At 28.7% G+C, this 57,671-nt stretch carries 30 protein-coding genes and 2 riboswitches (1 of these 32 running past the window's edge); of the genes, 1 reads left to right on the plus strand and 29 read right to left on the minus strand.

Annotated features, from left to right (window positions below):
- Positions 1 to 444: 444 nt before the first annotated feature.
- From kamE to KQI36_RS15635, 29 genes are all read right to left on the minus strand, one after another.
- Entirely contained in the window at positions 445 to 1,233 is a 789-nt protein-coding gene (gene kamE / locus KQI36_RS15495; protein WP_010293635.1) for a lysine 5,6-aminomutase subunit beta, read from the minus strand.
- Positions 1,233 to 2,789, minus strand: a complete 1,557-nt coding sequence (gene kamD / locus KQI36_RS15500) for a lysine 5,6-aminomutase subunit alpha (protein WP_010293636.1) — start codon at positions 2,787 to 2,789, stop codon at positions 1,233 to 1,235. Before kamD ends, kamE begins: the two co-directional genes overlap by 1 nt.
- A gap of 122 nt (positions 2,790 to 2,911) precedes the next feature.
- A complete protein-coding gene (gene kamC, locus KQI36_RS15505; protein WP_216451687.1) occupies positions 2,912 to 4,384 on the minus strand; it encodes a lysine 5,6-aminomutase reactivase ATPase KamC in 1,473 nt (490 codons plus the stop codon).
- Positions 4,385 to 4,386: 2 nt separating this feature from the next.
- A complete protein-coding gene (gene kamB / locus KQI36_RS15510; protein ID WP_216451688.1) occupies positions 4,387 to 5,409 on the minus strand; it encodes a lysine 5,6-aminomutase reactivase subunit KamB in 1,023 nt (340 codons plus the stop codon).
- Positions 5,410 to 5,482: 73 nt separating this feature from the next.
- The gene (kamA, locus tag KQI36_RS15515) at positions 5,483 to 6,772 is read right to left on the minus strand and encodes a lysine 2,3-aminomutase (protein ID WP_216451689.1); all 1,290 of its coding nucleotides are present in this window, start codon (positions 6,770 to 6,772) and stop codon (positions 5,483 to 5,485) included.
- 146 nt (positions 6,773 to 6,918) lie between these two features.
- Positions 6,919 to 7,962: an L-erythro-3,5-diaminohexanoate dehydrogenase gene (kdd, locus tag KQI36_RS15520; protein WP_216451690.1), complete on the minus strand. Its 1,044-nt coding sequence runs from the start codon at positions 7,960 to 7,962 to the stop codon at positions 6,919 to 6,921.
- A gap of 123 nt (positions 7,963 to 8,085) precedes the next feature.
- Complete coding sequence (gene kce, locus KQI36_RS15525; RefSeq protein ID WP_010293643.1) at positions 8,086 to 8,913, minus strand: 3-keto-5-aminohexanoate cleavage enzyme; 828 nt, start codon at positions 8,911 to 8,913, stop codon at positions 8,086 to 8,088.
- A 294-nt stretch (positions 8,914 to 9,207) separates the two neighbouring features.
- Positions 9,208 to 9,588, minus strand: coding sequence for a 3-aminobutyryl-CoA ammonia lyase (gene kal / locus KQI36_RS15530; protein WP_010293644.1), 381 nt, complete (start codon positions 9,586 to 9,588; stop codon positions 9,208 to 9,210).
- 175 nt (positions 9,589 to 9,763) lie between these two features.
- A riboswitch (Lysine riboswitch) is annotated at positions 9,764 to 9,941 on the minus strand.
- Positions 9,942 to 10,399: 458 nt separating this feature from the next.
- Positions 10,400 to 11,887 carry a cell wall-binding repeat-containing protein gene (locus KQI36_RS15535; RefSeq protein ID WP_216451691.1) on the minus strand — a complete coding sequence of 496 codons (1,488 nt, stop codon included), beginning with the start codon at positions 11,885 to 11,887 and terminating at the stop codon, positions 10,400 to 10,402.
- 472 nt (positions 11,888 to 12,359) lie between these two features.
- Positions 12,360 to 12,542 (minus strand): hypothetical protein, encoded by a 183-nt coding sequence (locus KQI36_RS15540; RefSeq protein ID WP_216451692.1) that lies wholly within the window; start codon positions 12,540 to 12,542, stop codon positions 12,360 to 12,362.
- Positions 12,543 to 12,950: 408 nt separating this feature from the next.
- Positions 12,951 to 14,315 (minus strand): collagen-like protein, encoded by a 1,365-nt coding sequence (locus tag KQI36_RS17875; RefSeq protein WP_216451693.1) that lies wholly within the window; start codon positions 14,313 to 14,315, stop codon positions 12,951 to 12,953.
- Between the two features lie 425 nt (positions 14,316 to 14,740).
- Positions 14,741 to 17,692: a cell wall-binding repeat-containing protein gene (locus KQI36_RS15550; protein ID WP_216451694.1), complete on the minus strand. Its 2,952-nt coding sequence runs from the start codon at positions 17,690 to 17,692 to the stop codon at positions 14,741 to 14,743.
- 117 nt (positions 17,693 to 17,809) lie between these two features.
- The gene (locus KQI36_RS15555) at positions 17,810 to 18,022 is read right to left on the minus strand and encodes a hypothetical protein (RefSeq protein ID WP_216451695.1); all 213 of its coding nucleotides are present in this window, start codon (positions 18,020 to 18,022) and stop codon (positions 17,810 to 17,812) included.
- An 896-nt stretch (positions 18,023 to 18,918) separates the two neighbouring features.
- Entirely contained in the window at positions 18,919 to 21,189 is a 2,271-nt protein-coding gene (locus tag KQI36_RS15560) for a cell wall-binding repeat-containing protein (RefSeq protein WP_216451696.1), read from the minus strand.
- 938 nt (positions 21,190 to 22,127) lie between these two features.
- Positions 22,128 to 26,288, minus strand: coding sequence for a cell wall-binding repeat-containing protein (locus tag KQI36_RS15565; protein ID WP_216451697.1), 4,161 nt, complete (start codon positions 26,286 to 26,288; stop codon positions 22,128 to 22,130).
- A 1,381-nt stretch (positions 26,289 to 27,669) separates the two neighbouring features.
- Positions 27,670 to 28,986: an Ig-like domain-containing domain gene (locus KQI36_RS15570; protein ID WP_216451698.1), complete on the minus strand. Its 1,317-nt coding sequence runs from the start codon at positions 28,984 to 28,986 to the stop codon at positions 27,670 to 27,672.
- A gap of 332 nt (positions 28,987 to 29,318) precedes the next feature.
- Positions 29,319 to 30,404, minus strand: coding sequence for a hypothetical protein (locus tag KQI36_RS15575; RefSeq protein ID WP_216451699.1), 1,086 nt, complete (start codon positions 30,402 to 30,404; stop codon positions 29,319 to 29,321).
- A 599-nt stretch (positions 30,405 to 31,003) separates the two neighbouring features.
- The gene (locus tag KQI36_RS15580) at positions 31,004 to 32,365 is read right to left on the minus strand and encodes a TIGR00366 family protein (protein ID WP_216451700.1); all 1,362 of its coding nucleotides are present in this window, start codon (positions 32,363 to 32,365) and stop codon (positions 31,004 to 31,006) included.
- A 1,787-nt stretch (positions 32,366 to 34,152) separates the two neighbouring features.
- Complete coding sequence (locus tag KQI36_RS15585; protein ID WP_216451701.1) at positions 34,153 to 36,480, minus strand: cell wall-binding repeat-containing protein; 2,328 nt, start codon at positions 36,478 to 36,480, stop codon at positions 34,153 to 34,155.
- A 252-nt stretch (positions 36,481 to 36,732) separates the two neighbouring features.
- Positions 36,733 to 37,425: a hypothetical protein gene (locus KQI36_RS15590; RefSeq protein ID WP_216451702.1), complete on the minus strand. Its 693-nt coding sequence runs from the start codon at positions 37,423 to 37,425 to the stop codon at positions 36,733 to 36,735.
- A 183-nt stretch (positions 37,426 to 37,608) separates the two neighbouring features.
- A complete protein-coding gene (locus tag KQI36_RS15595; RefSeq protein WP_216451703.1) occupies positions 37,609 to 38,223 on the minus strand; it encodes a hypothetical protein in 615 nt (204 codons plus the stop codon).
- A 2,911-nt stretch (positions 38,224 to 41,134) separates the two neighbouring features.
- Complete coding sequence (locus tag KQI36_RS15600; protein ID WP_216451704.1) at positions 41,135 to 41,968, minus strand: leucine-rich repeat domain-containing protein; 834 nt, start codon at positions 41,966 to 41,968, stop codon at positions 41,135 to 41,137.
- 219 nt (positions 41,969 to 42,187) lie between these two features.
- Positions 42,188 to 42,271, minus strand: a riboswitch (cyclic di-GMP riboswitch).
- A gap of 165 nt (positions 42,272 to 42,436) precedes the next feature.
- Complete coding sequence (locus KQI36_RS15605) at positions 42,437 to 43,246, minus strand: SLAP domain-containing protein (protein WP_216451705.1); 810 nt, start codon at positions 43,244 to 43,246, stop codon at positions 42,437 to 42,439.
- 203 nt (positions 43,247 to 43,449) lie between these two features.
- Positions 43,450 to 44,931, minus strand: coding sequence for a cell wall-binding repeat-containing protein (locus KQI36_RS15610; RefSeq protein WP_216451706.1), 1,482 nt, complete (start codon positions 44,929 to 44,931; stop codon positions 43,450 to 43,452).
- Positions 44,932 to 45,112: 181 nt separating this feature from the next.
- Positions 45,113 to 46,870, minus strand: a complete 1,758-nt coding sequence (locus KQI36_RS15615; RefSeq protein ID WP_216451707.1) for a cell wall-binding repeat-containing protein — start codon at positions 46,868 to 46,870, stop codon at positions 45,113 to 45,115.
- Between the two features lie 1,420 nt (positions 46,871 to 48,290).
- Positions 48,291 to 50,450 carry a YhgE/Pip domain-containing protein gene (locus tag KQI36_RS15620; RefSeq protein ID WP_216451708.1) on the minus strand — a complete coding sequence of 720 codons (2,160 nt, stop codon included), beginning with the start codon at positions 50,448 to 50,450 and terminating at the stop codon, positions 48,291 to 48,293.
- Between the two features lie 27 nt (positions 50,451 to 50,477).
- Positions 50,478 to 52,628, minus strand: a complete 2,151-nt coding sequence (locus tag KQI36_RS15625) for a YhgE/Pip domain-containing protein (protein ID WP_216451709.1) — start codon at positions 52,626 to 52,628, stop codon at positions 50,478 to 50,480.
- Positions 52,629 to 52,710: 82 nt separating this feature from the next.
- The gene (locus KQI36_RS15630) at positions 52,711 to 53,328 is read right to left on the minus strand and encodes a TetR/AcrR family transcriptional regulator (RefSeq protein WP_010293667.1); all 618 of its coding nucleotides are present in this window, start codon (positions 53,326 to 53,328) and stop codon (positions 52,711 to 52,713) included.
- A 1,667-nt stretch (positions 53,329 to 54,995) separates the two neighbouring features.
- The gene (locus tag KQI36_RS15635) at positions 54,996 to 56,369 is read right to left on the minus strand and encodes a cell wall-binding repeat-containing protein (protein ID WP_216451710.1); all 1,374 of its coding nucleotides are present in this window, start codon (positions 56,367 to 56,369) and stop codon (positions 54,996 to 54,998) included.
- A gap of 1,090 nt (positions 56,370 to 57,459) precedes the next feature.
- Between KQI36_RS15635 and KQI36_RS15640 the strand changes: the two genes are divergently transcribed.
- Positions 57,460 to 57,671, plus strand: the beginning of a protein-coding gene (locus KQI36_RS15640; RefSeq protein ID WP_216451711.1) for a transposase. 337 nt of this gene lie beyond the right edge of the window; the window shows 212 of its 549 coding nt (coding positions 1-212); its start codon is at positions 57,460 to 57,462; the stop codon falls past the right edge of the window.

The following is a 57,671-nucleotide window of genomic DNA, read 5'->3' on the forward strand; positions in this document are numbered from 1 at the left end:
TTCTTCTGAAAACTTTCTTTTAAAAACAACTTTTGACATATTGTAGCCCTCCTAATTTCATTAATATAATTGTAAATATCTAAATTAACTTTGTCCAATCCAATTAGGGGGGCTATAGGTCCTCAACTCTTAACTATTAATTCTTAACTATTAACTATCTTAAGGACCGGCTTTGATTGCTTTAGGTTTTATTAATAACATTATGATTTTACTGTGCAAATAACTTATGGAAAATACATTTTGGTACGCCTGTCCTTCTTGTTACGGCTGTAAACTTTGAATATAACTTTAGTTAGATTCATCTCTCAACCTTAAATTTTAATCCCTCTAATTCAAAGAAACTGGCAGTCCAGTTTCATCCTGAACTTTTAACTATTAACTAGTTAAACTCTTGCTTTCCAATTAAAAAAAGAGCTATCCTAAAGATAACTCTTTTCATATATTTTATTGTAAGCCTCTTGCCACTATTTCTGTAACAGCAAATGATGCAACATCATCAGCATATTTTCCTGGTCCAAATCCAGCATCATAACCAAGTTCTTTAGCTAACTCGTGAGTTATTCTTGGTCCACCACAAATTAATATAACTTTATCTCTTATTCCTTCAGCTTCTAAAAGCTCTACAAGATTTGTTAAGTTTTGTATGTGAACATCTTTTTGAGTTACTGTTTGAGAAACTAATAGAACGTCAGCTTTAAGTTCTATAGCTTTTTTAATAAATTCTTCGTTTTCAACTTGGCTTCCTAAGTTGTAAGCATCTATCATGTCATATCTTTCAAGACCATAGTGTCCTGCAAAACCTTTCATGTTCATGATAGCATCTATACCAACAGTATGAGCATCTGTTCCTGTACTTGCACCTATAATTACAACTTCTCTTTTTATGTGTTCTTTTATATACTCGCCAACTTCTTTCATATCCATTGTATCAACTTCTACAGTTTGTACATGAATTTCTTCATAGTTTACAGTATGAATTAATGATCCATAAACAACATAAAAAGTAAATTCTTTATCTAATGCTTCATGATGAGCTACGTTAGGATCTTTAAGTCCCATAGCTTTAGCTAATTGTATTGCAGCTTCAACACCTTTTTCATTATCCTCAACTGGAAGGGTAAAACTTGTTTGTACTTTTCCGTCATTCATTGTATCGCCATAAGGTTTAAGTTTAGTCAAATCAAGAGTTTTATCAAAATCTTTATTTTCTGTTGAATATAATCCACCACTCATTATTTGTCCCCTCCTAACATTAATTCTATAAATGGGTTGAAGTAACCTTCTTCTCTTTCTACAACACCTTGAAGTCCTTTTCCACCATTGAATGGTCTTCTGATTCCTGCAAATTTACCTTGTTCTATAGTAGTAAATAGACCTTCTTTTTCTATTTCACTTAATAAATCAGCAGCTTTTCCTAGAACTTCTTCTACTCTTCTGTCCATTATTCCATCTTTTTTAAATGTAACTTCGCTTCCTAAATCTTTCATTGTATTAAAGATATATTTAGCATTTTCTATTGAAATAGCTCTATCACTCATAAATGGAGTGTGTATAGCTTCTGTTAACATTCCAAGAAGATGTAATTTTTGTCCTGTCATTATTGTAACCATGTTAAATAATGCATCTTGAACTTGTCCTTTAAATATATCTCCAGTCATAAACTTAGTTGGAGGCATATATTTTAATGGAGCTTTTGGGAATATTTCTCTTGCCATTTGAGCTTGTGCTAGCTCATATAAGAATCCATTTTCAACGCATGGATTAATTTCAAAAGCATGTCCAAGTCCCATTTGTTCTTCTGGTAATCCTGCGAATAAAGCAAATTGTTCATTTATAAATTGAGAAGCTAAAACAGTATGTGCTTCTTCTACTGCATCTGCTGTTGTTAAGTAGTTATCTTCTCCAGTATTTATTATAACTCCCGCATAACCATTTATTATTCTTGAGAAATATTGATCTACTAGAGTTCTTTGCATGTTTATATCTCTAAATAGTATTCCATAAAGCGCATCATTAAGCATTACATCTAGTCTTTCTAATGCTCCCATAGCTGCGATTTCTGGCATACAAAGTCCTGAGCAGTAGTTACAAACTCTTATGTATCTGCCTAATTCTTCTCCAACTTCATCTAAAGCTTCTCTCATAAGTCTAAAGTTTTCTTGAGTAGCAAAAGTACCACCGAAACCTTCAGTTGTTACTCCATATGGTACATAGTCTAAAAGACTTTGACCTGTAGTTCTTATAACAGCTATTATGTCTGCACCTTGTTTTGCAGCCGCTTTAGCTTGTATTATGTCTTCATATATGTTTCCTGTTGCAACTATAACATATAAATATGGACCTGTTTTATCACCAAATTCTTTTAAATAATCTTCTCTTTTTCCTCTGTTAGCTTTTATTTTAGTTACTGTTTCTTTAGCAATTTTAGATATAGCCATCTTTATTTCAAAATCATCATGCATAGGTAATTTTGTTAAATCCAATTCACCTTTTGAAACTTTTTCTGCTATTTCTTGTGGAGAAAGTCCAGTCTCTACCATAGCATTACCAATAAATTTAGATGCTCCAACACCTAAACCATTTCCATTTTTTATATTCTCTACAACTATATTTGGTAGTGGAACACCAAATTCGTCTACATTATCAATTCCAAGTAATCTACAAATTGTTCTTTCAACTGCAACAGTTGTATGTCTATCTATAAACTCTTGAGTATCTTTAGCAATATTTTTTGCTGATTCTCTAGCTTTGTTTACAAGTTCCCAATTTAAATTTAATTTGCTTTCCATTGCCATACCCCCTATAAAAATAATAATAATTAAAATTAAGAATTAAGAATTGAGAATCTTATTAGACAAGAGACAAATGAAACAAAATGAAATTTCATTCCCAATTCTTAATTATTTCTAGCTTATGCCTTTTGTTCTTCATAAAATTCTTTTGCTATATCAACAATCTCATTATCAAGACCTAATAACATAGCTATGTTTAAAGCATCTTTAGGAACTTTATCTTCCTTTGATACCTTTTCTAATCTATATTCCATATGCTGTTGTATAGTCTCTACTGATTTTGTCTTATTTAAATCTATCTTATATTTTAGACTTTCAAAATCCATATTTTTAAGTCCTATAACTTGGTAATGTTCCATGTTTTCTTCAACAATTCCATCATAATGAGTGGATATTAAACTAATAGTTGAAAAGTTATTTAAATATAAAGCTAATGATTTTACAAGATAAAAACCTTCTTTTGGATTTGTTCCTCTAGCAAATTCATCTAATGCTACAAATCCATCTCCTCTTTTTACACATTCAACAACTTCTTTTAACTTTATAATCTCTGCTCCAAAAGTGCTAAGACCTTTGGATATAGATTGCATATCATCAGATATGAAATGTATAAAGTCTAAAATTGGGAAGGTGGCCTCTTTTGCAAATACGAAGAATCCCATTTGTCCTAAAAACAAGTTTAGAACTATAGTTTTTAAAGTTACACTTTTTCCTCCCATATTTGCCCCAGTTATTACTGTTGTGCCGCTTTTTATAGTAATTGTTTGATTGGTAAATTTCTTTCCTTTTTTATTTAAAACACTTTTTACTTCTGGATTAAAAGCCTCTACAAGTTCAATATTCATATGGTCTATAATATTAGGCCTTATAGCATTATAATCAATTGCCATTTTAGCTTTTGCTATTTTAAAATCAAGGATTCCTATACATTTTATGTTATATAATATGTTCTCTCCAAACTCTTTCAAGGATTTTGTAAGAGCTTGTCTTATTCTTAGTTCCTCATTTTCCTCTTCAATTACAAGTTTTAGTCTCTCTTCTTTTAAAGTACATATTGTATCTTCATCATCTGTTGAAAATATCTTCTTTTCTATATTTGATTTTTTTCTTCTAACTTCTTTTAAATCATTGGAATAATCGTCATATATATAAAAAGTAGGTATATTCTTATCTTCTGGGTCTAAAATCTTTATAACTTCTTTAAGAGAAATAAAGTTTATGGATTCAATTTGTAAGTTTAAGTCTTCTATAATTATTTTTAGTTCTTCTATAATCATGGAAAAATATTTTATTTCGTATAATTCTACTTCATCTAAAGTTTCTTCCTTTAGCATTCTTTTTATGGAATTCTTTATATCTTTTACTTTTCTTAAAAGTCTTTGTACTTCACTAAATTTATCTTTATTGTTATTTATAGCCTTTATAAGCTTATCTAAATCATCAAGTTCAACAATTAAATTAGCTCTTTCATCTTTTTTATACGGTTTTAACTTCTTTTTTTCTTCTAAACCATAAAATGTTATAGTTTGTAATTGTTCCATAAGAAAATCAAAACCAATTTGTTTTTTCTGTTCATTATCTAAAAACTTCATTACTATACTCCTCCAATTACATCAAAAACAGGTATATCAAGTTCTTCTTTTAAAGCATCAACAAATTTCTGCTTATCAAACTCATATCCATATGGAGATTTTGGATTTGTTGTAACACACAAAACCTTTATAGGACTTAAAACCTTTATAACTCCTCCTTGTTTTGTAAATTTGTATAAATTATCTTTTGATAAAAATAATTTAGTTCCATCTTCACAAAGGAAAGTTATGTTTTTATAAAAATTAGTAGATTTCATAATTCCTTCTATAACGCTATCTGTTAAAACACCTCTTATAAGGACATATGCTACGTTCTCATCTAAAAGTGATGATACTTCTTTTGCTGCTTCTAAAGAAGTTTTTATATTTAGAGATTTAAAAGTTAAATCTTTAAATATAATTCCAACCCTTTTATCTTCAAACTCTTCATTGCATATCTTTAATATATCTTCATTTGTTTCATGGGGTAAACTTAGAAGATTTACAGTATGCGAAGTTTCCTCAACAACTTTTCTCATGCTTCTTGAAAGTGCTGCTCCGGTGGATAAAATAGTAGCTTTTGTTATCGTGGGAGATGCAAAAGTCTTTCTACTTAAAGCACCATCAACAATCACTAAGTCGCATCCAAAGTTTAAAAGTTCATTTTTTATATCTGCCATATAAGAGTTTACAGAAGGACCTCCTAAATCAACATATCCATCACTTAAGGCCCTACATATAACAATCTCACCCATTGGAGTGTGTATATTAGTAGTTTTTAATATTTCTCTAGTTATATCGCTATTGAATAAACATTCTTTAGCTGTAGCTATAATCGTATCCTTTTCAACATAAATTCTTGGTTTTTCAGTTGCTGTAACTCTATCTAGTTCTTCTCCATCACGGCCAATTGAAGTTAATCCAAGAGTATACTTACCTCTTGTATCTTCTAAAATTTTATTTAATGTAGTGGTTTTTCCTACATTTTTGTTCATGCCAATGATAGATAAACTTTCATAGTCCTTTATTAAATCTAAAATATTCACTAAACTCTCTAATTAAGTTAAATTTTAGAGAAAAGAGAGAATACTCTCTTTTCCCTTTTAATTAACTTTAATATTAGTTTGTTTTACATGAAGCAACTTCACCACAGCTACATTCGCTTCCAGCATGTCTTTTATTTCTTTCAAGACCTACTGGTTCCATAGCCATTGCTTCTCCATTTAATAATCCAGCAACTCCAACCTTATGAGTTTCTTTGTCGCCTCTGCAAGCTTCGCAGTGACAGTCAGATGTATAATCTGAAGGTTGAGTATAAGTAGTTATAACACCTTCAAAGTTTCTTAATATAACTTTTTCTGGACTTTGAGAAATAACGTAGTTTGGCATAACTGGTGTTTTTCCACCACCACCTGGAGCGTCAACAACAAATGTTGGAACACAGTATCCAGAAGTATGTCCTCTTAAAGCTTCCATTATTTCTATTCCTTTAGAAACTGGTGTTCTAAAGTGTTCTAATCCCATTGATAAGTCACATTGATAAATGTAGTATGGTCTAACTCTTATTTTTACTAACTCATTAACTAATTTCTTCATAACATGAGCACAGTCATTAACACCTCTTAGTAAAACACTTTGGTTTCCTAGTGGTACTCCTGCATCTGCAAGCATAGCACAAGCTCTTGCTGAATCCTCAGTTATTTCGTTTGGATGGTTAAAGTGTGTATTTAACCATACTGGATGATATTTTTTAAGCATAGAAACAAGCTCTGGAGTAATTCTTTGTGGAAGAACTACAGGTGTTCTTGAGCCTAATCTTACTATTTCTACGTGTGGAATTTCTCTTAATTTACTTATGATATACTCTAAAGTTTTATCATCAACTAATAAACAGTCTCCACCAGATAATAATACGTCTCTAACTTGAGGTGTATTTCTGATATATTCTATTGCTTTATCAATTCTTGCCATTGGCATAGCATCATCACTTTGTCCAGCAAATCTTCTTCTTGTACAGTGTCTGCAATACATTGAGCACATATCAGTTATTAATAATAAAACTCTGTCTGGATATCTATGAGTAAGTCCAGGAACTGGTGAGTCTGTATCTTCATGTAATGGATCTTCAAGATCTGCACAAGATTTATTAAGTTCTAAAGCTGTTGGTATAGCTTGTTTTCTTATTGGATCATGTGGATCGTTAGGATCTATTAATGATAGATAGTAAGGAGTTATAGCCATTCTTAAAGTTTTTAAACATTGTCTAGCTCCTTCTTCTTCTTCTGCAGTTAAAGGTATGTATTTTTTTAATTCTTCAACTGTTTCTATTCTGTTTTTAACTTGCCATCTCCAGTCATTCCATTGCTCGTCAGTAACATCTTTAAATAATTCATATCTTCTATTTACCATGATTATTTTCCCCCATTTTTAAAATATTCTTTCTATGCTTTTAAAAAATATTATTTTGACAACCCTGTTTTTACAATGTTTTTATTATTTTATAATTGAAACGAAAAATTCCCCTATATTATAAAAATAAATCTTCAATTATTTAATTAAGCGTATAATTCTGTGAACATTTTTCTTAAGTTCTCATTTTCTCTTATTTCTTGAAGAGTTATTTCTGCATGTCCTATAGTATAGCCATTACCAACCATCATAGTTACGTCTTTACCTACACCTTCAGCTCCTAAAGCTGCTTTTGCAAATCCTGTTGCCATTGAGAAGAAGTAAACTGTTCCTCCATCTCTAACAGGTAATATTGTTGACATTTCTGTATTTTGTACATTTACACAGTTAAATGAAACATCAACTTCTTTTCCATTGTTATGAGCTAAAGCTTTTTCCATAACTTCAACTGGTTTAGTTGCGTCTCCTATAACTATTTCTAATGTTGGTCCAAAGTCTAATTTTTTAAGTCTTGCAGCTTCATTTTCATCTCTAACTAATGCAATAACTTTTCCTGTTGGTCCAACTCTTTTAACTGCTTCATAACAGCAAAGCATTCCTGATTTACCAGCTCCACCTAGTATTACTACTGATTCACATGGTTTAACAAGTTTTGCAACTTGTGCTGGTGCTCCAGCTACATCTAGTGCAGCTAATGCTAATGTTTCTTCCATATCTTCTGGAAGTTTTGCATATATTCCACTTTCAAATAATATAGCTTTTCCTTTTATTTGAACTCTGTCTATTTCTGGTTTAATGTCTATTATTTCTTCTATTTTTAATGGAGTTAATGATAAAGATACTAATGTTGCTATCTTATCTCCAACTTTTAAATCTATTTTTCCATCTAATTCTTTTCCTATTTTTTCTATAGTTCCTATTAACATTCCGCCTGATCCAGTTACTGGATTTTGCATTTTTCCTCTTTCAGCAACTATTTCTAATATTTTAGCTTTTATTTTTTCAATATCGTGTCCTGCTTCTTCTTCTATTTGTGTAAAACTAGCAGAATCAATATTTAAAGCTTGTACATCTATTAATATCTCGTTATCATAGATGTTCATATCATTGCTTATTTTTAATGCTGGTTGTGGTAATACACCTTTTGGTTCTATAACTCTATGTGTTCCGTATTTGCAACCTTTATTCATAATTATCCCCTTTCAAAATCACGTTTTTCAACACGTTTTTTCTATCCGTTTTTTATAATATTTCTCTATATAATTAAATTCCCCAAAATAACTATATTAAATCTAACCCTAATTTTTACCTTATTAACTTAATGGTTTAAGGTTTAATAACTCTCTAGCTTCAGCTGGTGTTGCTATTTCTCTGCCTAATTCTTTTGCTATTTTAGCTACCTTTTCAACTAATTGAGCATTAGATTCTGCTGGCACACCTTTTGATATATATACATTATCTTCAAATCCAACTCTTACATGTCCTCCAGCAAGTATTGACATTGCAGCTAATGTAAATTCATTTCTGCCTATTCCTGAAACTGTGTAAGTGCTTCCTGCTGGTATACTATCTTTCATGAATAAGAAGTCTCTCATGTCTGCACTTATACCACCATTTACACCCATTACAAAGTTAAAGTGCATAGGTTTCTTAATAAATCCCTTTTTCTCTAATCTTATTGCCATATCGATCATACCTTTATCAAAAACCTCTATTTCAGGCTTTACATCAAAAGCGATCATTTTTTCTCCAAATTCTTTTATTGTATTTTCTGTATTAACAAAAATTTCGTCTCCACCAAAGTTACAAGTACCACAATCAAGTGTTGCCATTTCTGGTTTCAATTCAACTGGTTGAAGTCTTTCTGCATTAGACATTCCAACCGCTCCACCTGTTGATGGTTGAATTATAACATCTTTACATCTTTTTCTTATTTCATCAATACAAGCTTTAAATCTTTCCTTACATTGAGTTGGTTTACCGTCGTCTTCTCTAACGTGTAAGTGAATTACACTTGCACCTGCTTTATATGCTTTATATGCTTCTTCACCTATTTCTTCAACAGTATAAGGAACATTTGGATTATTTTCCTTTGTTACTTCTGCTCCACATATAGCAGCTGTAATAATTAACTTATCCATATTTTTCCCCTCTTTTCAAAACACATTAATAATTTAATTTGGCGTCTGTATACACATACAAATAAATTATTGTTATTTTTTTAACAAGTTTTTTATAACTAAACGTTATCATAGTATGTTTAAAATTTTACTTTATCCAGTTAGTCTTTAGAACTTCCCTGTAATAAAGGTTTTTCCCATAATCTATTGATATTTTTAACCCTTTTAAACGTTCTTATTGAAATATTAATATATTAAACAATTTACTAAATCTTTTTATATAAAACTTTCATTCTATTTCTTATTTATTATTTCCTATTTTCTTTTTTTGTCTTTTGGTACTACACAAGTTCCGCTAGCTTTACAAACAACTATTGGTTCTTCTAATACGTCACAAGCTGAATCATTTATATCTGGTCTTGGAACTATAACTTTTCTAGCTTCAAAAACCATTTTTCTTGAACTATTTCCTACTTTAACGATTTCACCTACAGCTTCTATATAATCCCCTGCATAAACTGGTGCTAAAAATTCTACGCTATCATAAGCTTTGAATAATCCTTCATCACCATCATTGATAATTAATAATTCTGTTGCTACGTCTCCGAATAATTGTAACATACGAGCACCGTCAACTAAGTTTCCGCCGTAATGTGCATCATGAGCACTCATTCTCATTCTAATAATAGATTTCATATGTAATCCACCCCCATATAATAATTGAAATACAATGTTTTGTATAAAATAATTTTATACAAAATAAAAAAGCACTGAAAATTTCAGCACTTATCAGAGCATTATATAACATATTCTTTTAATTTCAAAAGATTATATAATACCCATTGATGCAATGAAATTTAACATAATTCATCACACAAATAGCGCACCATAAAATCTTATGACAGTTGCAGAAATATCCTTTCTACACCCAAGATTAAACTTAAGAACAACTTTAATCTTTCGGCAAATAAACCCTTCACAATTATTATCAGTGGTTCTTCACTTTATCACATAATTGTTAGCCTATTATTTGCTCCTCTATTTATGTACAATATTTAGTTTGGCTATAGAATAAATTTTAACGGCAATTTCACCGTCTATATATATTATAATATTCATTGTTTTAAAAATCAATATTATTTTCAGAAAATTTTATTTTGTTTCGACAATTTTAAGTTAAGTTAAGTATTTTTCGATTAATTTTTTATATATTTTTTCGTATATTTGAAATTAAACAACTTTTAGTTTAGTATCATTTTAATTTTTTTCAAATATTTTATTGAGCTAAAGTTTCATTTTTCATCATTTTACTATCATAATATCTTATTTTTTACATATTACTCAATTTTTAACTTAGATTATTCTGTCTCCTTCAATACTCGATATTAGACATAATCACTTTAGTTTTTATGATTAAATTAATATTAAAACTTTAAAAGTTGAAGAAAAAATCAGACAGGACTAAAATTAATTTTAATCCTGTCTGATTTCATAATTCTAATTGTATTTATTTAATATCTAAAACCCTAAATATGTCTTTTACTGTAACAGTTAAATTTACTTTTTTATCTTCACCATCTATTGTACCTATAAATTTATAAATACCAACTTTATTGCTATCTAAAGCAGTGCTATTCCAAACAATATTAAACTCTTTTGTAGTATTATCACTCATTGTAGCCTTAACTGTTGTAGGGAATGTAAATTTATCACCTTTTTCTATTACCGCACTTATGTCATCTAATTTTTCTATTACCGGAATTACTTTAACAGTTAAAGTAACTTCTTTACCCATAGCTACTCCAGTATAAGATTTTGTTCCTATTTTTGATGTATCAATCGATCTTACATCCCATTCAGCAAAAATTTCTTTTTCTCTTCCGTCTGTAAGTAATGCTGTCACTGTTGTAGGTAATTTAGCTTGTGATTTATGTTTTACTTCAATATCTTTATCTATAACATATTTTATTTCTCCATAGCCCATTTCCTTTTTTAACGTATCCATTACAGAATCATTTATTACAGTTTGTCCACCTAATATATATATTTCTTTTGACATTTGACCTCTTATATATTCAAAATTACCATTTTCTATAATGCTTCCATTTGTTAATATTAATGGTGACTTAGTTTTTCCTGCTAAGGCACTACCTGCTAAGGCATCAGGATAATTCATACCAGTTGCAACATAAGCAGTATCAAAGCTTATATCACTAATAAACTTTTTAAATATATTAGCATTTGTTTCAAATCTATTTGCACCTGAAATTCTTTCTATATTTTTAAATTCATTTGCCACATTTTCAGAAACTGCTGATGTTCCTCCAATCACATAGCTTTTTGAAATACTATTTTCTGTTATAAAGTTTTTCACCTCTGATGTAACAGAATCCTTAGGTGTTAAAATTATTGGCATCTGTAAGTTAGATGCTATAGGTGCTATTGAAAGTGCATCTGCAAATCCCATACCATCAGATACTGTTATACCATTTTTCACTCCAATTTCTTTTGCTATATTTACAGAAGTTTCATACCTATTAAGTCCTTGTATCCTTCTGATTTTTCTACCAAACTTATTTAAAGAATTTTCAACATTAGTATCTATGACAGCAGTTCCACCAACTATAATTATTTCATTAGGGTTCAATCTACTGATTTCATTTAAAATACACTGTGGAATTTCATTAGATTGAGTTAGTAAAATTGGAGCATCATACTTTCCTGCAAGAGGAGTTGCTGAAAGTGCATCTGCAAATCCATTCCCAGTAACTAAAATTACTGTATCACTTCCCTTTTCCCATCCCTTTTGAGATATTCCTACTGCAGTATCATATCTATCACCGTTTGGAATATTAGGTATTCTTTCACAAATTACAGGTTGTACACTTTTACTTTTACCAAATAAATCAAAAGCTTTAACATTTACAGGCATAATTGAAACTGTAGCCATAATTCCTATTAGAATAATGGATAAAAATTTACTTCTCTTTATCATTTTCATACTCCTTACTCTTAATTTTTTTATTTTAATTTTACTTTCTTTCAATTTTAAAATAACAATAACTATCTTCTATATTAGATTTTACCATTTTTCGCAAATTATCTAAAGTGTTTTATGTAATAATCTATTTATCTACATTTATTTCATAACTAAGGTACTGGTTCTTCGCTCTATAATTTATTTTATCTAGCCTTTTTATTGAGTACTAGAGTTTTTTATGGTGATACAACTAAGTGAACCTGTCCTTCTTGTTACGGCTGTATACTTTAAAAATATTATATATTTTTAGTTAAAATTTAACAGTGAATAGTTAACAGTTGTGGTTATTACTACTCACTTCATTCCTAGTAATTTTCAACGTACTTTTATATAAATTTGCAATGCAAATTATATTTATAGATTAAAAAGAAAATGGGTGCCACTTTCATCCTAAACTCTTAACTATTAATTCTTAACTATTAACTATCTAAAGCTCTCCTAACTTTAAGTTTCTACCTAAAAAATCAAAGCCAGTCCCCAACAATTCAAAAAAACTGACAGCCCAGTTTCTTTCATTATTGTCAATGCCTAAACAAATTGTCCTTTGTCCACTAACAATTTCTAAAAAGTTATCTAAAAATCTAAGAAAGTAATTCACCAAAATTTTCATACCATCACAAGAGGGACAGACGAGTAATCGGCTACTTTACTATACTTTATATTTGATCCTTTTGTTGATTTTAGTTTCTCTCCAATATTACTTGAAGTCGGTCCCAAACATCTACGCAGCAAAGCTGCTATTTTAGGACCGGCTTTGATTGCTTTATATTTTATTGATAACCTTTCAATTTCACTGTGAAAATAACTTATGGAAAATATACTTCGGTACGCCTGTCCTTCTTGTTACAGCTGTGAACTTTGGACATAGTTTTTAATTGGTTTTATCTCTCAAACTCAGATTTTACTCTCCTTAATTCTTAATCCTTAATTTAACTCTAGTTTCCTCATTAACTATTAATTTTTAAATCTTAACTACTTTGTACAAAAAAAGGTAACCTACAAAGGTTACCCTAATTTATTATTCTAATATTTTAAATACTGTTAAAGTACAACCAAATGGTACATTACATTGGCAACTTCCAATTACTAATGGAGAACATCCTATATTAATAAGCTCTAATTCTCCAGATTCTCTCACTTCAAATATTGCACTTCCACAGGTTGACTCTCCACATAAATTTCCTGCACTTGAGCCAACTATTTCTCCATTTAATACTAATGCTATTGCTGATGGACATTGTCCTTGATTAGTTACATTCCAGCTTGCATAGTAAAATCCTGGAGTTTCTAGTGGTATTCTATTTGTTGGAACTTCTATATGGTCATGACCAGTTAATGCTAATAATGTATTAAACATTATTGGATAATTTGGTCTTACAGTTTGGCAACTTTCTTCACCTGAAAAAGCTACTGTTACTCCAACTCCACCTGGAACTGGTCCTGGAGGGCCTGCTGGTCCTTGTGGTCCTTGTGGACCCATTGGGCCTGTTGCTCCAGTTGCTCCTGTTTCTCCTCTTGGGCCCATTGGACCTGTTGCTCCTGTTGCTCCTGTTGCTCCTGTTTCTCCTCTTTCGCCTCTTGGTCCTTGTGGTCCCATTGGGCCTGTTGCTCCTCTTTCTCCTCTTGGGCCTGTTGCTCCAGTTGCTCCTGTTGCTCCAGTTGCTCCTCTTTCTCCTCTTTCGCCTCTTGGTCCTTGTGGTCCCATTTCTCCTCTTTCACCTTGTGGTCCTGTTAATCCTCTTGGTCCTATTGGTCCTCTTGCCCCTGTCGCTCCAGTTGCTCCTGTTGCTCCAGTTGCTCCTCTTTCGCCTCTTTCACCTCTTGGTCCCATTGGTCCTGTTGCTCCAGTTGCTCCGGTCGCTCCTGTTGCTCCTCTTTCGCCTCTTTCACCTCTTGGTCCCATTGGTCCCATTGGACCTCTTTCTCCTCTTTCGCCTCTTTCACCTCTTGGTCCCATTGGTCCTGCACAACCTCTTGGGCCTCTTTCGCCTCTTGGTCCTTGTGGTCCTTGTGGTCCCATTGGTCCTATTGGTCCTTGTGGTCCTCTTGGTCCTGGATTACCTTGTGGTCCTCTTGGTCCTACTAAATTGTCTGGACATGGACAACAATGATCATGATGATGGTGACAATCGTCATGATGCGGTTTACAACAATTATTGTTATGGCAATTATCATTCCAATAATAATTGTCATTTCCACCATTATTATAAGCGCAAGATTCTTCTACATCGTAATTTTCTATAGTTTCATCTTCTATAATTTCATTTTCTGTAGTTTCATTATTATTTCCTTGCTGTTCATTAATAAAATTAACTATAGCTTCTAGTTTTCTTCTAGTATTATAATCTAACTTATTAACATCAATAGGTGATTTAAAACTCATAACACATATCTCCTCCTATAGTTCTCCATTAAACTACAATTAGTTGTAATGTTTTCTCTATATACTATGACGATATTATTTAATTTGTTACATAATAGGTAATTACAATAAGTTTAATATAAATACTTGATAAACTGTTTAATTATAAAATTTACACATGTAAATAAAAAATATTAAATTTAATTTTAACATATGCGAAGAAATAGAAAATTAAATATTTTAATCATATTTATCACAATATGAAAAGAGACTATAAACTCTAATCATAGTATTTTACTGATAAAATATTCATTACAAATATGTACGGGTACTGACTTATTTGTTAATTATTCCTAATTTAATGCTCTTATAGGATAAAAAATTCAATATTACTTTTTTAATTATAAAAAACTGATTAGAAGTCAACGCTTCTAATCAGTTTTATTTTATTTTATTTCTATTATTACATCTTTATCATTAGCAGGATCAACTTTTCTTTGAAATTTAAATTTACACTCTTCCATCTTAAGGGTTGCTCCATTATAAGCTTTTTCTGAGTAAATTCCATCAATATTCAATTGATAAATTATGCCAGATTTCAACTCCTCATCTAATATAATACTTGCTATATTACCATTGCTTACTACACTCTTAATTCCTATAGTTTTCTCTTCTCCATCTATTGTGTATTTTAAAGAGTAATTAGAATTGGTTTCTACATCAATTCTTGACATAGCCTCACTAAATTTAATATTTAATCTATCATATTTATCAAATACACCTGAAACTTCAGCTACCTGTGGTTTAATATTATCTATAGTAACCATTGCATCACTTTCATTAATACTTACACCTGTTGCATCTTTTACATTTTTTATTGTAAGTTTATAAATCCCATTACTACTAAAATCTTCTGTAGTTAGCATAACCCTTCCTCCTATAGTGCCAGTAGAGTATCTAGCTGATTTTATTCTAACAACTTCTGGAGTTTCTGTATTCATTTTAGTTAAGATATAATTATTTTTATCATTGGCAGTTCTTGCATCCATTTTAGTATCAAAACCTACAAGGATATCTTTAAATCTAGTTTCTGACTGTTGCAGTTCAGCACCTATAACACCTGGTCTATAAATTATATTAGTTTGAAGTGGTACTTTTGTAGGTAATAATTCTACACCTGTTGAATCTTTAACGCCTCTAACCCAAAGTGTATAGTTTCCAATTTCCGTTAATGTTTTGGTTGTAATTGTAGCTATTCTAGTTATTGGGTCGTATTTTACACTTTCTATAGTAACTTGAACATTATTCTCTGAAACTAATGAGTAATTTCTGATGTTCTGAACATCTTTATCATTCATAGTTCTATCAAATTGTGCTCTTATAATAAACTTATTTTCACCTAATTTATCAGGAGTATCATATGGAACTGGTTGTAAAATATTAGGTCTATTTAAATTAAGCATTAACTTAGTATCATATTGTTCCATAATATTTCCTACAGTATCTTTTATACCTTTTATTGTCATGTTACAGGTACCATCTAAAACAACATTTTCTATAGTAAGCCTTACGCTGTCTTTTGTAAGTTGATTAAATTCTATATCTTTAATCATTTTAGAATCAGTTTTTCCTGTTGAATCTTTAATTATATAATTACTAACAGTTGTAGCTGATTTTTCATCCATCTGCTTACTAAATGTTATATCAATAAATACTATATTAGATGCAGAAGTGTTAGTAATTTCAAAATGTATCACCTTTGGTTTTGTTGTATCTTTTAAACTTATAGTTTTAGAATATGGATCCATTATATTATTTGATAAATCTCTAACCCCTTTTACTTCCAATTTATAATTAGATGTATCATTGACACTTGGAGTTATTATGTTAACTTCACTAGGTACTGCTTTATTAAATTCTATTTTTATAATTCTAAGTTCTTCTCCATTTTTATCTGTTATTTTATAATTTTTTATATCTTTTGCATCCTCTTCATTAACATCTTCACTGAACTTGATAGTTATTTTTTTCTTGACTCCGTTTGCACCTGTTCCATCAGCAAAATCTAAAACACTTATATTAGAAATTTTAGGTTTGACTTTATCTGTTACCATATCTTTTACTGGTATATCTTTTCTATCAAAGCCTATTGTAATATTTTTCCCTACAACATTACTTATTTTACCTTCTAATGTACTTATTTTACTGTCTGTCAAATCAGATTTAAATGTAAGTTGAACTTTGTCATATCCATCTATACATTCTGATTTTATTATATTAGTTCCTAATATCTCATAGTTTTCTTTTATATTAGCTGGAGACTCTTTTACTATTCCATTAAACTCCAATATTATATTTCTTCTATTTAATATAGTCATACTTTTAACTTTTGTTGCAATTCTATTATCAAATATTTGAGCAGAATCTAATAAAATATTATTTTCTACCATGCCTCCAACACCTACAACTTCATTAGCTGTTATACCTTTTAAATAACTTTTTTGAGATGATAATATTTTATTTGATACTAAAAGCAACGGCGATGACTTTTTAGCTGCTAACGGACCTGTAGTTAGTGCATCTACTGTTCCTGGAGGTGTTCCTTGAGCAACATATACATTATCATATTCTAAATAAAAATTAAATTTATCTAAAACTTTTAAATTAGTATCATACCTATCTTTTCCATATATCCTTTCAATTCGTGGTAAATCTGCAACTGTTTTATCATCTATAGTTTTGTTTGAAGCTATTACATATGTATTGTCCGGATATTGTCTATTTATCCAACTTTTAATATTACTTTGCATTTCTTTTTTAGATGTAAGTACCATTGGCATATTGTTTAATGCAGCCAATGGTGCAACTGAAAGTGCATCTGCACCTTGAGTACTTTCCTCTCCGGATATAACCATAATATTATTTATGTTTACAAACTTACTTAATTCTTTTGCAACTTCAAGAGATGTATCATATCTATTAGCTCCACCTAACCTAGATATTTTTATACCCATCCCCTTTATTTCTTTTTCTACCTTATTGCTTACTGCACCGGTTCCCCCTATTATATAAACCCTTTTAGCACCCAATCTTCTTAACTCATTTTTTGTATCAGTAGGTAAATTATTCTGACTTGTAAGCAAAATAGGTCCATCTATAGCTTTTGATAATGGTGTACTACACAACGCATCTGCAAACCCCAAACCGTTTGCTATTATAGCAACATCAGTATTTTTCCACCCTTCTTTGCTAACTTCCACTGCCGTAGCATATCTATCCTTGCCATATATTTTTTTCACATCTGTTCCAATATCTACTGCAGCAAAAGTAGGTATTGAACTCATTATTATACTTAATCCTATAATAAATGAAGACAAAATTTTAAAACATCGTTTCAAAACTTTCCCCCTCCTAACATAATTAGTTATATTAAAATTAAAAATTCTAATATAACTTTTATCGTAAAATATATAAATTTATTAAGCTATAATAGAAAAATGTACTGAATTAATCTTTTATCCCATAAAAAATATACAAATAACCATGATTTCTATACCTAACATTACCTTAATTTGAATAGGCAATCCCCTAACCTTTAATTTATAGCTTTTCATTTTCCCCTTAAATCTATCTTTTAAATTTCTATCATTATATCCAATAAATGCACCACATTTATCGCAATAGCTTGTAACCTTTTTAACTTTAGTACCACATTTAAAACATATCACAAAAATCCCCCCTGTCTTATGAATTGTTCTATATGCAGCATTAGAATAATATATCTTTATACTTATTAAAAATTTCAACTTTTCACTAAATTCTTTAAATTTTTAGGCTAAAATATCAAATAAAATTTTAAGAATACATATTATATATTCTTAAAATTTATTATTACAAAAGCTTGCCAACAAAATGACAAGCTTTTCTTTATAATATAAAAACAACTTTTTCATAACAACGTTTACAAATCGATTATAACTCTATATATTAGTAAAATCAATACTTTTACATACAGCTCAAGTACCAATGATTTACTTTACTATTTATCCTATCTAATTATTTTTATTAATTATGAAATATTGGATTATATAGTTTTAATTAACAATTATATATTTCTTTAAAATTAATATCCTACTTAATAACATTAAGTAGGATATTAATTATCTTTGAGATTAATTTAGTAAAGCTTTTCTTTCTGTTTTCTAAAAATTTCTCTTAGTCACATAACTGAAAAGTTACCTATTGCGTTAGTATAATATTTGTATTCGGTTATAATATATATTTTTACTACAATTTAACTATACCATATGTCATTATATTAATTTGTCGAAACTTGTAATGTAATATAGATTTTTTTATTTTTTTATTTGACTTATTATTTTTTTATTTGACCTTTTTCTTTATTATTAAATCTTAAAATTTATTTTTTATTTTTTTACATATTATAAAACTTCTTATTTTTTAACTTATTTTAAAACTGCATCGATATTTGTTGATTATTTTGCTAAATACTTGAAATCATTTTAATAAATTTTTAATTAATTCCAACAAAAAAGTTACCTCAAAATAAACTTAAAATTCTATTTTGAAGCAACTTTTTTTATGCTAAAATTATTATTACTTTTTAAGGAGCAACTTCAAATTCTACTGATTGCCTATCCATTATAAAATCTTCAGTATTCCTTATTCCATCTACTGTTAATTCATATTTAGCATCAGATATCACCTTATCTAAATATAATGTTACTGTAGATTTTCCACCATCAAATCTATAGTCAGCTCTTTCTATATAGGTATCTGCACTACCATCTTTAAATCTCACTTCATAATTTGAAGGATTTGTAGCATCATCTTTATTCAACTCTTGATTAAAGTTAACTATAACTACTCTTTTATTCTGATCACCTGTTTGTTTTACATATGGTGTATCAACTATTCTAGGTTTTTCAACTATTAAATTTCTCATTTCAAGTTTAGTTCTTGGAAGTGTATTTCCTGATAAATCAGTAACTCCTGAAACCTCTAAAGTATAGTCTCCATCATATTTTAGATTTATAAGTTCAACAGTAACTCTATCTCTAGAATATTCATCATAAACAATTGAACCAATTGATCCATTTATAGGTTTTTCTTGAGCATCTAGTAACCTATAGTTTCTTTCCTGTGTTGCCATTATCTTATCTAATTTCTTGTTAAATATAATGTCAACCTTTTTACTATTATGATAAGTTCCTGGTTTAACTTTATACTCAATAACTTTTAATGCCCCTGTGTCAAATATATCAAGATAATCACTATATGGTTCCATTATATTTTCTGCAAGATCTTTAATTCCATCAATTTCTATTAAATATCTACCTGCATAATCTAAACTTTCTGTATACAATATTGCCTCATCTTCCCTTTCTTTATTAAAGACAACATCGTTCACCCTTACATAACTTCCATCTCTTCTCTTAATTCTATAATTTTCAAGTCTTCTTGCATCTGACTCCATAACTTTTTCAGAGAACTTAATTAAAATTTTATTTCCACCTTCTTCTACAGCATCTAAGGTTTGTGCATATAGAACCCTTGGTTTATCTCCGTCAGTTACATTATCTTCTATATTAGTGTTACCTTTATTAAATATATAGTTCATATTTATTCCTAATATATTTTCTGCTTCACCTTCAAAATTTAGAAGAGCACTCTTATCTAAATCGTATTTTAATCTTAAAACAACAGTTCTATAATCTGGTTGTATTGTTGCTTCTTGTACCATACTTCCACATATAGTATAGTTGTTTTTTTTGGAAGCCTCATAACCATTAACAATTCCATTAAATTCAACTGTTATTCTTCTCTTATCATTTATGATAACTTTACTTACACCTGTTGCTATTTCCCTATTTAAAACTCTTCCTACTTGATATATAGTTTCATCTTTTAGTTGTCCACCAATAGCAGTAAGATGTGTAGGTGTATATTTTGATAAGAACTTTTCTTGTGTTAAGTCTAAAGTATCACTAACTAAAACTAGAGGATTTCCCTCTCTAGCAGAAATTGGTCCTGCTGTTAATGCATCTATTACTGATGATTTTTCTCCTTTAGCCATATAAACACTGTCAAAGTCTAAGTAGTTACTAAACTCTTGTAATATTTCTAAATTAGTTTCATACCTATTTCTGCCTTCTAACCTTTTTCCATTTGGAACTTGTTTAAACACATTGTTAGAAAGTGCAGTAGTTCCACCTATAACATAAGTTGCATGTACGTGTTTACTATTTAACCATGTTCTAGATGATGATGTCATAGAATTTTTAGGACTTAATATTATTGGCATTTTTGCATCTCCAGCAATAGGTGCAATAGATAATGCATCTACCCCCTGAGACACCTGTTCACCAGATGCAACTACCACATCTTTTACAGTATTAGTTTTATTTATTTCCTTTGCAACATTTAGTGATGTTTCATATCTATCACTACCGCTAATTCTACTAACAGCTAGTCCCATATCTTTTAGTTGGTTTGCAACATTAGCACTAACTGCACCAGCTCCTCCAACTATATATACTCTTCTTGCATTTAAACGTTCAATTTCTCTTTTCGTTGAAGTCGGAAGAGATGTTTTATCTGTTAAAAGTATCGGTGCATCTAATGTTTTAGAAAGCGGTGCACTACATAATGCATCTGCAAAACCAAAACCATTAGCTATAATAACATAATTACTATATCCCCAACCATCTTTGCTAACTTCAACAGCAGTGCTGAATCTATCATTTCCATGTAATTTTTTCATTCCCATTAAATCATTATTAGCTGCAAAAACTTCTATAGAACTTAATGTAGAACCTAAAACAATAGTTGAAATCAACAAAAGGTTGGCAACAAGCTTTAACCCTTTTCTCATAAATTTTCTCCTTTCAAAGAATATGTAAATATTAAAAATTACTTTATAAACAAATTCAATACAGTAACTTATAAAAATTATAATATTATACTCATTTTCCTTTAGTTTACTATAAAAATATATCAAATCCAAGAATAGCATATAATAATTTTTATAATTTAACTTCTTCTTAAATTATCGAAAGATGGGATTTTAAATTAATACATAAAATAGTAATTTAAAGAATTTAGCAAAATTCATAATCAATTAATTCTCAACATATTTTAAATCTAGATTTGCTAACAAAATCTAAGAAAGCAATCACCCAAAGTTAAACCTCCATCACAAATGGGGCTTTTTTAGTTAAAAGTGAAGAGTTAATAATTAATAGTTGTGGTTATTACTACTCACTTTGTTCCTAGTAATGCTAAACGTATTTTTATATAAATTTGCAAAGCAAATTATATTTATAGATTAAAAAGAAAGTGGTTGCCACTTTCATCCTTAACTTTTAACTATTAATTTTTAACTATTAACTATCTTAAGGACCGGCTTTGATTAATTTAGGTTTTATTGATAATCTTATGATTTCACCGTAAAAATAACTTATGGAAAATATACTTTGGTACGCCTGTCCTTCTTGTTACGGCTGTAAACCCTGAATTTAGCTTTGGTTAGTTTTATCCCTCAAGCTCAAAATTTTACTCCCTCTAATTCAAAGAAACTGGCAGTCCAGTTTTATCCTGAACTATTAACTATTAATTCTTAACTCTTAACTATCTAAACTCCATTTTCCTCTTCAATTATTAATCCTTAATTTTTTTTAATTGTCCATTATTAAATGTAAATTTTTAACTAATTGTCTTTTGTCTCTTGTCAATTTTTCAAACCCTCTAGTCATTAATTGCAATAAAAATACCCAAATGATAAATCATTTAGGTATTTTAATATAGAACTCATTAATCCACTTTTGGTTTTGTATTTAGAACTTCTAATATAACTTGATTGTCTGCTAATCCATTTAAGCTAGTATCATATATAAACTTATATCCATTCGCTGGATTAGTAAAATAAACTTGTTCTACTCCTAGACTTAATTTTCCAGGATTTTTATTAATGTAGGTTACAAAATTGTTAGTAGTTGAAGTATCAAAGCCTACAGTAACTACATTCCCTGATAAAGACACATCCGCTATTTTCGGATAATTATAATCTGACTCCATATATATATCATTTTTGCTATACATAAATTTAATAGAATTAAATAATCTATTTTGCCAATCATTTTCCGTAACTACAGCATCACTGAATGTTAATTCTAACTTTTGAGTATCTCTAAAAAATTGTCCCTTCATTAAAGTTGTATTTCCCTTTTGACTAACTTCTACGTTGGGCTTTCCTTTTAAATTTAATAATATTGGTTTTACATCCTTTTGTTTCAATTTCCAATCTCTATTATCAAGCATATCAGATTTACCAAAAACATCAAATTCTCCAGTCTTTAAGGTAATATCTTGTGCTGTCATCATATACTCCAAGAACCTTTGAGATGCCTCATTACCATTAATATCTATCTTCAAGCTTATATTGGAACTATCAACTGTTGGTAATAATGCTGTTACATTAGGATATGCACTTAATAATCCTTTATTACTACTCCCAAATTGTATAGAGTTAAATAAATATTTAACTGTACTACCCTTAACAGGTGTAGAAAAATTAAGCTCTAGTAGTTTCTGACTATAATTATAACTTGCATTTATAAGTTCACATTCCAAATTTTCTTTCAACTTAACATTAGTATTATATTTATTGATTAATGATTTTCCTCCGGTTGAAACAACATCAGTAACAATAATTGATGCCTGTTGATCTGATGATACAGTACTTCTACCAATGGTAACTGTTGCAATATTTTTATTTACACTTACGCTAATATAATCTGAATTTATATCCATATTGCTTGATTGTAAGTGAACTTTAATATTATGCTGAGTCATTCTTGGTTCCTCACTAAACCAAATTTCTAATTTATTTTCATTAGTTCCACCAATTTCATTTATATATGCTATATCAAGTTCAGTTCTAGATATCTCTTTAGCCTTCTCTTGCTTAGATTCAACACCATTTTCATCTTTTTCATTTCCCATTTGCTGAATCATTAAATCCTTTCCTGCCATCATGGCTCTAAAATTATCTGATATCTCAAACGTATAAGTTATGGTTTTCTTATCTGCACTTATATCTACAGCCGTTATTGATGATAAACTTGAGTTCGTATATTTAGTTTTATTAACTGTCGATGTTATTTCATATTTTTTAGCAAATTTAGCCACTTGTTTTAATATGGTCTCATCTTCAAAGTTCATTTTCTCACTATATTGAAGGGTTAACTTGCCACTAGATGCCTCATATTTTTGTTCTACAATAAACGGAGATGTATTATCTCTCACAGTTACTGTTCCTTCAGCGTATCTTAGAATTCTTCCACTTTGAGCTTTTATATCTTTAATTGTTAAATTTGCCAATTTTGGACCTGAACCCTCTGTTTCATCTGTTCCATCTGTTTTACCTACATTTACAGTACCTTCTCCAAAAGTTACTTTCACAACTTTAGAATCATTTACTTTTGTTTCTGGATTTTCTACAAATTCAATTAATGATGCCTCTGTAGCAATTCCTTCAAGTCCGAAGTTTTTACCAGTTGGTTTATTTATTTTTTCATTAAAGTAAACTAAGAATACATTTTCTCCATTTTTTCTATTATTTTTATCAAATATCTCCACTTTATCTACTTTAAATCCTTCATCCATAGGTTTAATATGAATTTTTTTAGGTCCATATTTTTGTTGAACGTTCTCTGCAAAGTCATTAGCATTTTCAACTGTTATCTCATATTCTTTGCCATCTGGCTCATCATATTTAACTAAGTTATGTTCTTTAATGGCTTCATAACTTATTGTTATAGAATCTCTAGTTGCTGTATTTAAAGTCATTTCTGTTTCTTTAAATGTTACACTCTTACCTTTATCTATATATCCACCTGTCATAGTTATTATTGGTTTTTTCTTTATAGGTTCTGAAAATGTTATTGTAATTTTACCAGTTCTTTCATCATATTTTATTGAAGTAACTTCTGGTTTTTTTGAATCTGATAATTTTACTGTTTCATTGTGTTTAACAATGTTGGCATTATCAATGGTCATAACATTCTCTGTTACTAAAACATTATATTTACCTTCAAAAAACTTATCATTATTAAAATCTCTTTTTATAACTAATGTTCTTTTATCTGGCGATAAGCTACCATATAAATCATCACCACTACCTATAATACTATCTTCTTTGTTATCTCCTACAGAAGTTATAGAAATATTATTTTTTAGTATTTTTCCATTAGAATCTAATACCGAATTTGGATTTATTGGTGATGCAAATAATATTTCCATTTCTTTAGAGTTTTTTAATTTTACACTTTCAACTTTTCTTTCCTCACTAGGTTTAACAAGTCTAATGCTTTGAGCATATCTTACCATTTCTAAACCTCTATAATCTTTTGACCCATCTACTATAATTTGAATAGTTCTACCTATTGATTCAAGTTCATTTAATTTTTTTCTATTTAATACAATTTTATCTTTAGTGTTACTAAAAGATACATTTTGATCTTCTGTTACATATTTCCCGTCTATAGTTATATTAGGAAATTTTTTAATAGGTTCACTAAAGTTTATTGTTAATTCTCCATAAGTATCATTATAAATAACACTTTCTACCTGTGGTGCTATTTGATCTACTATTCTAAGTCTTTCCACATAAGGCTCTAATGATAATCCATCTTTTGTTTTCACCTTATCAGATACTCTTATATCATAAGTTCCATTAAATATTTTTCCCTTACTAATATCTCTTGTTATTGTTAAGGTTTTCTTATCACTTTCAAGTCTTGCATAAAACTCATCTAAACCATCAATATCCCCTTCTATTGTATGGTCATCAGTTGCAGAAATATCTATTACATCTCTTTTTAACTTTCCATTATATATAACAGTACTTTCATCTATCGGTGAACCAAAATGTATTTGAATTTGCTCACAGTTCTTATAATCTACAAATCCTACCTCTGTTTCCCCTACATTTTTAAAATTTAATGTAAAATTTACTTTTTCTACAGCCTTTCTATTTAACCCATATCCAACTTCTGTTAAAAGTTTTGAATTTCTTGATTTTAAATATTCTTCTTGAGTACCATGTAACTCTGTTCCCAACAATATAACCGGTGAATTTTCTTTAGCTGCAACTGAACCTGCTGCTAGAGCATCTACTAATTGATTTTGATTTAAACTACCATCTTTAGCTAAATAAACATTGTATAAATCATTAGTATTAAAGAAATATTCTAAAACTTCTGCATTGGTTTCCCATCTATTTTGGCCAAATAATCGCTCTGAATTATTTAGCTTATTTTCTACATCAACAGAAATAGCTGCCTTTCCACCTATAATATAGCTTTTACTTATCTTTTCATCATTCATCCATTTTTCTGAACCCCATAAGTTATCTCTTGAAGATAAAATTATAGGTATATGTCTACTAGCTGCCGGTGATGCTACCGATAATGCATCTGCTAAACCTGTTATGCCATTTACAACTGCAACTTCACTTATATCTTCTTTCTTGTCCATTTCTTTAGCTACATTTAATGAAGTTTCATATCTATCTGAACCTGCAATTCTATAAACATTACATCCAAGTTTTTTTAAATCGTTAGCAACACTATCTGAAACTACACTCTTTCCACCTACAATATAGACATTAGAAGCCTTAAGTCTTCTTATTTCATCTCTAGTATCAAAATTTAAACTATTTTTTTCTGTTAAAAGTATTGGTGCATCCTTCATTTTTGCATAAGGTGTTGCCGATAATGCATCCGCTATTGATGTTCCATTTACTAGTACAACATTACTTGCTCTATTAAAACCATACTCACTAACTTTGACTGCTGTTTCATATCTATTTTCTCCTGCTAATACATACTTTTGTGTAGATGCAAAAGTTGTACCGCTAGAAAAAACTAAACATCCAGCTAAAATCATAGCCAATATGTTTCTTTTCTTCAATCAAATCCCCCCATTGGTAAAACTACCTCTTTATTTAAGAATTAAATAATTTAGTATTTATATTTAATTCTTACCCTATATTATCGGAATTTTTATAGAAAATTTTATACAAAACTCACTATAAATTGAAAATACCTCCGAAATTCAAAACTTCTAAGTAAGCAACTATACCAAAGTACCGTCTCCATCACAAGAGGGACTTCTTTAGTTAAGGGTGAAAAGTTAATAGTTGAGGGACTTTTTCAGTTAAAAGTGAACAGTGAATAGTTAACAGTTATGGTTATTACTACTCACTTCGTTCCTAGTAATTCTCAACGTATTTTTATATAAATTTGCAAAGCAAATTATATTTATAGATTAAAAAGAAAGTGGTTGCCACTTTCATCCTTAACTTTTAACTATTAATTTTTAACTATTAACTATCTTAAGGACCGGCTTTGATTGCTTTAGGTTTTATTGATAATCTTTCGATTTCACTGTGAAAATAACTTATGGAAAATATACTTTGGTACGCCTGTCCTTCTTGTTACGGCTGTGAATTTTGAATCTAGCTTTAGTTAGTTTTATCTCCCAAACTCAAATTTTACTCCCCTAAATTCAAAGAAACTGGTAGCCCAGTTTCCTCAACCATTGTCAAATGTCAATTGTCCATTGTCAATTCCTAATTAATTGCCCTTTGTCCATTGTCAATTTTTAAAACCGTCTACCTCAACTAAACAATCAATTACCCCAAGTTCTACCTCCATCACAAATGGGACAGGCACGGTAAATTTATTTTCTTCGTTAACATCTGATGCTCTCCTAACTTTATATTTCTACCTAAAAAATCAAAGCCAGTCCCCAACACCTGAATAAGCAATTTTTCTAAATTTTTAAGCCATAACAAGTGGGACAGGTTCATTTGTGGCTATTTTCTTCGTTTAAACTGTAGATTCCACAATCACTGTATTACCATAACAAAATAAGCAAAGAACCAGTACCTAACAGGTACGCTGCTTTGCAGCTCAAGTACTGGTTCTTTGCTCGGTAATTTATTTTATCTAGACTTTTTTATTAAGTACTAAAGTTTTTTATGGTGCTACAACCTAAGCGAACCTGTCCTTCTTGTTACGGCTTCACACTTTTAAAATATTATATATTTTCAGTTAAGAGCTAAGAGTTAATAATTAATAGTTGTAGTTATTACTACTCACTTCGTTCCTAGTAATTCTCAACGTATTTTTATATAAATTTACAAAGCAAATTATATTTATAGATTAAAAAGAAAGTGGTTGCCACTTTCATCCTAAACTCTTAACTAATTAAACTCCAGTTTCATCCATCATTGTCAATTTACAAAAACACTCATATCCTCTACAAGACATGAGTGTTTTTACATGTATTATTTCATTTTTAAATTACTATTTATTTCTTTTGCATTAGGTCTTTCTTTTTTATTTTTTAGTTCATCATTTTTATTTAAAGTTTCTGTTTCATGTTCTTTTGTTTTATCTTCATCTACTTTTTCTTCTATATTTATTGTTTCTGTCTTATATTTATCATTTTCTTTTTTCTCTTCTATATTTATTGTTTTCTTATCTTCTTTATCTTCTTTATTTTCTTCTATATTTATAGTCTCTTTTTTTTCATCTTTATCTTCTTTATTCTCTTCTATGTTTATAGTCTCTTTTTTGTCTTCTTTATCTTCTTTGTTTTCTTCTAAGTTTATTGTTTCTTTTTTATTATCTTTATTTTTTATTCTATCTTCTTTAGAATTTTCTTTTTCTAATCTTATCTCTTCAATAGGTTCAACTTTCTCATCAGTTTTTTCATCTTCTGTTTTTGTTGATAAAGAATTGTTATTTCCTATTAATTCAACCTCTTGAAGCTTTTCTTTAAACATTTCATTATCTATACTTTTAACATTAGATATCTTTATAAGTCCATTTTTATCTGGTTCAACTAAACTCTTTTCTACTGTAATTATTACAGTGTTACCTTCTTTTTTTAAAGTTATAGGAAGTTCTTTACCCATTTTAGTCATAACTTTAAAATTTTCTTTAGTTAGTGATTCATCAGCAACCTCTTTCTTAAACCTTGCTACAAAGATATTTTTATTTTTTTCACTACCATGTGTAATTCTAGGTTCTTTAATCATATTAACTTTTTCATTTTTAACTTCTTCTTTTACATTTTTATTTTCTTTATTATTTTGATTTTTATTATCAGTTTCAGCTGGTTCTTTCATATTAGCTTCTTTTTTTACTGATAAATTCATTGTAAATTCTCCCATTGGGTTTCCTGTAGCAGATTTAATATCCTTACTCAAAGTTATGACATATTCTCCATCAAAATCAGAGCCATCAATTTTAGTTATTACAATTGTCTTTCCATCTTCTGATAGCTTGCCTTTTACATTCTCTTTACCTTTACCATCTTTTAATGTTATAGACATATTTTGACCAATTAATCTTCCGTCTTTATATAAAATATAATCCTTATCTATTTTTTGTGAAAAAACTATCTCTAACTCCTTGGAATTTTTAAATTTTGCAGAGTTAACTTTAAATTCCTCAACTGGGTTAGAATTTAGAGTGTATACCATTTCAATTTGATTATTACCTTTAACTAAACTATCTTTAGCAAGCACAACTTTATAAGAACCTAATGTAACTGTAGTAGCTACTACCACTAACCCAAATAAAAATTTTTTCTTCATTGCTATATCGCTCCCTTTCTAAAAAACATAATACTCTTTTAGTTTTCCTAGAAGCGATAAAATTATTCAGTATTTTAAATTTTTTCAAAATTAAAAACCTAGCAAGTAGGGGATTTGCTAGGTTTTTTTGACAATACATTTAGCGAACAAAATATCATCTCTATGAAGTTTATTTCTGTATTGTACACATAGATGCTACGCATCTTATGAAATATTATATACTAAGAAGTTCAAAGTTGCAATTATTTTATACTTAGTTCTTATTGAATAATAATTATCCGAACGGACTTTAGTTAGTTAAATTTTAACTATTTAGCTTTTTACTGTAAATTCTATCCTCTCGCAGAAACTACTATATTTTCTAATTTCATAGTTTCTACAATTTCATTCATAAGATCATTATAATCCCATATAGCTATAATTTTATCATCTAAAAATTTAAATGATAAATTAAAAACTTTTTTTATACCTGTAGGTAGTTTCAAGCTTATATTCGCTTCTTCAAATCCAACATACCCTACATACTTTTCTTCACTATCTTTAAATTTTATATTCTGTTCATCATTAATTGCATACATATCGTTATTTATTTTTTTTATTTTTATATTACTATTAGTAAATAAATATCCAGCACCTTCCATAGTCATTTCAAATTCTTCTACGATACCGGAAAAATGAAATTCTGTTAATATCTTATTTAATTCCTGTCCACTAAAAAGTTTTACTTTCTCCTTTTCATTTTTTATAAAATATTTTACTATCTTAACATCTATTTTTTCTAAATCAACATTTTCTATTATGTTATTTTCAATAAACTTTATATCTATAGCCTTACTTAAATCAAGACTTTGAAAACTTTCAAACTTAATTTTAACTAAATTTTCTTCTAACTCTATTTTTTCAATCTTATTTACAAATTTAAGAAATTTATTATCCTCTTCCATTAAATTCATTTCGAAAATATCAAAGAAATCATTTTTTATTAAGTTACTATCTAAATTTCTATTTAAACTTAAAGAAAAAGTTTTTGTTAAAATATTATAGTCTGCATTTAAAATTTTTAAAGGTTCCTCTATAACTTCATTAACTTCTTCTACATGTTCACTTGCTTCATAACTTTCAATTTCTTTATTATTTAAATTCAATTCTATATCTATATTTACTTTTTCATCTAAAACTTCATCTTCTTCAAGTTTTAATATATTATTTTTATCTTCTTCCATAACTATTTCTATATCTTCACAACAACTATTTAACTCTTCATCACAAATTTTTTTTAAAACAATAGAAGATTTATCACCATAATCTTTGAAAGTCTTAAACTCAAAATTTTTATTATTAAATACAATTTCGACCTTATCTTCCTCTTCATTAAATCCTTCTATCTCCATAATTTCAGATAAATTTATATAAATCATAATAAAAGCCTCCCCTATTTTAAATACTTTTCTACATAACATAACTTGTTATCAACTTAACGCTTCAAATTTCAATTTAAACTTATGCTCTTATCAAATGAAAAAGTTACTATTCTCACAATACTAATGGATGTGGCTTATTCAAGTTGATGTTTTGTTAATAATTCTAGTGGTACTTTTTATAAACTTATAACAAAAATTTGATGAATAAACTTAATTCTAAGTTTGTATTCCCATATAAGAAACCCCTTTTTATTATAGTATATTTTAACATTTTTTCAACTTATTAGATAAACCATCCTATTAAAATAATTTAAACTAAGCCCTATGCTTAGTTTAATAATCTGTTATATAAATTTCTGTCATTAATTAGTTTAATAATTTTTAAATATACCCCTTATTAGTATAAACGTACTCTTTTCACTAAAACTTTAGTGTATATAGATTTTTCTATGAATTTATCATTTTAATAACTTATTTAACCACAAAAAAAGAAACTGGAAATCCAGTTTCTTTTTTTTACTCCCTTAAGGCATAATCAAATAAATAATAATTTAAATATGCTTCAAATTCTTGATATAGTATTTATTTTCATATACCTAAAATATAAATCCGCACAACAAAAATCCTAGTATTATTATTATTCCTGAATATATAAGGTCAACCAAACAATATCCCATTATATCTTTCGCTCCAAGACCAGCTATTCCTAGTGCAGGTAATGCCCAGAATGGTTGAATCATATTTGTCCAAGCATCTCCCCAAGCAATAGACATAGATGTTATTGCTGCTGGAACTCCTAAAGCCTGACCTGCTGGTAACATTATAGGAGCTTGTACTGCCCATTGTCCTCCACCAGAAGGAACAAAGAAGTTAACTATACCAGCACTTAAGAATGAGAATATTGGAAATGTAGTCTTAGTAGATATAGATACAAATCCTGTTGATATAACTCCTGCCAATGATGCTCCATCAGCATTAGCTCCTATCATCATTCCTGTTATTCCTGCATAGAATGGGAACTGAAGTATAATTCCTGCTGAACCTTTAGCAGCATCCCCTATTGCTGCAACATAATTCCTTGGTGTTTTATGAAGCAATATACCAGTAAATAAGAATATAGTATTTACAATATCTAAGTTTAGATTAAATCCTTTAGTTATAAAATAATAAATTATATAAGAAAATCCTAAAACACAAAGAAGTATTGATATTACAGGGCTTGTCTCAATTTTATCTGCTGGCGTAACCGCTACAGAACTTGCAACTTCTTCTTTAGAATCCTCTAACAAAGATGGATCTATAACAACAGTATCCTTTTCACTTGGATGCATAGCTCTATTAACAAGTGGTAATGTTATCATAAGTACTATTAAAGTTACTAACATAACAGGGTTAAATATAGTCTCACTTGTTGGGATAGCTTTATCTATAACCCCTCTAGTTAATTGCTTAACATCTTCTCCACCACTTGCTACAGTTAATGGAATAGAACCAGAAAGTCCTGCATGCCAAACTAAAAATCCAGAATATGCTGATGCTATCAATAAACGATAGTCAACCTTCTTAACTTGACTTGCAACCTCTTTTGCAAATATAGCTCCTATAACAAGTCCAAATCCCCAGTTAATCCAACATGCCACTAATGAAATAAAAGTAACTATTATAATTGCTTGAAATTGATTTTTAGGCACCTTCGCCATTTTTTTTAGTAATTTGTTAAAAGCTGGAGCATTTGCAAGAGCATGTCCTAAAACTAGAACTAATGCCATTTGCATAGAAAAGGCTAATAATGTCCACATTCCATTTCCCCAGTGTCCAACCATTTGAACCGGTGTTTGACCTGTTAAAATCATACCTAGAACAAAAACTAAAACTGTAAGTACTGCTGCAAAGATAAATGGGTCTGGTAAGTATTTTTGAACTAACTTAACACAACCATTTGTAAATTTTTTAAACATAACACACCCTCCTCTTGCCTAAGCAATTGAGAATTAAGAGTATTACTAATTTTGTATAGTTATTTCCTTTATTGCGACTAAACCTATTTCATTTAAAATTCATCTAAAGCTACATATATTACAAAAACAAATACTTTGATTCCACCTCTCATTTCTTAATTACCTAAAACCTATTTGATTTTTTCTTCCTTGAAATTTATAGCAAAATAATATTTATTAATGCATTAAATATATAAAAAATAAAATTAAAATTATTTTGCTATACATCTCTGAAATTAAATTTTAATTTTGAGCAGCAAAAAAGTGAGCATATGCTCAAGTTCAATTTAAAATCAAGAAAATATATAATTTCTTGAACAAATTAAAAGTGGGAATATTTCACTATATTTGTTTTTCAATTCAAAATAATTATACAATTCTACAGCATATTTTTCAACTTATATATCTAAAAAATACAAAACCTTACAAATTTTTCACTAAAATTTTTTTATAACCTAATATTTTTCTATTATTTTTTTGAAAATCTCTTAAAATTTATAACTAATAACTTAGTTTACTAAAAAAATCTAAGTAAGCAATAAAATTATGGTCTTAGCTTCATCAAAAATGGGGCTTTTTTAGTTAAGAGTTAAGAATGAATAGTTGTAGTTATTACTACTCACTTCGTTCCTAGTAATTCTCAACGTATTTTTAGACCTGCAAAAGTAAAACTTCTAAATAAGTAATTATCCAAGATTTTTACGCCATCACAAGAGGGACAGGTTCATTTGTGGCTATTTTCTTCGTTTAAACTGTAGATTCCACAATTGTTGTATTCCCACAATAAAATAAGTAAAGAACCAGTACCCGACAGGTACGCTGCTTTGCAGCTCAAGTACTGGTTCTTTACTTGGTAATTAATTTTATCTAGCCTTTTTATTGAGTACTAGAGTTTTTATGGTGATACAACTAAATGAACCTGTCCTTCTTGTTACGGCTGTACCCTTAGACATCAACGTTCACTTAGTGCTATATAATAACTTTTAAATTTCTTCTATTAAGATATTTATATATAGTAAAGTAAAGCTCTTAAATAAGAACTTTTTCTAAGTGTGGTTCCATTACAAATGGGACAGGCACGGTAAATTTATTTTCTTCGTTAACACTTGATGCTCTCCTAAATTTATATTACTAACACAATAACTCAAAGCCAGTCCCAAACAATTTCAAAGAAAGTGGTTACCACTTTCATCCTAAACTTTTAACTATTAATTTTTAACTATTAACTATCTTAAGGACCGGCTTTGATTGCTTTAGGTTTTATTGATAATCTTTCGATTTCACTGGAAAAACACCTTATGGAAAATTTACTTCGGTACGCCTGTCCTTCTTGTTACGGCTGTGAATTTTGAATCTAGCTTTAGTTTGTTTTATCTCTCAAACACAAAATTTACTCCCTCTAATTCAAAGAAACTGGTTATCCAGTTTCAACCTTAACTGTTAACTTTTAACTATTAACTATTAACTAACTAAGGGACTGGCTAACTTTTTTTATTTACAGTAATTAAATTATAAGAGCTACTATCTATTTTATGGGTATACACCTTTCGTGCCTGTCCCATTTGTTACGGCTGTAAACTTTGAATATAGTTTTTGTTTGTTTTATCTCTCAAACTTAAATTTTACTCCTTTAAATTGAAAGAAACTGGACTAAAAGTCCAGTTCCCTCCTTAACTCTTAACTATTAACTACCTAAGCTCCCGTTTCCTCCATCCCTGTCTAACATCTAGACAACATCTTAGTATTTTTTACCACTGATATTTATATGAAACATATTCCTCTTCTAAAACGCGTAAAGTATAACCTTTTAAATCTATATTATACTTCTTAGCTACTTCAAAAACTTGTTGTGATACTTCATTCACTGTCATTCCAAGTTGTGAAATATTTAAATTTAACACATCAGCTTTATTTAAAAGAGAATTTTTTATTACTTCATCTAATTCTTCCTTACTATAAACTCTTACAAATTCATTTCCATTAATATCTGTTTCTAAAACATTCATGTTTTCAGCAGAATATTTTGTTCCATTAGCAGCTGGAAAACTTTGCTCATATTCCCCTCTTATATGATCTTCATTAAACTTCGCATCATCTAAATTAAAGTATCTATGGGACACCTTTAACATTCTATCACTAGAATTTGTGTAAGTAGGGTCGTCCCAAGTAGCATCCACATTATACCACTGTCCATCATCTAACTTAACCATGTTCCAAGCATGTCCAACATTACCTTCTAAATTTCCTGTAACATACTTACACTCTATACCTACAGCTGTTAATAGCTCATGCATTGCCTTTGCATAACTTTCACAAACCCCTATTCCATCAATTAAAACTCCATATGAATTATGGTCTTCTGGAACATATATTCCCTGTTCATAATTTTCCACATCATATTCAGCATTTTCTACTATATAATCATGTATAGCTAATTCCTTTTCTGCACTACTCATATCATCAGTTATAATATTTTTTATAATTTCATTAACTTTAACTTTTACTGCTGCTTTTTCCATATCCATAGTTTCTTTATCTAAAGAATACTTAAAATTTATATTTAAAATTCTTTCTGAACTATTGGTACCACCTGAAATATTTGCTTCTGCACCTGTGTATCCATAGTTTATATCTGGATTTTCAATAAGAACCTCGTTAATTTTTTTCAGGTTATAATCATTATCATCATAATTACTTATCTTTAAAACTAAATTATTATCAAACTTTTCTAATGCTGTTTTCAAGGCGGCTTTATATTCCTCCTGTGAATTTATAACTACTGTTTCATCTCCAGTAATACTTTTTTTCTTCACAGTAGCATAAAATTCTTTTATATCAGAAATTTCCCCTTTACTTAAAGTCGCTGTTAGTTTTACAGTAGTATCTTTTAATATTGGTCTTCTTACTTTTCCTTCACTGCTTATAACTACATTATTACTACTTGTCCACTTTATACTTACATCTTTTTCACCTTTTATAGGTAAATTCAAATTATCCGTTACATTTGATAAATTACCTAATGTTAAATTTTCTTTTGCCCATTTAACATCTTCACTATCTGTATTAGGAGTTTTTTTTGATTTTATACTCTTAATTAATTCATCTGATACAAATTTTTCTCCACCTAAAGCAATTATTTTAGTTTTATCTGTGACTTTTTCTTGTAAAACATTTAATGTTTTTTCAGTAATCTCATTGTTAGTTAAAACTATTGGTCCATTAGTATCTCCAGCCAATACTGATGCCGTTAACGAATCTACTAAATGATTATTATTTCCATTTGCTATATAAAGACTTTCTAAATCACTAGAATAAAACTTTTTAATAACTTCACCATTGGTTTCATATCTATCTTTTCCAAATATTCTTTCTGCTTTTAAGCTCTTTATTAAACTTTCTGACAATAAAGTTTCTCCACCAATAGCATATACCTTTTGTGCATCATAAGTTACACTTTTTAATTGTGATGAAACATTGTATTTATTCTCTGCTAAAATTATTGGCATAGAATTTTTAGATGCTATTGGTGCTATAGAAAGTGCATCTGGTATAGCACTTCCTGATACCAAACAAACATTTTTACAATCACCATTTAAACTTTTATATTCTTCTAATATATTTAATGCTGTTTCGTATCTATCTCCTCCACCTAACCTTACAGTTAATATACCATTTAATAAAAGTTCTAATTCAACTTTACGAGAAATATTAGACTCTCCTGTTGGTATATATACTCTTTTTACATTTCTACTTTTTAACTCTTTTAAAACTTCATTATTTACTTTATCTTTTAAATCATTTAAAAGAATAGGTGCCTTTAATTCATAAGCCAGTGGTGACACTGTTAAAGAATCAACTAAATTTTTATCAGCAGCTGGTGCTAGAATTGCTTTATTTATATTTAAAGAATTATTTTTATAAAATTCTTCTGCTACTTTAATTGAAGTTTCTATTCTATCCTCTCCTGCCAATCTTATAACTTCAACCTCATTATCTACAGCTAAAACAGGAATAGTAGTTAAAGATAACATACCTGCAATGCAAAGACTTAATAACCTTTTACTTTTTAATATCATAAATATTGCCCCTTTATATAATAAGTATTTTAAATTCACAATAACCTATTTATTATATCGTAAATTCATACTAAAATTTTACACTATAACAATATAACACTTTACAAAAGTTCAAAATTAAGCCTTAAATTATAAATAAATTTTTTTATTCATAACACATTTCAACTGATTTATCTACCACTACTCTAGGGTTCCATGTTGCCTTTTAAAATCAAAACAACACCTTAAATATTTAAGATGTTGTTTTAATAATTATTCTATCCAGTTATATTCTTGAACTCTATTATTATTTTGCATAAGATATGCTGGAACACAGCCTTGATTTGGTAGTTCATATACATTTCCTGAACTTAAACCTACTGCATATACCATTGACCATTCTAAATCTTGTGGTGCAGCAAAACAGATGAAATCTTCCTCTGGTATTCCCCAATGTTTTACTATCTCTTTCCAATTGTTATTATTACTATCTTCTATTATTCCAACAGTATGTCCTTCTTCTAAAAACTTCTTAACAAGATTTACATTTGCTATTAAAAGCGCTCTTGCCTCATCTGCTGTTATAACTTGATTTTGAGGTTCTTCTTTTTCTTCAATTTTTTCATCTACTTGAGATTCTCTATTTTCCTCTTTATTTTCATCTGATTCTTTTACTATTTCTTCTTCATATTGTGGTTGTTCTACTATATTTTCATCTATTTGGTTTTCTTTTTGAATTTCTTCTTGATTTTCTTCCATGTCATTACAGCCACTAATATCAGTTTTTTCTATATTGTTAGTGTTATTTTCCACCTTTAATTCTTCATTAACCTTAGTATCATTTCTCTTTTCCGTACTTATAGTTATAGTATTAGTTTGTTTATTTTTAGCATTTTTTGTTGGATATGCACATCCAAGTAATGTTAAAGCACAAAGTAAAATTGATATAATCTTTTTAAAATTCATAGTATAATTCCTCCTGAAATAAATCCAAAATAATCTTTTGATTAATATAAATAAATTAATTCTTTAATATAATAAAAATATTCATGCTCACATTTTATAATTTTTTTTATTAACTACCTTCTTTTCTATAAATTTAAGTACATTTTTACTAATCTAAAATAATACACAATGTTTAATAAGAAACTATTCTTTCCATTTATATTCTTTTACTCTTTCCCCATTTTCCATAACATATGCTGGTACACCACCTTGAGCTGATATTCTATAAACATTCTTTGAACTCATTCCAACAACATAATTTCTTATTACATGGGAATCATTCTTTAATATAAAATACATAAATTCCTCTTGTGGAATCTCCCAATGTTTTGAAACATCACACCATCCCATATCAGGTGAATATTCTACTTTATTTAAAATGCCTCCATCTTCTATGTTCTTTAGAACATCTTTTGAATCTGCAACCTTTATAAGGTCTTTTGCACTTTCTTCTGTTATTGTTTCATTTTTAGGCTTTGATACATTTTCATTTGATGTTTTTTCTTCTGTTATTGTTTGTTGTTGTGTATTTTCTACTGAACCATTTTCTTTTTGTGAAACGTTTTCTTTATCTTCACTAGCTGTATTCTTTTTTTCATCTTCCTTTTTAGTTTCTTCTTTTACTTTATTATCGTCTTTTTTCTCAGTACTTTCAGTTTTAGGTTTAGTTTCTTCTTTTTTATTTTCTTCCTTTGAAGAACTACATCCCACCAATGTTAAAGTACACATTAAAATTAATAAACCCTTTTTAAAATTCATTGTATAATACCTCCAAAATTAACTATTCTTGTTTTAACATTAATGTATAAAATAGTATATATTTATTTTATGTTTTTAAATTATTTTTTATTTTTATATGTTTTTTGTAATATGTTAGAGTTTTTTATTAAAAAAACTCCAAAATGAAACATAAATTTAATAAATTCTTCTTTAAATGTACACTTAAAATTAATTTCAACATCATTGTACTGCTAATATGTAAAATAGTACATAGTTTTTTAAAAACTGTAACTATTTTGTAATTTAAGACTTTAATACAATAAAGTTCTTTGTAATTTACTGTAATAATAGTAATATTAATTCCATAAAAAAAGACTATTTAATCTAACTTTTCTAGATTAAATAGTCTTACGTTATAAAGTAATTCTCAATTATCATATTTCTTATATCCAACTTTCTTTATTATTATTGTATTAATTTTCTTCCATCAACTAATATGCCTATAAATAATATTTTTAAAATCTCTATTGATAAATCTAAAAATTTTTTCATTAATTTTCCACCTTTCTTTTGTTAATCTAATTATATTTATTTTAATATGTTATTTTAATATGTTATTTTAATTATTGTGCTAACTTTCTTCCATCAACCAATACCCCTATAAATAATACTTTTAAAATTTCCATTGTAACTTTTGATATTTTTTTCATAATTCATTCCGCCTTTCTTCTTTTTATTATTTAATTAATTTTTTTATTTTGCTAAGCTTTTAGCATCTACTAATACTCCTATAAACATTACTCTTACTATTTCCATTGTTATTTTTGTTACTTTTTTCATTCGTCTCTCCACCTTTCCTCTTGTTGATTTAATTATATTCTCTTTGCTTTAAACTAAAAATTTATTTGGATTAAAATTAAATTTCATCTTTGTAATGTTTTCTTATATTAATGTAATAACTTTCTTCCGTCTACCACTACCCCTATAAATAATACTTTTAAAACTTCCATTGTAACCTTTGATATTTTTTTCATAATTCATTCCGCCTTTCTTCTTTTTTATTATTTATTTATTTTTTTTATTTTGCTAAGCTTTTAGCATCTACTAATACCCCTATAAACATTACTCTTACTATTTCCATTGTTATTTTTGTTACTTTTTTCATTCATCTCTCCACCTTTCCTCTTGTTGATTTAATTATATTCTCTTTGCTTTAAACTAAAAATTTATTTGGATTAAAATTAAATTTCATCTTTGTAATATTTCCTTATATTAATGTAATAACTTTCTTCCGTCTACCAATACCCCTATAAATAATACTTTTAAAACTTCCATTGTAACCTTTGATACTTTTTTCATAATTAACTCCACCTTTCTTCTTGTTGATTTAATTATATTTTCTAAATCTTAATAGCAAATAACCGTAATCTTAACTAAACATTAATTTAAAAAAATTACATTTTTTAGTTAAGATTTAATAGTGAATAGTTGACAGTTGTGGTTATTAATATTCGCTATGCTCCTAATAATTCTCAATCTATTTTTAAAATTTAGTTCTGTTAACAAAATCCAAGTAATCAATTCCTCCAAGTTCTACCTCCATCACAAGAGGGACAGGTTCATTTGTGGCTACTTTCTTCGTTTAAATTGTAGATTCCACAATTGCTGTATTCACATAATAAGACAAATAAAGAACCAGTACCTAACTGGTACGCTGCTTTGCAGCTCAAGTACTGGTTCTTTACTGGGTAATTTATTTTATCTAGCCTTTTTATTGAGTACTAGAGTTTTTTATGGTGCTACAACCTAAGTGAACCTGTCCTTCTTGTTACGGCTGTAAACTTTGAATACAACTTTGTTTAATTTAATATCATAAACTTAGAATTTAATTCCTATAGTTCAAAGAAACTGGCAGCCCAGTTTCAACCTGAACTATTAACTTTTAACTATTAACTCTTAACTAACTAAACTCCAGTTTCATCCATCATTGTCAAATGTCAATTGTCAATTTTTCAAGCTCCCTACCTCAACTAAGTATGCAATACCCCTAAGTTATACCTCCATCACAAATGGGACAGGCACGGTAAACTTATTTTCTTCACTAGCACTTGATACTCTCCTAAATTTACGCTACTTGCTAAAACACCAAAGCCAGTCCCCAACAACTCCAAAGAAAGTGGTTGCCACTTTCATCCTGAACTTTTAACTATTAATTTTTAACTATTAACTATCTTAAGGACCGGCTTTGATTACTTTAGGTTTTATTGATAATCTTTCGATTTCACTGTGAAAATAACTTATGGAAAATATACTTTGGTACGCCTGTGCTTCTTGTTACGGCTGTGAACTTTGAATATATCTTTAGTTTGTTTTATATCTTCAGCTTAAATTTTACTCCCTTAAATTAAAAAGAAACTGGTGATCCAGTTTCATCCATCATTGTCAAATGTCAATTGTCAATTTTTCAAGCTCCCTACCTCAACTAAGCAAGCAATCACTCAAAGTTTTACTTCCATTACAAGAGGGACAGACGCGTAATTGGCTACTTTACTATTCTTTTGGATAGATACTTTTGTTGATTTTAGTTTTTCTCCAATAGTACTCGAAGTCGGTCCCGAACAACTACGCAGCAAAGCTGCTATTTTAGGACCGGCTTTGATTGCTTTAGGTTTTATTGATAACTTTTCGATTTCACTGTGAAAATAACTTATGGAAAATATACTTTGGTACGCCTGTCCTTCTTGTTACGGCTGTAAACTTTAAATTTAGCTTTGGTTAGTTTTATCTCCTAAACTCAAATTTTACTCCCTTAAATTAAAAAGAAACTGGCAGTCCAGTTTCTTCCTTAACTTTTAACTATTAACTTTTAACTCTTAACTCTTAACTCTTAACTATCTAACTCCAGTTTCCTCCTAAATTCTTAATTCATAATTCTTAATCCTTAATCTTTTTAATTGTCCTCTATTAAGTTTCCTCTTATATCTAAATCTTTTAAGCTTTTCATTTCTTTTATAGATTTAGGTAATTCTTCTATATAATTTACTTTCAATGATAACACTCTTAAATTTTGCAAATTTGTTATCGTTTCTGGAATTTCTTTTAATTCATTAGCACATAAATATAACTTTTCTAATTTATCTAACTTTCCTATTGATTCTGGTAAATAACTCAAGTTATTTGCTTGTACTATAAAATCTTCTAAATTATTTAGTTCACCTATACTATTAGGCAACACAGTCAATTGATTATCAGATAAATATAACTCCCGTAGATTTTTTAATTTACCAATATTATCTGGCAACATAATTAATTGATTATCATCTAATTCTAAAGTTCTTAGATTTTGTAATGCTTCTATTTCATTAGGAATAGTAGTTAAATGATTACTATTTAAAATTAAAGCTTCTATATTTTCTAGATGTCTTATTCCATCTATATTAGATATACCTTTATCTTCTAAATCTAAGACCCCACTCATATTATTAAGATCGCCAACAGTAATCCCTGCATCAAAAGGTTTTCCTAATTTTTCATTCAATGCCTTTTTAAAATTAGGATCTGAAAACTTTACTATATCTGTTGTATTATCCTCTACAATATATTCTACATTATCTATATCTATTTTATATTTCTTATCATCCTCGACACACGTATCCTGATGGGTCCATTTAACCAACTGAGTATCTTTTACATTATCACAAGCTAATACATATTCTTTAGGTGCTAATATAATGCTACTTAATATAGCTGATAATATTATTAATTGTATTTTCTTCTTATTCAAAATTTTCCCCCCACTTCAAAAATACAAACTTTATATAACTTAACTCCATGGATTAATTTTAATTATTATTTAATACTTATTGTTGTAATATACATATCGACAAATTTAGATATTTATTAACACTTTTTTTACAAATTTTAAATATATACACTTTGTTTTTTCTAAAACCATTTATATATTATAAATATTTTTAGAAAAAAAAACACGGCTAATATACATATATATACTAGCCGGTTGTATCATTAACTCCATATATTTCAGATACCCAAATACAAAATATACTTCATTGTTTCATATATAATTACAAAGTAATATAATTATTCAGTTTTATTAACAAAATTATACATTGTTTTCATTTCTTTTTCAATACTCTAAAAAATTTGCTGTTCATAAGGATAATTTTATCACTCAAAGGAATAATCGTGCTTATGTAATATTTCTTTAGTAAAACATCATAAATACTTTATATTATCTTTTAAACTCTAAATTAAGCATACTTAAATCAAATTCACTTAACTCTTTATTACTGCAATCTATAATAAAACTAAATAATTTTGCTTTATTAGAATTCAACTCTATTCCATCTATTTCTAGAGTAGTTGTATGTATTATTTCATTATTCTTATCGTATATTGTTATAGGTAATTTTTCCACCTTAAATGTTTCATTTTTACCATTCCTAACTAAAAAAGTAACTTTTATTTTATTGTCTTTTTCCATATATACTTCATATGTAGTCAAATCAACTTGTCCCTTTTCTATTGGTGGCAATGTATTTAATGATTGTTTTAAAAACATCTGCATTTCAAAAGGGATGTTTTCTATATCTTCATATTCAATATGTGCTATATTTAAAGTTTCTATTTCTTTACTAAAGATAATTTTACAACCTTTATTTATATTTATATTTTCAGGCATGTTGGCCTTACTAAATAATATTTTATGTGGCCTTGCACTATAAGCAGGTACTTCGCCTAACGAATCTAATCTAAAAGTTTCTGACACTAAAATATTTTCATTTTCATCAACCAACGTTAATGGCAAAGTAGTAAAGTGAAGGTCATCCTTTGTAGCATTTCTAAAAAAAACTCCAATTTCAATGTTTTCACCATCATCAAAAACATAAGACGTTCTTATATTTACATCGTTTTCTTTTATACCATCAAATTCCTCTAACTCTTCTTCTAACATCATCTTTTTTATATCTGAAACTAAAGCTTCTTCATCTGGATGTAAAGATAACTTCAATTTTACAAAATTTACATCACTATTACTCATAAAAATCCTCCGTATATAATTATTACACTTTATCTTTATTGTTTTTATCCATATTTAGTCATACAGATATAATTATACCATCATTGACTAACATAATTAATAGCAAATGCAAATATAAAAAATTTATTTTTTTAACTTTCTCCCTCAATTAAGCAAGTAATCACAAAAAGTTCTACCACCATAACAAATTGAACTTTTTTAATTTAGTCTTCTTTTAAAATTCTTCTTGCAGTAGCATATCCATAATATGATGATGACATTTTCACAACATCTCCAGGCCCTGGTGAATGTATATACTGTCCATTACCTACGTACATCGCTACGTGATCATAGTTATCTCCAGAATAGCTAAAGAAAATTAGATCTCCTGGTATTAAATTTTCTTTATTGACCTTATATCCTTTACTCATTTGATCCACTACTGTTCTTCCTATATCAACTCCAACTTGTTTATATACATATTGTGTTAATCCAGAAGAATCAAATCCTTTTTCTGGAGAATTTCCTGCCCATACATAAGGTATTCCTCTTAAATCATTAGCTATTAATACTACTCTGTTTCTTTTCAAATCATTATTACAGTTTTTAGAAACATAATCTACATATTCTTCTATAGTTTGAACATTATCTAAAATATTAGAAGATATAGCTCTATCTCCACCTAATAAATATACATTTGTATCATTAGATACATTTTTCTCTAAGCTTTCATTTATATTTTCATCTAAAGTACCATCACTTAAAATTATAGGACTTTTATTTAATGCAGCTAACACAGACACTGTTAATGAGTCTACCAAATGATTATTACCTCCATTAGCTACATATAAATTTTTAAAATAATCATAAGATGAAGGAATACCAATTAAAAATTTATCTTCAAAGGATTTAGTACCTTTATTAAAATCAAAATTAAAATATTTACAAATTATAGTGTTAGTTTCATATCTATTTTCTCCGCCTAATCTAATAGCCCTTAATTTGTTATATACTAAATCATCTGATATGACTCTGCTTCCTCCAATAGCATATACTTCTCTAGCATTTAGAAGAATATTTTCTCCCATACCAGAAATTTTACTTTCAGTATTAGCTAAAACTATTGGCATAGATTTACTACAAGCAATTGGTGCTATAGATAAAGCATCTGCTAGTCCATTTCCAGAAACTAAACAAGCACTAGAAATATCTCCACCTTTATTAATATATTCCTTTAAAATATTTTCTGATGTCTCATACCTACTATCTCCGCCTAGTCTTATGACTTCTATGTTATTTCTTAAAAGTTCATCTTCAACTTTTGTAGATATAACACTTGTACCTGTAGGTATATATACACATGTTATGCTGTTTTCTATAAGTTTATTTAAAACCAAACTATTTAATTCATCTTTAGAATCATTTAAATATATTGGAGCACCTACCTTATAAGCTAATGGTGCGACGGCTAAAGAATCGACCAAATTCTTATCATTTGATGGTGCTAATATAGCACAGTTATCATCATAGCCCATTTTATTTCCTCTATTAGCTATAAATTCATCTGCTATAGCTATAGCTGTTTCAACACGAGTCTCCCCTGCTAATCGTGTGTATTTTATACTTCCTGTTTCTCCAAAAACAGTAGCTGAACTAAAACACAAAATTCCAGCCATACATAATGTAATTATTCTTTTTTTAAACATCACACATTCCTCCTTCTACTTAACATTTGAATTATATTAAATTTTACAGTAAAAATCAAACAAATTTTTACAAAATTTATAATTAATTTTATATAAACCCAAATTATTATTAATAATAGTAATAAATTTAATTACTATAAAAAAGTCATAAGTTTTAAACTTATGACTTTTTTAAATTTATTTAATTTATTTTGCAATCTGCAAAATTTACATCTGCACAAGTCGAGCTCTTTATTTTAATTTCAAACTTTTCAACTCCACTTACATCTATATCTACAATTCGTGGTAAATCCCCATTATTAAATTCATAAATTCCTCGGCTTTCATCATCACAGAAAAATTCCACACTAAAACCTGCACCAGATCTACATCCTAATATTCCACTTATACATTTATATTTTTTCCTTAAATTAAAAGAATTCACCCCTGTATATGATGAGAATGAATATCCTTTTGTATACGAGTTTCCTCCCATTTTTAAATATTCTGCATTATTTGTTCTATAGCCACATGATGAATAATAAGGTGTCAATATGTCACTCATATAACCTTCTTTGTGTTCTTTATCAATTGTATCAATATCTGTTATACTTCCTTTGCTATCCATAACTACATTAGCAAAATTTACATCTGCACAAGTCGAGCTCTTTATTTTAATTTCAAACTTTTCAACTCCACTTACATCTATATCTACAATTCGTGGTAAATCCCCATTATTAAATTCATAAATTCCTCGGCTTTCATCATCACAGAAAAATTCCACACTAAAACCTGCACCAGATCTACATCCTAATATTCCACTTATACATTTATATTTTTTCCCTAAATTAAAAGAATTCACCCCTGTATATGATGAGAATGAATATCCTTTTGTATATGAGTTTCCTCCCATTTTTAAATATTCTGTATTATTTGTCCTATAGCTACATGATGAATAATAAGGTTTCAATATATCACTCATATATTCTTTTTCCTTCATATCTAATTGTGCCAGCGTATTAGTATTTATTGCAGATTCACCACCTAATACTATAGATTTTTTTATATTATTTTTATTTTCACTAATAATTTTCTTAGTATTAATATCAACAGTTTCTGAAGTTAATACTATTGGAGAATTAGTTTTGCTTGCAATCCCTGCACCTGATAACGCATCTGGGAAATTACTTCCTGTTGCAACATATATATTATTAAAATCTAAATCATTTTTAAATTTGTTTAAAATTTTATAATTTGTTTCGTATCTATTATTTCCAGCAATTCTTTCTGACGATGGTAAAGATTTTAAAATCTTATTATTTATTAATTTTTCTCCACCGATTACATAACTTTTAGATATTCCATTATTTTTTATGTATTGTTTTGCATCAGCATTTAAATTGCTTTCTTGAGATAAAATAATGGGACTATTTTTAGATGCAGCTACTGTTGAAACTGACAACGCATCAGCAAAACTATCCCCTGTAGCTACAAATACTTCTTCAGCTTGTCCAATTGTTTCTGCAACTTTAACTGAAGTTTCATATCTATCATTCCCATTTATCCTGTTGGTTAATATCCCCATACTATTAAGTGATGTTTCTACACTATTACTTATAACCCCAGTTCCCCCAATAATATATACTGTTTTAACTCCTAACCTTTTTATTTCATTCTCTAATTCTGAAGAAATTTTATTTTTACTTGTTAGTAAAATTGGAGCATTATACTTTTTAGCAAGTGGCGCTGAACTTATCGCATCTGGATAATTTTCACCAGTAACTAAAACTGCAACATCTGATTCTGACCATCCTTTTTGTGAAACTTTTATAGATGTTTCATATCTACTCATTCCAGATATTCTATCTGTTGAAATTAATTCACTAGCATTAGCATTTACACAAATAAAACTCCCCATAATAGCTGTGCAAATTCCTAATAATATTTTTCTTTTTTTCATATTATCACCTCTCCTAAATTTAAACAAAACCAACAATATTGTATCATGTTTTACAATGTATTACAAAATATGTATATATTATATATTTTGTATCAAATTTAAATTTAAGTAATAAGATGCACTTTTCTTAATTTTATCTCTCGAACCTGATTTTTACTCTACTCAAATTTAAAGAAACTGAAGTCTAGCTTCTTCCACCATTGTTAATTATCAAATTTTTTAAACTTTTAAAACTTTTAAAACTTTTAATTCTTAACTATTAACTATTTTAGGACCGGCTTTGATTTGTTTAAGTTTTATTGATAATCTTTTGATTTCACTGTGAAAAATAACTTACGGAAACTATACTTTGATACGCCTGTCCTTCTTGTTACGGCTGTAAACTTTGAATATAGTTTTAGTTTGTTTTATATGTTTAACCTTAAAATCTAATCTATTATAAACACTTTGAATCTACAAAAATAAAACTCCTAAATAAGAACTTTTTCTAAGTATGGTTCCATCACAAATGGGACAGGCACGGTAAACTATATTCTTTTCTCTAACATATGATGCTCTCCTAACCTTATACTTCTATCTAAAAATTCAAAGCCAGTCCCGAACAACTACGCTACATAGTAGCTACCTGGGGACTGGCTAACTTTTTTTTATTTATGATAACTAAATTGTAAGAGCTACTTTTTAGTTTATGGAAATACATTCTTCGTGCCTGTCCCATTTGTTACGGCTGTAAACTTTGAATTTAACTTTAGTTAGATTCATCTCTCAAACTTAAATTTTACTCCCTTAAATTCAAAAGAAACTGGCACCCCAGTTTCCTCCATCATTGTCAAATGTCAATTGTCAATTTTTTAAACCACCTATCTCAACTAAGCAAGCAATCACTCAAAGTTTTACTTCCATTACAAGAGGTACAGACGCGTAATTGGCTACTTTCCTATTCTTTTGGATAGATACTTTTGTTGATTTTAGTTTCTCTCCAATAGTACTCGAAGTCGGTCCCGAACATCTACGCAGCAAAGCTACTTTATTTCAAAGAAACTGGTGATCCAGTTTCTTCCTTAACTCTTAACTATTAACTCTTAACTATTAACTATCTTAAGGACCAGCTTTGATTGCTTTAGGTTTCATTGATAACTTTTCGATTTCACTGTAAAAATAACTTATGGAAAACATACTTTGGTACGCCTGTCCTTCTTGTTACGGCTGTAAACCCTAACTATAGCTTTAGTTAGATTCATCTCCCAAACTCAAATTTTACTCTGTTAAATTGAAAGAAACTGGACTAAAGTCCAGTTTCCTCCTTACCTTTTAACTGTTAACTATTAACTCTTAACTAGTTAAGTTCCAGTTTCTTTTTAGTTTTTTACTCCCTAAACTCTTACTCCCTAAACTTTTTAAATTGTCCTTTGTCCATTGACTAAAGTCCAGATTCTTCAAATTTGTGTTCCATTCCATGTGATAGTTTGTGTAATGGTTTCTTTAAGAACCCTATCACTAAGAATATAAATATTATTAAAAACAAGAATAGAACATCTTTTTTTACATGTGAACCAATTGGTCCTGCTATTGCTTGTCTAAATCCGTCAATAGCATACGTAAATGGCCACAATGGTTGTAACATACCAAATATCTTTGGATTAGTTTGTATTGGATATAGACCACCAGAACCTGCTATTTGCATTACCATTATTACTACTGCAACTGCTTTTCCTACGTTTCCTAAAACAGATGCTAATGTATATATAATCATTACAAATGTTAATGATGAAAGTAATCCAAATGCCATCATTAACGGGAAGTTTGCTGGTTTTACACCTAATATAAATACATCACCTAGCACAATAATTATAGTTTGGATTGCTGAAACAGTTAAAAATGTTAACATTTTTGCAAAGTGTCCCATCATAAATGAAAGTTTCTTATTGCTACCTTCTATTGGTTCACATTCTACAGTTAACATAGATGATAGTAACAACGCTCCAACCCATATAGCAAGAGTTGTATAGAATGGAGTTAATCCAATACCAAATGTACCAACTCCATAAAGCTCTGTTGCTTCTACTTCAATCGGTGAAGATATAAACGACCCCATAGTTTTTGGATCTTTAGACATCAAGTCAACCATATCATCTATATTCTTATCATTTAAATCTTTTGTTTTATCACTTAGCTTATCAACTTTCTCTTGAAAATCTCCTAGTTTATCTGTTAATTTATCTGCTTGGTCGCTAGCTAACTTACTAGTACTTATTCCAAAATTAGTTAATGCAGTTAATCTAGGAACAACTCCACGTACCCCATTTAAAACAGAATCTATAATATTCATTCCTCCAGATACTTGATCACCAAGACTATTTAAAACATTTAATCCACTATCAAAGAATCTATTTGATAGATTACCTATGCTGTTAGAAACCTTTGTATTCGCTTCTGTCAAAGCATCTATCGCCATGTTTATATTTTCTTTCGTTTCGCCTTTATTTATAGCAGTCCTTACATCTTCTATTCTATTTTTTTGATCTACTAATGACGATTGTATATTTCTAAATATATCTGTTATATCATCTAATACAGGACTGCCTAAAGCACCATTAATAGCCTCTAAATTTTCAATATTTCTATCTGTTATAGATTTTAATATATCCACCATAGTATCCATATCATCTAACACTTTGTTAGCATTTTCTGGTGAAAATTCATTATTTTTATCTCTTAACTTATTTAAAGACGATTGAATATTATTATTTATACTTTGCAATTCAATTACATCATTACTTAAGTTATTTGATAAAGTACTTAAATCTTGCTGTGTGGTTGTTATTAACCCTTTACTAGCATTAGTAACTTGTTGAAGACTATCTATTTGATTAGTTATTAATGGTAAATCATTTTTAACCTGATATAAATAAGTCTCAAAACTCTTTGTATTTTTATTTGCATTTGCAATATGGTCTTTCACACTTTGCAAATTATTATTTGTAGAAGTAATTACATCTTTTATTTCTAATATTTTTGGTTTATTATCCTCTACTTTAACCCCTAGTTCATTTAAAGTTTCAAAAGCTTTTTCATTTACTGTAGTTACAAAATTAGTTTTTATCTCATCTGTAACCTTACTTTTTACTGCACTAGTGATTTTTGTAGCAATGGCATTTGCCTTTTCGTTGTTTTTATATATAATATTAGGTTTTTGAGGAGTAGTAGTTGTAAGACTTACTAGTCCTTTAGAAAAATTAGCTGGTATTTCTATTAAAGAATAATACTTTCCTTCATTCAAGCCATAATTAGCTTGCCATTCATCTAGAAAAATCCAATCTATTGAGTCATTTTTCTTAAGGGATTCTATTACCTCATTACCTACATTAATAGTCTTATCATTTATTGTTGCGCCCTCATCTTTATTTACTACAGCCACTGGCATATTTCCAGTGTTAGCATAAGGATCCCAACAAGCTTTTATATTAACCCAAGCATATAGGGATGGAATAATACAAAGCCCTATAATTATTATAAGCGTAGGTTTATTTGTTAATATAGCTTTTAAATCTTCACGCCAAACTTTAAAAATTTCCTTCAAATGCATTCACCCCCTCGAGTCACTTTATTATTCTGCTACTCTTGACTTTTTAAAACTATCTTCAAAACTTCTTACCTTGTTATGAAGTGGTTCCTTAAAGAAGAATCCTATTAGTAAAAATAGTATTGTGTAAATTATCAATATAACGAAATCTACTATAACACTACTCATAAGTGGACCTGCTACAGCCTCTCTAAACCCACCTACTGCATAAGTAAACGGGAAGAATGGTTGAAGTACCCTAAAGAACTTAGGATCTACTTGTATTGGATAAGTTCCTCCACATCCAGCAAGCTGAATAACCATAAATACTATAGCTATATCTTTTCCTATATTTCCTAGTACAGAAACTAAAGTGAATACAATAGTTGTAAATGCTATTGATGTAACAATACCAAATGCCAACATCAATGGGAAGTTTACAATATAAACATCTAAAAGCAGTTTATTTCCTAAAGTAACTATAGCTCCTTGAAAAACGGCTAAAAGTACAAAAGTCATTAACTTTCCAAAATGTCTTTCTCTTACTCTTATGTTTGCTCCACCTTCAAATTCTGGTGGTTCTGTTTTTAATATTGATACTAAAATTAGAGCACCTACCCATAATGCCAAAACTGAATAAATTGGAGTCATAGCTGATCCATAGTTAGGCACATGGAATACTGGTTCTTCCTTTAATTCAAATGGGCTAGAAATAAAATCTCCCATAAGACTTGAACTACCTTGCATTACACTTATAATGCCGATAATATCATTATCATTTATTTTTTCCAACTTATTACTTAGCTGACTTATAACATCTTTAAATGAAAGTAAGTCTTCCTTTAAATCAGTAGAAATTTTAGCAGCAAGCTCACTTCCTTCTGCTCCTGATTTTAATAAGTTGTCCATTTGTGGAACCAAACCTTTAGATGTTTCTAAAAGCTTACATGCATCATCAGTAATACTTACAAAACTATTTGTTATTGTATTAAGCGCTGGTCTTGCATTTGAATCAAAATCACTTACAGCTTGGCTTATATGTGTATTAACATTTTTAATACTATTTAAAGTAGTTAACATAGCACTATCATTAATTTCGCCAGTTGAACTCATTGAATTTTGTAAGTTTTCTACGTTACTTTTAGCTTCACTTAATGCATTTTCAGCATTATTTAAATAGGTTATATTATTCGAAATCGCCTGATTAGGTTGTGCCTTATTTACTTCATCTAAAAATTTAATATCAGATGAAATAGAATTATTTAGTGTATTTATATCTCTACTTATTTGAGATACATTTCTTTTTGAATCATTTGAACTTCTATTTGAATTTATACGCTCTGCTAAATCATAAATTCTATCTATAGAAGCTTTTGATTCCTTTAAACTAAGTTGCAAATTGTCTATAGTATTATTAAAACTTTTTTCTGTATCTTGCATTATATTACCAGTACTTTGTGTACTATCTTGAATACCTGACAAACTATCTGTAATCGATGGTAAAGTTGCTCTAAAATCTGTTAGGAAGTCGCCTAAGTTTTTAGCCGAACTATCTACCCCTTCTAACAAACCTGTTATAGAATCCATATTTTTATTTACAGAAATAATCGCCTTTTTTAAAGCAAGTATATCAGTTTTATTTTTTTCTGCATTCTTACCTAATATATTTAATTCGTTAAACACTTCTTCATTTACTGTACTTATGAAATTTGTAGTTATTTCATTTACTAATGAGCCTTTTGCAGCATTACTTATACTAGTTGCCACAGGATTTAATTTTGTGTTTACTTTATATTTTACTTTTGGCTTAATTGGATTATCTGATGTTAAGCTTGTTAAATCCTCTGTAAAATCTTCTGGTATCTCTATCATGGCATAATAGGTTCCATCTACAACACCCATCTCTGCCTCTTTGGAATTAACAAATTTCCATCCAAGTTTATCATTATCCTTTAAATTATCTATTACATCATTTCCAATGTTTAAGTCCTTGTTTAAAAAGTTTGCACCTTTATCCTTATTTACTACAGCTACTGGAAAAGTACTTGTAGTTTCATATGGGTCCCAACTTGCCTTTATATTTACCCAGGCATAAAGAGACGGTAAAATACATACTCCTGCAACAATTAAAAGTGCTACTGGATTTTTGGTAATGCTCTTAAGGTCTCGCTTAAACACTTTTAACGCATCCTTCATCTTTAACCTCCATATTCATTGCTAGTTTCTAAATTTAAACTTGTTTCAAGATCATATTATTCTAACATAATAATATAAAAACTTAATTTAAAATTCTTCTTATGCTTTCAAATAATATTGGTTTCATCTCCTCAATAGAAGCTGGTTCTTCTAATATAATTGAACTATAACAAACTCCGCTAGTTAATTCAATTATTAAGAACAATAGTTTTTTAGCATCTTCGTTTTTAATATTCTCTTTTTCTTGTATTCTTGAAACAAATTCTTGATATATATGTTCAAACTCCTCATACTCTTCTCTCTCAGATATCCCTCTTTTGTATATACCCCAAGATAAATTCTTATGTATCAGTTTTAATAACTTTTTATCTTCTTTTAAATAGTCAATAATATAGTTGATAAAAAATATTACTTCTTCTGATAAATCATTAAATTTATTCTTGTTAGCTTGTTCCAAAGCTTTTTTTAAAATTAAACAACATTTGTTAAGTATTATAATCTCCCTTAAATAATACTTGTCTTTAAAATATAAATAAAAAGTACCCTTTGCAACTCCAGCCTCCTTTGTAATATCACTTATATATGTATCGTTTATACCTTTAGTTACAAAAAGATTATAAGCTACTTCCATTAAATTTTTCTTCTTCTCTAGCTTATTACATTCAGATTTTTTCAGTTTAGATTTGATCCCCTTACTCAACTTCATTCCCCTTTCAAAATGACCTTTAGTCATTTTTAATCATAAAATTATTATAATCCTCTTTTTTCAAAAAATCAACGATTTTTATGTCCACAAGTCATTTTTCTAATCTTTTAATAATTCATTTTAAACCGACAATTTCCCTTCCCCCTGAAAACACTCTGCATCTCAAGTACTGGTTCTTTCCTCAGTATTTTTTTATCTAGCCATTTTTATTGAGTACTAAAGTTTTTATGGTGCTACAACTAAATGAACCTGTCCTTCTTGTTACGGCTGCACATTTTGAAAATATTACATATTTCAAGTTAAAAGTTAGGAGTGAATAGTTATCAGTTGTGGTTATTACTACTCACTTCGTTCCTAGTAATGCTAAACGTACTTTTAAATCTACAAAAATAAAACTTCTAAGTAAGTAATAAATTATGATCTTAGCTCCATTACAAATGGGACTTTGTGAGTTAAGAGTGAAAAGTTAAGAGTTGTGGTTATTACTACTCGCTTTGCTCCTAGTAATGCTAAACGTATTTTAATTCTAGTTTTGCTAAAAAAATCTAAGTATGCAATCACTCAAAGTTCTACTTCCATTACAAATGGGACAGACGCGTAATTAGCTACTTTCTTATTCTTTGGGCTAGATACTTTTGTTGATTTTAGTTTTTCTACAATAGTACTCGAAGTCGGTCCCAAACATCTACGTAGCAAAGCTACTATTTTAGGACCGGCTTTGATTGCTTTAGATTTTATTGATACCCTTTCGATTTCACTGTGAAAATAACTTATGAAAAACATACTTTGGTACGCCTGTCCTTCTTGTTACGGCTGTACACACTAAATTTAGCTTTGGTTAGTTTTATCTCTCAAACTCAAATTTTACTCCCTCTAATTAAAAAGAAACTGGCAGTCCAGTTTCAACCTGAACTATTAACTTTTAACTCTTAACTATCTAACCCCAGTTTCCTCCATCATTGTCAAATGTTAATTGTCCATTGTCAATTTTTCAAGCTCCCTACCTCAACTAAGTAAGCAATCATTCAAAGTTCTACCTCCATTACAAGAGGGACAGACGCGTAATTGGCTACTTTCCTATTCTTTTGGATAGATACTTTTGTTGATTTTAGTTTTTCTCCAATAGTACTCGAAGTCGGTCCCAAACATCTACGTAGCAAAGCTACTATTTTAGGACCGGCTTTGATTGCTTTAGATTTTATTGATACCCTTTCGATTTCACTGTGAAAATAACTTATGAAAAACATACTTTGGTACGCCTGTCCTTCTTGTTACGGCTGTACACACTAAATTTAGCTTTGGTTAGTTTTATCTCTCAAACTCAAATTTTACTCCCTCTAATTAAAAAGAAACTGGTAGTCCAGTTTCAACCTGAACTATTAACTTTTAACTCTTAACTCTTAACTATCTCAGGGACTGGCTAACTTTTTTTATTTATTATAATTAAATTATAAGAGTTACTCTCTATTTTATGGGTTTACACCTTTCGTGCCTGTCCCATTTGTTACGGCTGTAAACCTTAAATTTAACTTTAGTTAGATTCATATATCAAACTTAAATTTTAATCCCTCTAATTCAAAAGAAACTGGACTACCGCCCAGTTTCTTCCTTAACTATTAACTCTTAAACTATTAACTCTTAACTATCTAAACTCCAGTTTCCTAATTAAATATTCTTCTTGCAGTCATATATCCATATCCTATTGTAGATACTCTAACTACATCACCAGGTTGAGGACAATGTATATACGAATTATTCCCAACATACATCCCTACGTGCTCTGCTTCACCATCACCAGAGTAAGTAAAAAACACCAAATCTCCTGGTCTTAAATTTTCTCTTGCTACGTAACTACCTTGATTTACTTGAGTATATGTTGTTCTCGTTATTTCCACACCAAAGTGTCTATAAACATATTGTGCAAAACCTGAACAATCAAAACCAGCTGGACTATCTCCACCCCATACATAAGGAGTTCCTAAATAATTCATAGCATAATTTACAACTTCTTGTCCCATATCTTTAGGTTTCTCTATTGGTTTATCTTCTGGAGGATTCTTTATATTATCAATAGTAATTGAAGGAACAAATGCCTCTCCACCTAAAAAAGTCATATTAGTATTGTTTGTAACTTTTTCATTTATTGCATTTGCTGTATCTTTATTTAACTTATTATCAAGTAAAACTATAGGTCCCTTACTTCCTGCTACTAAAACTGAAGCAGTTAAAGAATCTACTAAATGATTATTGTTTCCGTTAGCAAAATATATATTTTCAAAGCTGCTACCATAAAATTTCTTAATTACTTCAATATTAGTTGCATATCTATTTTTTCCTGCTAACCTCTCTCCTTTTAAATCATTTACTAAGCCCGCAGATAATACACTCTCTCCACCTACTGCATAAACCTTTTGCGCATTGTAAACAACTTCCTTTAATTCACTAGCAACATTGTCACTATCCTTTGCTAAAACTATTGGCATAGAATTTTCTGCTGCTATAGGAGCTATTGATAGTGCATCTGCTATTCCATTTCCTGAAACCAAACACACATTTGTAGCTTGTCCGCCTAATTCTTTATACTTATTTAATATATTTAATGCTGTTTCATATCTAGTTGCTCCCCCAAGTCTTATAACATTCATTCCATTTGCTATAAGTTCCTCTTCAGCCTCTTTAGATATTATTCCCTCACCAGTAGAAATGTACACATTTTTTATATTTCTACTTTTTAATTCATTTAATGTAACTTCATCTATACTATTGTTAGCGTCATTTAAAAAGATTGGAGCTTTTAATTTATATGCTAGTGGTGAAACTGCTAAAGAATCTACTAAATTTTCATCTGATGCTGCTGCTAAAATTGCATTTCCTGTACTATCAGAATTTTTATTATAAAATTCTTTAGAAACCTCAATAGCTGTCTCCACACGTGTCCTGCCACATAATCTATTGCTTTCAGCTGCTAAAACAGTTATATTTCTAAAACATAACATTCCCATAACTAATAGTGCTATCAATTTTTTTCTCTTCATAATAAAATTAAGTCCTTTCTTAATTTATAGATATCCAAGTTGACTCTTTAAATTATCAATTCTAAAACTTGGATACCAAAAATAGTGAGACATGCTCCGAATCACTTAGAATTCAACATGCATATTATATAAAAATATTTTAAAGTTATTGAACAAATTTAAATTGGAGCTTGTTTCCCTATAACTTTCTGAACCAATATATAATATTCCATAATAATTTTAAACATTTATTTAATATTTTTCAAGCGTATAGAAGATGTTTTGTAAATTTTTTCTAGATTGAATACTGATTACTTTATTTTTTATTATTTAACTCTTCATTTTAATGAAAAATGAATTCTATGAACCACATTTTATTACACCTATCTCTACATTTTAAATATAAAATTACACTGAAACTCGTATTTTGGTAAAATAACAGATATGCTGTTTTGCAGCGGAAGTACTGGTTCTTTGCTCTGCAATTTATTTTAACTAGCATTTTTAATGAGTACTGAAGTCTTTTTATGGTGATACAACAAAATGAACTTATCCTTCTTGTTACGGCTGCACATTTTGAAAATATTACATATTTTCAGTTAAAAGTTAAGAGTGAATAGTGACGAGTTGTGGTTATTACTATTCGCTTTGCTCCTAGTAATGCTAAACGTATCTTTTAATCCTAGTTCTGATAACAAAATCTAAGCAAGCAATCCCCCAAAGTTCTACCTCCATTACAAAAGGGACAGACGCGTAATTGGCTACTTTCCTATTCTTTTGGATATATACTTTTGTTGATTTTAGCTTTTCTCCAATAATACTCAAAGTCGGTCCCAAACATCTACGCAGCAAAGCTGCTATTTTAGGACCGGCTTTGATTTCTTTAGGTTTTATTGATAACTTTTCGATTTCACTGAAAAAACACCTTATGGAAAATTTACTTTGGTACGCCTGTCCTTCTTGTTACGGGTATACATTTTAATTAATAAAATTTTATAGGTTTTAATCTTAGCTAAAAAACTTCGATATGATTTTTAAATTTAATTTGATTAAATATTATAGTTTTGTCTAACATTTAAATAATAATATTTTTAAGTAGGTGCTTTTTTATATGTCTACATATGCAAGAAAAAGATCTGATAGTAAAATTTATCATATAATTGTTAAATCTCCATCAGATATTCTTTTATTTAAAGAAATTAATGATAAAATTAAATATTTAAGAATAATAAAATATTACAAGAAACATTTTAATTTTAAAATATATTGCTACTGTTTAATGGATAACCATGGTCATTTTTTGATAGACGAATGTGATTCTAG

Origin of the sequence: Clostridium senegalense (genome assembly GCF_018916625.1) — a bacterium.
Lineage (GTDB): Bacteria > Bacillota > Clostridia > Clostridiales > Clostridiaceae > Clostridium_J > Clostridium_J senegalense.

Coding starts and splice junctions, on each gene's coding strand:
- kal (WP_010293644.1), bottom strand. CDS start 9,588: ATGAAATCTATTATTAGAATGAGAATGAGTGCTCATGATGCACATTAC.
- KQI36_RS15605 (WP_216451705.1), bottom strand. CDS start 43,246: ATGAGTAATAGTGATGTAAATTTTGTAAAATTGAAGTTATCTTTACAT.
- KQI36_RS15560 (WP_216451696.1), bottom strand. CDS start 21,189: ATGAGAAAAGGGTTAAAGCTTGTTGCCAACCTTTTGTTGATTTCAACT.
- KQI36_RS15635 (WP_216451710.1), bottom strand. CDS start 56,369: ATGAAGAGAAAAAAATTGATAGCACTATTAGTTATGGGAATGTTATGT.
- kamC (WP_216451687.1), bottom strand. CDS start 4,384: ATGAAGTTTTTAGATAATGAACAGAAAAAACAAATTGGTTTTGATTTT.
- KQI36_RS15590 (WP_216451702.1), bottom strand. CDS start 37,425: ATGAATTTTAAAAAGATTATATCAATTTTACTTTGTGCTTTAACATTA.
- KQI36_RS15615 (WP_216451707.1), bottom strand. CDS start 46,870: ATGAAAAAAAGAAAAATATTATTAGGAATTTGCACAGCTATTATGGGG.
- KQI36_RS15540 (WP_216451692.1), bottom strand. CDS start 12,542: ATGAAAATTTTGGTGAATTACTTTCTTAGATTTTTAGATAACTTTTTA.
- KQI36_RS15585 (WP_216451701.1), bottom strand. CDS start 36,480: ATGATATTAAAAAGTAAAAGGTTATTAAGTCTTTGCATTGCAGGTATG.
- kamA (WP_216451689.1), bottom strand. CDS start 6,772: ATGGTAAATAGAAGATATGAATTATTTAAAGATGTTACTGACGAGCAA.
- KQI36_RS15595 (WP_216451703.1), bottom strand. CDS start 38,223: ATGAATTTTAAAAAGGGTTTATTAATTTTAATGTGTACTTTAACATTG.
- KQI36_RS15610 (WP_216451706.1), bottom strand. CDS start 44,931: ATGTTTAAAAAAAGAATAATTACATTATGTATGGCTGGAATTTTGTGT.
- KQI36_RS17875 (WP_216451693.1), bottom strand. CDS start 14,315: ATGAGTTTTAAATCACCTATTGATGTTAATAAGTTAGATTATAATACT.
- KQI36_RS15535 (WP_216451691.1), bottom strand. CDS start 11,887: ATGATAAAGAGAAGTAAATTTTTATCCATTATTCTAATAGGAATTATG.
- kamD (WP_010293636.1), bottom strand. CDS start 2,789: ATGGAAAGCAAATTAAATTTAAATTGGGAACTTGTAAACAAAGCTAGA.
- kdd (WP_216451690.1), bottom strand. CDS start 7,962: ATGAATAAAGGTTGCAAATACGGAACACATAGAGTTATAGAACCAAAA.
- KQI36_RS15580 (WP_216451700.1), bottom strand. CDS start 32,365: ATGTTTAAAAAATTTACAAATGGTTGTGTTAAGTTAGTTCAAAAATAC.
- KQI36_RS15575 (WP_216451699.1), bottom strand. CDS start 30,404: ATGATTTATATAAATTTATCTGAAATTATGGAGATAGAAGGATTTAAT.
- KQI36_RS15570 (WP_216451698.1), bottom strand. CDS start 28,986: ATGAAGAAAAAATTTTTATTTGGGTTAGTGGTAGTAGCTACTACAGTT.
- KQI36_RS15625 (WP_216451709.1), bottom strand. CDS start 52,628: ATGAAGGATGCGTTAAAAGTGTTTAAGCGAGACCTTAAGAGCATTACC.
- kce (WP_010293643.1), bottom strand. CDS start 8,913: ATGGATAAGTTAATTATTACAGCTGCTATATGTGGAGCAGAAGTAACA.
- kamE (WP_010293635.1), bottom strand. CDS start 1,233: ATGAGTGGTGGATTATATTCAACAGAAAATAAAGATTTTGATAAAACT.